Origin of the sequence: Pantoea pleuroti (assembly GCF_014156615.1) — a bacterium.
In the GTDB taxonomy this organism is placed as follows: Bacteria; Pseudomonadota; Gammaproteobacteria; order Enterobacterales; family Enterobacteriaceae; genus Pantoea; species Pantoea agglomerans.
This window is the reverse complement of the sequence record NZ_SBFD01000008.1, coordinates 113,589-170,811: the sequence shown is the minus strand read 5'-3', so window position 1 is coordinate 170,811 and position 57,223 is coordinate 113,589. Positions and strand designations below refer to the sequence as shown.

The 57,223-nt window shown below is 55.7% G+C and carries 51 protein-coding genes (2 of these 51 only partly in view); 26 read left to right on the top strand and 25 right to left on the bottom strand.

The window, feature by feature from the left end; translation table 11 throughout:
• Together EPG66_RS18130 and EPG66_RS18125 are read left to right on the top strand one after the other, a co-directional pair.
• Positions 1-790, top strand: the 3' portion of a protein-coding gene (locus EPG66_RS18130; protein WP_022623984.1) for an alpha/beta hydrolase. It extends 107 nt beyond the left edge of the window; the window shows 790 of its 897 coding nt (coding positions 108-897); its start codon lies beyond the left edge, outside the window; its stop codon occupies positions 788-790.
• Between the two features lie 1,136 nt (positions 791-1,926).
• Complete coding sequence (locus EPG66_RS18125; RefSeq protein WP_235764634.1) at positions 1,927-2,319, top strand: winged helix-turn-helix domain-containing protein; 393 nt, start codon at positions 1,927-1,929, stop codon at positions 2,317-2,319.
• A 283-nt stretch (positions 2,320-2,602) separates the two neighbouring features.
• Here EPG66_RS18125 and gorA read toward each other — a convergent pair whose 3' ends face one another.
• Positions 2,603-3,955, bottom strand: a complete 1,353-nt coding sequence (gorA, locus tag EPG66_RS18120; protein ID WP_083070507.1) for a glutathione-disulfide reductase — start codon at positions 3,953-3,955, stop codon at positions 2,603-2,605.
• A gap of 128 nt (positions 3,956-4,083) precedes the next feature.
• Between gorA and rnz the strand changes: the two genes are divergently transcribed.
• A complete protein-coding gene (rnz, locus tag EPG66_RS18115; protein WP_083070506.1) occupies positions 4,084-4,995 on the top strand; it encodes a ribonuclease Z in 912 nt (303 codons plus the stop codon).
• Here rnz and EPG66_RS18110 read toward each other — a convergent pair.
• Together EPG66_RS18110 and EPG66_RS18105 are read right to left on the bottom strand one after the other, a co-directional pair.
• Entirely contained in the window at positions 4,992-5,810 is an 819-nt protein-coding gene (locus EPG66_RS18110) for a CPBP family intramembrane glutamic endopeptidase (RefSeq protein ID WP_083070505.1), read from the bottom strand. The two genes, rnz and EPG66_RS18110, sit on opposite strands and share 4 nt — an antisense overlap.
• 60 nt (positions 5,811-5,870) lie before the next feature.
• The gene (locus EPG66_RS18105) at positions 5,871-6,713 is read right to left on the bottom strand and encodes a 23S rRNA (adenine(2030)-N(6))-methyltransferase RlmJ (protein WP_031593484.1); all 843 of its coding nucleotides are present in this window, start codon (positions 6,711-6,713) and stop codon (positions 5,871-5,873) included.
• 430 nt (positions 6,714-7,143) lie between these two features.
• On the opposite strand from EPG66_RS18105, the gene prlC reads away from it, so the two are divergent.
• Positions 7,144-9,186 carry an oligopeptidase A gene (prlC, locus tag EPG66_RS18100; protein ID WP_182687697.1) on the top strand — a complete coding sequence of 681 codons (2,043 nt, stop codon included), beginning with the start codon at positions 7,144-7,146 and terminating at the stop codon, positions 9,184-9,186.
• Between the two features lie 8 nt (positions 9,187-9,194).
• On the top strand, positions 9,195-9,941 hold the full coding sequence (gene rsmJ / locus EPG66_RS18095) for a 16S rRNA (guanine(1516)-N(2))-methyltransferase RsmJ (protein ID WP_182687696.1): 747 nt from the start codon (positions 9,195-9,197) through the stop codon (positions 9,939-9,941).
• 51 nt (positions 9,942-9,992) lie between these two features.
• Here rsmJ and uspA read toward each other — a convergent pair whose 3' ends face one another.
• On the bottom strand, positions 9,993-10,430 hold the full coding sequence (uspA, locus tag EPG66_RS18090) for a universal stress protein UspA (RefSeq protein WP_010253396.1): 438 nt from the start codon (positions 10,428-10,430) through the stop codon (positions 9,993-9,995).
• Positions 10,431-10,846: 416 nt separating this feature from the next.
• Between uspA and uspB the strand changes: the two genes are divergently transcribed.
• The gene (gene uspB, locus EPG66_RS18085) at positions 10,847-11,182 is read left to right on the top strand and encodes a universal stress protein UspB (protein ID WP_010253393.1); all 336 of its coding nucleotides are present in this window, start codon (positions 10,847-10,849) and stop codon (positions 11,180-11,182) included.
• Between the two features lie 361 nt (positions 11,183-11,543).
• On the opposite strand, the gene pitA is transcribed toward uspB, so the two are convergent.
• Positions 11,544-13,046: an inorganic phosphate transporter PitA gene (pitA, locus tag EPG66_RS18080; protein WP_031292107.1), complete on the bottom strand. Its 1,503-nt coding sequence runs from the start codon at positions 13,044-13,046 to the stop codon at positions 11,544-11,546.
• A 243-nt stretch (positions 13,047-13,289) separates the two neighbouring features.
• Between pitA and EPG66_RS18075 the strand changes: the two genes are divergently transcribed.
• Positions 13,290-14,474: a BaiN/RdsA family NAD(P)/FAD-dependent oxidoreductase gene (locus EPG66_RS18075; protein WP_010671506.1), complete on the top strand. Its 1,185-nt coding sequence runs from the start codon at positions 13,290-13,292 to the stop codon at positions 14,472-14,474.
• Positions 14,475-14,479: 5 nt separating this feature from the next.
• Here EPG66_RS18075 and EPG66_RS18070 read toward each other — a convergent pair whose 3' ends face one another.
• On the bottom strand, positions 14,480-15,466 hold the full coding sequence (locus EPG66_RS18070) for an aldo/keto reductase (RefSeq protein ID WP_031593468.1): 987 nt from the start codon (positions 15,464-15,466) through the stop codon (positions 14,480-14,482).
• 292 nt (positions 15,467-15,758) lie between these two features.
• On the opposite strand from EPG66_RS18070, the gene EPG66_RS18065 reads away from it, so the two are divergent.
• Both EPG66_RS18065 and EPG66_RS18060 read left to right on the top strand, forming a co-directional pair.
• Entirely contained in the window at positions 15,759-15,956 is a 198-nt protein-coding gene (locus EPG66_RS18065; protein WP_013359382.1) for a hypothetical protein, read from the top strand.
• A 1-nt stretch (position 15,957) separates the two neighbouring features.
• The gene (locus tag EPG66_RS18060; protein WP_031593467.1) at positions 15,958-16,785 is read left to right on the top strand and encodes a hypothetical protein; all 828 of its coding nucleotides are present in this window, start codon (positions 15,958-15,960) and stop codon (positions 16,783-16,785) included.
• 57 nt (positions 16,786-16,842) lie between these two features.
• Here the strand turns inward: EPG66_RS18060 and EPG66_RS18055 are convergent, their stop codons facing one another.
• Positions 16,843-17,862 carry a LacI family DNA-binding transcriptional regulator gene (locus EPG66_RS18055; RefSeq protein ID WP_182687695.1) on the bottom strand — a complete coding sequence of 340 codons (1,020 nt, stop codon included), beginning with the start codon at positions 17,860-17,862 and terminating at the stop codon, positions 16,843-16,845.
• Positions 17,863-18,090: 228 nt separating this feature from the next.
• On the opposite strand from EPG66_RS18055, the gene EPG66_RS18050 reads away from it, so the two are divergent.
• On the top strand, positions 18,091-18,768 hold the full coding sequence (locus EPG66_RS18050; protein WP_163793816.1) for an SDR family oxidoreductase: 678 nt from the start codon (positions 18,091-18,093) through the stop codon (positions 18,766-18,768).
• A 15-nt stretch (positions 18,769-18,783) separates the two neighbouring features.
• On the opposite strand, the gene EPG66_RS18045 is transcribed toward EPG66_RS18050, so the two are convergent.
• A complete protein-coding gene (locus EPG66_RS18045) occupies positions 18,784-20,172 on the bottom strand; it encodes a sugar porter family MFS transporter (protein WP_010253379.1) in 1,389 nt (462 codons plus the stop codon).
• A 271-nt stretch (positions 20,173-20,443) separates the two neighbouring features.
• Between EPG66_RS18045 and EPG66_RS18040 the strand changes: the two genes are divergently transcribed.
• Positions 20,444-21,103 (top strand): epoxyqueuosine reductase QueH, encoded by a 660-nt coding sequence (locus EPG66_RS18040; protein WP_022623997.1) that lies wholly within the window; start codon positions 20,444-20,446, stop codon positions 21,101-21,103.
• On the opposite strand, the gene EPG66_RS18035 is transcribed toward EPG66_RS18040, so the two are convergent.
• Positions 21,104-21,604: a helix-turn-helix domain-containing protein gene (locus EPG66_RS18035; RefSeq protein WP_010253373.1), complete on the bottom strand. Its 501-nt coding sequence runs from the start codon at positions 21,602-21,604 to the stop codon at positions 21,104-21,106.
• 343 nt (positions 21,605-21,947) lie between these two features.
• On the opposite strand from EPG66_RS18035, the gene EPG66_RS18030 reads away from it, so the two are divergent.
• A complete protein-coding gene (locus tag EPG66_RS18030) occupies positions 21,948-22,970 on the top strand; it encodes an alpha/beta fold hydrolase (RefSeq protein ID WP_069025480.1) in 1,023 nt (340 codons plus the stop codon).
• Between the two features lie 26 nt (positions 22,971-22,996).
• Here EPG66_RS18030 and EPG66_RS18025 read toward each other — a convergent pair whose 3' ends face one another.
• The 5 genes from EPG66_RS18025 to uxuA form a co-directional block, all read right to left on the bottom strand.
• On the bottom strand, positions 22,997-23,965 hold the full coding sequence (locus EPG66_RS18025) for a GGDEF domain-containing protein (RefSeq protein ID WP_069025479.1): 969 nt from the start codon (positions 23,963-23,965) through the stop codon (positions 22,997-22,999).
• 103 nt (positions 23,966-24,068) lie between these two features.
• Positions 24,069-25,046 (bottom strand): porphobilinogen synthase, encoded by a 978-nt coding sequence (gene hemB, locus EPG66_RS18020; RefSeq protein WP_031594159.1) that lies wholly within the window; start codon positions 25,044-25,046, stop codon positions 24,069-24,071.
• A 127-nt stretch (positions 25,047-25,173) separates the two neighbouring features.
• Positions 25,174-26,679: a glycine betaine/L-proline transporter ProP gene (gene proP, locus EPG66_RS18015; protein ID WP_031594158.1), complete on the bottom strand. Its 1,506-nt coding sequence runs from the start codon at positions 26,677-26,679 to the stop codon at positions 25,174-25,176.
• 423 nt (positions 26,680-27,102) lie between these two features.
• On the bottom strand, positions 27,103-28,710 hold the full coding sequence (locus EPG66_RS18010) for an EAL domain-containing protein (protein ID WP_115759064.1): 1,608 nt from the start codon (positions 28,708-28,710) through the stop codon (positions 27,103-27,105).
• 287 nt (positions 28,711-28,997) lie between these two features.
• On the bottom strand, positions 28,998-30,182 hold the full coding sequence (uxuA, locus tag EPG66_RS18005) for a mannonate dehydratase (protein ID WP_069025477.1): 1,185 nt from the start codon (positions 30,180-30,182) through the stop codon (positions 28,998-29,000).
• A 149-nt stretch (positions 30,183-30,331) separates the two neighbouring features.
• Between uxuA and EPG66_RS18000 the strand changes: the two genes are divergently transcribed.
• The gene (locus tag EPG66_RS18000; RefSeq protein ID WP_010253357.1) at positions 30,332-31,015 is read left to right on the top strand and encodes a FadR/GntR family transcriptional regulator; all 684 of its coding nucleotides are present in this window, start codon (positions 30,332-30,334) and stop codon (positions 31,013-31,015) included.
• Here EPG66_RS18000 and EPG66_RS17995 read toward each other — a convergent pair.
• Entirely contained in the window at positions 31,004-32,059 is a 1,056-nt protein-coding gene (locus tag EPG66_RS17995; protein ID WP_010253354.1) for an AI-2E family transporter, read from the bottom strand. The two genes, EPG66_RS18000 and EPG66_RS17995, sit on opposite strands and share 12 nt — an antisense overlap.
• A 300-nt stretch (positions 32,060-32,359) precedes the next feature.
• On the opposite strand from EPG66_RS17995, the gene EPG66_RS17990 reads away from it, so the two are divergent.
• Positions 32,360-33,583: an MFS transporter gene (locus EPG66_RS17990; RefSeq protein WP_010671518.1), complete on the top strand. Its 1,224-nt coding sequence runs from the start codon at positions 32,360-32,362 to the stop codon at positions 33,581-33,583.
• A gap of 83 nt (positions 33,584-33,666) precedes the next feature.
• Here EPG66_RS17990 and EPG66_RS17985 read toward each other — a convergent pair whose 3' ends face one another.
• Complete coding sequence (locus EPG66_RS17985; RefSeq protein ID WP_115759063.1) at positions 33,667-34,482, bottom strand: TIM barrel protein; 816 nt, start codon at positions 34,480-34,482, stop codon at positions 33,667-33,669.
• Positions 34,483-34,903: 421 nt separating this feature from the next.
• Here EPG66_RS17985 and EPG66_RS17980 point away from each other — a divergent pair, with 421 nt between their 5' ends.
• Both EPG66_RS17980 and iolB read left to right on the top strand, forming a co-directional pair.
• Positions 34,904-36,409: a CoA-acylating methylmalonate-semialdehyde dehydrogenase gene (locus EPG66_RS17980; protein WP_010671520.1), complete on the top strand. Its 1,506-nt coding sequence runs from the start codon at positions 34,904-34,906 to the stop codon at positions 36,407-36,409.
• Positions 36,410-36,528: 119 nt separating this feature from the next.
• Positions 36,529-37,347, top strand: a complete 819-nt coding sequence (gene iolB / locus EPG66_RS17975; RefSeq protein ID WP_031594152.1) for a 5-deoxy-glucuronate isomerase — start codon at positions 36,529-36,531, stop codon at positions 37,345-37,347.
• Between the two features lie 98 nt (positions 37,348-37,445).
• On the opposite strand, the gene EPG66_RS17970 is transcribed toward iolB, so the two are convergent.
• Both EPG66_RS17970 and EPG66_RS17965 read right to left on the bottom strand, forming a co-directional pair.
• Positions 37,446-38,288: a MurR/RpiR family transcriptional regulator gene (locus EPG66_RS17970; protein ID WP_010253340.1), complete on the bottom strand. Its 843-nt coding sequence runs from the start codon at positions 38,286-38,288 to the stop codon at positions 37,446-37,448.
• A 574-nt stretch (positions 38,289-38,862) separates the two neighbouring features.
• Positions 38,863-40,776: a bifunctional 5-dehydro-2-deoxygluconokinase/5-dehydro-2-deoxyphosphogluconate aldolase gene (locus tag EPG66_RS17965; protein WP_064704118.1), complete on the bottom strand. Its 1,914-nt coding sequence runs from the start codon at positions 40,774-40,776 to the stop codon at positions 38,863-38,865.
• Between the two features lie 545 nt (positions 40,777-41,321).
• On the opposite strand from EPG66_RS17965, the gene iolD reads away from it, so the two are divergent.
• The 3 genes from iolD to iolE all read left to right on the top strand — a co-directional run bounded on the left by iolD (position 41,322) and on the right by iolE (position 45,279).
• Entirely contained in the window at positions 41,322-43,262 is a 1,941-nt protein-coding gene (iolD, locus tag EPG66_RS17960; protein WP_182687694.1) for a 3D-(3,5/4)-trihydroxycyclohexane-1,2-dione acylhydrolase (decyclizing), read from the top strand.
• Positions 43,263-43,324: 62 nt separating this feature from the next.
• Positions 43,325-44,335, top strand: a complete 1,011-nt coding sequence (gene iolG, locus EPG66_RS17955) for a bifunctional inositol 2-dehydrogenase/D-chiro-inositol 1-dehydrogenase (protein WP_033780961.1) — start codon at positions 43,325-43,327, stop codon at positions 44,333-44,335.
• A 47-nt stretch (positions 44,336-44,382) separates the two neighbouring features.
• The gene (gene iolE, locus EPG66_RS17950) at positions 44,383-45,279 is read left to right on the top strand and encodes a myo-inosose-2 dehydratase (RefSeq protein ID WP_010253335.1); all 897 of its coding nucleotides are present in this window, start codon (positions 44,383-44,385) and stop codon (positions 45,277-45,279) included.
• A gap of 58 nt (positions 45,280-45,337) precedes the next feature.
• Here iolE and EPG66_RS17945 read toward each other — a convergent pair whose 3' ends face one another.
• A complete protein-coding gene (locus EPG66_RS17945) occupies positions 45,338-45,892 on the bottom strand; it encodes a DcrB family lipoprotein (protein ID WP_010253333.1) in 555 nt (184 codons plus the stop codon).
• A 116-nt stretch (positions 45,893-46,008) separates the two neighbouring features.
• A complete protein-coding gene (locus EPG66_RS17940) occupies positions 46,009-46,674 on the bottom strand; it encodes a 7-cyano-7-deazaguanine/7-aminomethyl-7-deazaguanine transporter (RefSeq protein ID WP_031594232.1) in 666 nt (221 codons plus the stop codon).
• Between the two features lie 204 nt (positions 46,675-46,878).
• Here EPG66_RS17940 and tusA point away from each other — a divergent pair, with 204 nt between their 5' ends.
• On the top strand, positions 46,879-47,130 hold the full coding sequence (tusA, locus tag EPG66_RS17935) for a sulfurtransferase TusA (RefSeq protein WP_010253330.1): 252 nt from the start codon (positions 46,879-46,881) through the stop codon (positions 47,128-47,130).
• 54 nt (positions 47,131-47,184) lie between these two features.
• Here tusA and EPG66_RS17930 read toward each other — a convergent pair whose 3' ends face one another.
• Together EPG66_RS17930 and EPG66_RS17925 are read right to left on the bottom strand one after the other, a co-directional pair.
• Positions 47,185-49,476, bottom strand: coding sequence for a zinc/cadmium/mercury/lead-transporting ATPase (locus EPG66_RS17930; protein ID WP_182687693.1), 2,292 nt, complete (start codon positions 49,474-49,476; stop codon positions 47,185-47,187).
• 93 nt (positions 49,477-49,569) lie between these two features.
• Positions 49,570-50,199: a lysoplasmalogenase gene (locus EPG66_RS17925; RefSeq protein WP_109652986.1), complete on the bottom strand. Its 630-nt coding sequence runs from the start codon at positions 50,197-50,199 to the stop codon at positions 49,570-49,572.
• A 144-nt stretch (positions 50,200-50,343) separates the two neighbouring features.
• Here EPG66_RS17925 and EPG66_RS17920 point away from each other — a divergent pair, with 144 nt between their 5' ends.
• Positions 50,344-50,700, top strand: a complete 357-nt coding sequence (locus EPG66_RS17920) for a DUF2500 domain-containing protein (RefSeq protein ID WP_010253324.1) — start codon at positions 50,344-50,346, stop codon at positions 50,698-50,700.
• Between the two features lie 26 nt (positions 50,701-50,726).
• Here the strand turns inward: EPG66_RS17920 and EPG66_RS17915 are convergent, their stop codons facing one another.
• Both EPG66_RS17915 and rsmD read right to left on the bottom strand, forming a co-directional pair.
• Complete coding sequence (locus tag EPG66_RS17915) at positions 50,727-50,999, bottom strand: DUF1145 family protein (protein WP_031594235.1); 273 nt, start codon at positions 50,997-50,999, stop codon at positions 50,727-50,729.
• On the bottom strand, positions 50,989-51,588 hold the full coding sequence (gene rsmD, locus EPG66_RS17910; protein WP_010671526.1) for a 16S rRNA (guanine(966)-N(2))-methyltransferase: 600 nt from the start codon (positions 51,586-51,588) through the stop codon (positions 50,989-50,991). The genes EPG66_RS17915 and rsmD overlap by 11 nt, the downstream gene beginning before the upstream one ends.
• 232 nt (positions 51,589-51,820) lie before the next feature.
• On the opposite strand from rsmD, the gene ftsY reads away from it, so the two are divergent.
• The 4 genes from ftsY (at position 51,821) to rpoH (ending at position 56,347) form a co-directional block, all read left to right on the top strand.
• A complete protein-coding gene (ftsY, locus tag EPG66_RS17905; RefSeq protein ID WP_182687692.1) occupies positions 51,821-53,602 on the top strand; it encodes a signal recognition particle-docking protein FtsY in 1,782 nt (593 codons plus the stop codon).
• Between the two features lie 5 nt (positions 53,603-53,607).
• Positions 53,608-54,276, top strand: a complete 669-nt coding sequence (gene ftsE / locus EPG66_RS17900; protein WP_010253318.1) for a cell division ATP-binding protein FtsE — start codon at positions 53,608-53,610, stop codon at positions 54,274-54,276.
• Complete coding sequence (gene ftsX / locus EPG66_RS17895; RefSeq protein ID WP_109652982.1) at positions 54,266-55,249, top strand: permease-like cell division protein FtsX; 984 nt, start codon at positions 54,266-54,268, stop codon at positions 55,247-55,249. The genes ftsE and ftsX overlap by 11 nt, the downstream gene beginning before the upstream one ends.
• A gap of 240 nt (positions 55,250-55,489) precedes the next feature.
• On the top strand, positions 55,490-56,347 hold the full coding sequence (gene rpoH, locus EPG66_RS17890) for an RNA polymerase sigma factor RpoH (RefSeq protein WP_010253314.1): 858 nt from the start codon (positions 55,490-55,492) through the stop codon (positions 56,345-56,347).
• Between the two features lie 59 nt (positions 56,348-56,406).
• On the opposite strand, the gene panM is transcribed toward rpoH, so the two are convergent.
• Positions 56,407-56,802 (bottom strand): aspartate 1-decarboxylase autocleavage activator PanM, encoded by a 396-nt coding sequence (panM, locus tag EPG66_RS17885; RefSeq protein ID WP_010253313.1) that lies wholly within the window; start codon positions 56,800-56,802, stop codon positions 56,407-56,409.
• Positions 56,803-57,197: 395 nt separating this feature from the next.
• On the opposite strand from panM, the gene EPG66_RS17880 reads away from it, so the two are divergent.
• A protein-coding gene (locus EPG66_RS17880) for a branched-chain amino acid ABC transporter substrate-binding protein (protein WP_031592701.1) crosses the window boundary here: on the top strand, positions 57,198-57,223 show its start. It continues 1,087 nt past the right edge of the window; the window shows 26 of its 1,113 coding nt (coding positions 1-26); it begins with the start codon at positions 57,198-57,200; its stop codon lies off the right edge, out of view.

Below are 57,223 nucleotides of genomic sequence, written 5' to 3'. Positions count from 1 at the left end.
TCCGCCCGGCGGCGGCGGCCCATCGGGCCAGTTGCATATTAACAGCACCGGTTCCTGGTCAAATATCGTCAGCCCGGCGATTCAGCGCTTTAAACCGGAAAATCCGAATGGTGAAGCGGTATTAATTGCAGCGGGTGGCGGTTATCGCTGGATCGGCATGGGACGCGAAGCCTGGCCGGTCGCGCGCTGGCTCAATGCCAATGGCTATACCGCCTATGTGCTCAGCTACCGGCTGCCGCATGAGAAGTGGCAGGCGGGGCGGCTGGCACCGCTGCAGGATGCGCAGCGCGCCATCCGGCTGGTGCGATCCTTTGAGCGCAAGGTGCATGTGCTGGGCTTCTCGGCAGGTGGGCATCTGCTGGGCCTGGCGGCGGCGCGACCGGACTTTGAGTCCTATCCGGCCATCGATCCGCTGGATGAAGTGGTGCCCAAAGTCGACAGCGTGGGCCTGATCTATCCGGTTATCACCCTGGAAGCCCCTTATCAGCACACCAATACCCATCTGATGATGGTTGGCAAAAATGCCACGCCGCAGGATGAGGCGAACTGGTCAGTGCAGAACTACGTGACCCGGCAATATCCGCCGACGTTTCTGGCGCAGGCCGAGGACGATCACACCTCAAATCCATTTAACACCGAGCTGATGCGCGACACCTGTCGCCGTAATCGTGTGCCGGTTGAGCTGATTCAGATCAGCAAAGGCGGGCATGGCTTTGGTCTTGGCAAGGCGGGTACGCCAGCGGCATTATGGGATCAGGCTTATGTTCGCTGGCTGGATCGCGTGAGCTGAGTTGCACTGGCGCGGTGCACGACTGCACCGGGGGATCCGTTCTCCCCTGCCTGGCGAGAGGTCACCAGATCGAAGGTGGCCCTTTGTCCCGGTCCCGGTTAACGCTGCGCTCTCTGTTATCTTAAATCACCCAAATCCAAATCTAAATCCACATCTAAATCCAAATCCAGACCAAGGACCCTCAATATTGATATCAACGGACTATGCTGTCAGGTCAGGGCGCATTAATAACTCATTCCTATTTATCATGTTAACGAGGGTGTATGGAGCTAAGGGGCACTCACGCTTATTTCTGACTCTGTATACCATGAGATGACAATCCCGTGCTGTTAGTACGGCACAAAATAGCTAAATAAGGAGTCTTTAATAATTATCTTAATAAACATACGGATCTGATTGTTTCTCGGGTAAAGAACATTCCGATCTCATATCTTTTGCCTCTGCTTTCCCGCCATGACTTCGCTTTTTTCACCGATATATTGCCAGTTGATACAGATCAAAAATTGGACAGAAATATCATCTCCTATGGATTATAAAAAAACTAATGAAAGCGTTGTAGCGGGCGTTTTCGGATGACGCAATCGTCTTTCAATCCAAAGCGATTCTTCTTTTAAGCTTTATTTTGGCTGATTATGCTACAGATGGTCGTGATAAAACCCGTAAGTTTTGAACTAAAATAAAAACCCCACTTTATTGTCTTCGTTAACTTTAGATGATTTCATAACGGCTACGCATAAGATGAGGCAAATCAGACAACAATTTACCTGGGTTATTTTATCGGTGGTCTCTGATATATCTAAGAAATATTTAAGGTTTTTTTCTTGTGGTGATAAGCAACAACATCTTATTGCATTCTGTAGGATGAATATTAAGGTCAGTCTGCTTCTCCGCCAGAACAGACTTATTTTATTATGACTTTTTCTTAACGATGTGGTGAGGTGGATAGCTTTGATTTTAACACACAACAAAGGAATATATGCGTGACGATCATCCAGACATCGCTATAACAGACCAGGATCAATGCAAAGGCGTGGCCAGGGCTCATTAAAAAGTAATGTATCAATAATGAAGCGATCTTTTTTAAATACCTGAATAAAAGTTACTATCTTTTTTTCATCATTGTTCTGGAGAACATCATGCTACCGGGTAATGAAGTAAATTTTATTGGCTACCTTATTGAAGGGAAGGTGGTTTATTTACACAAGACAAAGCGACTAATTTGTCTGAATGGGTATGGTGAAGATATCATCCTGAGGAAAACCATGTCGCACGTATTAGAGTATCTTTTTGAAAATGCTACTGTCGATGTTGTCACGGATTCGGAACTTATGGAGAACGTCTGGGATAGACATGGACTGAGTTCTTCTACGCAGCGGGTCTGGCAGGTTATGTCTAATTTAAAGTCGAAGCTCTTTTTTCTGGGTTTAAGTGATGATGTGATCCTGAGAGTTTCGAAGAAAGGCTATCTCCTCAAAAGCGACAGCGTGGAGAGGTTATTTAGCAGTCGTATCACTTCAGGTATTCATTAAACACAGAGATAAATTCACTAACGATAATCCTGTGGAAATGGACGTCGGGCCTGTGAATATAATCGGTAGTCATTAAATAATTTTATCCATAAATGGATTTAATTACTATCGGTTCTGTTTTTCCGCGGTTAATCAACCTAGCTGTTACTGGGTGTAGAAAATATGAAGAGAAGCGCAGGATTTACATTTCGCGTCAGCGGGCGTATTGATTTTTCCGTTGAGCACAGTTGCAAAAAACTGGCCTTAATGGCCAGTTTTTCACAATAGTATTCTGTTTAGGGAATTAACGCATCGTCACGAACTCTTCGGAAGCGGTCGGATGGATCGCCACGGTGTTATCGAAGTCCTTTTTAGTGGCACCCATTTTCAGCGCCACGGCGAAGCCCTGCAACATCTCATCCATGCCAAATCCGATACCGTGAATGCCGACAATTTTCTCGTCTGCACCGACACAGACCAGCTTCATGCGGCACGGCTGACGATGCTGGGTGACCGCGGTGTACATGGCGGTAAACGACGATTTATAGACCTTCACCTGATCATCACCATACTGTTCGCGCGCCTGCGGCTCGGTCAGTCCCACGGTGCCAATCGGCGGATGGCTGAAGACGACGGTTGGCACGTTGCTGTAATCCAGATGCTCGTCCGGTTTGTTGTTAAACAGACGCTCAGAGAGACGACGGCCTGCCGCGACCGCGACCGGCGTCAGCTCAACCGCACCGGTGTTGTCGCCCACGGCGTAGATGCCTGACACACTGGTGTTCTGGAATTTATCGACTTTAATATAGCCCTTGTCGTCCAGCGCGACGCCAGCGGCGTCAATATTCAGGGCATCGTTGGCGGGCTCACGGCCAATCGCCCAGACCAGGCAATCCACGTTATATTCGCTGCCGTTTTCCAGCTGCAGCGTCAGGCTACCATCGCCGTTTTTAATCACGGCTTTAGGGATGGATTCGGTGTGCAACGCCGGGCCTTCGGTGTTCATCACTTCGACCAGCGTCTCGGTGAGTAGCGGATCGAAGCTGCGCAGCGGCGCGTGTTTACGGACGAACAGGTGGGTTTCTGAACCCAGCGCATTCACCACGCCCGCCAGCTCAACGGCGATGTAGCCTGCGCCGATGACCGCTGTGCGTTTTGGCAGCGCATCCAGCTCAAAGAAACCATCGGAATCAATGCCGTACTCCGCACCCGGAATAGAAGGGTGGACCGGACGACCGCCGGTGGCGATCAGAATATGGTTAGCGGTGATAATCTCGCCGTTGACTTCAACGCTGTGCGCATCGACAAAGCGGGCAAAGCCTTTAATCACTTCGACTTTGTTTTTACCCAGCACGTTGTCATAGGAGTTGTGGATGCGATCGATGTAGGCGCTGCGGTTTTTCACCAGCGTGGCCCAGTCGAAGCGATTTACGGTGGTGTCGAAGCCATAATCGGGCCCGTAGAGATGGATCGCTTCGGCGATTTGCGCGGCATGCCACATGATTTTCTTCGGCACGCAGCCCACGTTCACGCAGGTGCCGCCCAGCTCTTTCGCTTCAATCAGGGCGCATTTCTGGCCATACATAGCCGCACGGTTAATTGAGGCGATGCCGCCACTGCCGCCGCCAATGGCGAGATAGTCGAAATGTCGGGTCATTGAAGTATCCATCCGGTTGCATAAAAAATTGGGGTTGAGTGTAACGCTGCGGGTCGAAATGACGCAAAGTTTGCGCCTATGATTGTAATAGGGTTCTGTTTTTTCACTCGCTTACAGGGAAGCATACCATGCACCTTACTTTTCTCGGCACCGGCGGCGGTGCACCCAGCCTGCAACGTAACGTCACATCTATTGCTTTTACCCGCGCGCTGAGTGGTGAAACCTGGCTGTTCGACTGCGGGGAAGGCACACAATTACAGTTTATGCGCTCCAGCCTCAAACCGGGCAAGCTGGATAAGATTTTTATCACCCATCTGCATGGCGATCATATTTTCGGGCTGCCGGGATTACTCACCAGCCGGTCAATGGCCGGGCTGACCACACCGATGACGGTCTATGGCCCCAAAGGATTAAAGACCTTTGTTGAGACGGCGCTGTCGATCAGCGGCTCCTACACCGACTACCCGCTGACCATCATTGAGATTGAGGCGGGCTGGACGCTGGACGACGGTGAGTTTCGTATCAGCGCCTGGCCGCTGAGCCATCCGGTGGAGTGTTTTGGCTATCGCATTGAACAGCATGACAAACCCGGCCTGCTGGATGCCGCGCGGCTGAAAGCGGAAGGGGTGCCACGCGGCCCGTGGTTTCAGCAGCTGAAGCAGGGGGATTGCGTGACGCTGGAAGATGGGCGGGTAATCAACGGTGCTGACTATCTTGGCCCCGCAACACCCGGCAAAACGCTGGCCATCTTTGGCGATACGGCACCTACTGAAGTCGCGCTGCTGCTGGCGGCCAATGTTGACCTGATGGTGCATGAAACCACGCTGGAGGCCGCGATGGTGGAAAAAGCTAACGGGCGCGGGCACTCCACCACACTGCAGGCCGCCGAAGTGGCAAAACGCGCCGGGGCAAAACGGCTGATCGCCACCCATTTCAGTTCACGCTATCTGGCAAAAGACATGAGCCGCCTGCTGGCGGAGTGCCAGACGGTTTTTCCCTGCACTGAGCTGGCCTGGGATCTGGCGGTTTTTAACCTCTAATGATGCAGTGCGGGATAAGTGAAAAACAGCAGATGGGTCAGGTTAAGGCCAAAATGCAGGGCGGTCGCCAGCCATAAGCGGCCGCTCCAGTGCCACGCCAGCCCATATAACAGCCCGGCCAGGGTGGCAAATATCACCAGCAACAGGCCGCCGCTCAGATGCACCAGACCAAACAGCAGCGCGCTCAGTAACAGCGCCGGGATGCCGCCCACTACCTGCTTTAATCGCTGCTGCAGATAGCCACGAAACAGGGCCTCTTCCGCCAGCGAAACAAAGAACAGGTTGGCGAGCATAAATGCGCCCAGCCAGTCCGGCGTATGTCGCTCCAACGCTAATCCGCCCAATAATAGCGCGCAGTACAGCAGCAGCGGAATGGCGGCGATCAGCGCCAGTGCGGCGGGTAGCCGATAGCGTGGTGGCGTGGCAGGCGCGCGAAACAGCGTCGGCAGGCAGGCCAGCAGTACAAAAGGAATAAGCGCTTTATCGAAGTTAAACCCGAAGCTGAAAGGCACGCTGCGCGGTCCGGTCTGTACATCCTCTGCCTGAAGGGGGTTGTTAAAGCCTGGAAAAAGATGGAGGAGCAACCCGATGGCGATCAGCACCAGCAGCGCTTCGGTCACTATTTGTCGTCGATGATGGTCACGGTCATAAATACGGAGTGCCACCACAGCAGCGGTGCCGGTAAACAGCAGCAGCGCCGGCCACGCTAACACGTCCTGATAAAAACCCAGCAGTGTGGCGAGCGCCAGTAATAATAATGCCAGCCGTCGGGCCGGTTGCAGCGCGGCCAGCGCGCCAGCCAGTATGATCCACATGGTAAAGACCTGGTACAACGCCGCAGCACCGGTAGTGAGCGGCGTAGAAGACAAAGAGAGTTATTCGGGTACGATCTGGTTAACCACGAAGTGGCCGGTACCCGCAGGAACCAGTTTCTGGTGCAGCCACGGCAGCAGGGTGTTCATCTGCTGGGCCAGCTTCCACGGCGGGTTAATCACAATCATGCCGGAGGCGGTCATGCCGCGCTGATCGCTGTCCGGACGTGCCGCCAGTTCGATCTGCAGGATATTGCGAATGCCGGTCGCTTCCAGGTCGCGCAGCATATGTTTGATCTGCTGGCGTAAAACCACCGGATACCACAACGCAAAGACGCCGGTGCCAAACCGTTTATGGCCTTCCTGAATCCCTTTCACCACTGCCTGGTAGTCGCTTTTCATCTCATACGGCGGATCGATCAGCACCAGACCGCGACGCGACGGTGGTGGCAGTTTCGATTTTAACTGCTGATAACCGTCGGCACGATCGACGCGGGCGCGGTTATCTTTGCTGAATTCGTTACGCAGCAGCGGATAGTCGCTGGAGTGCAGCTCAGTGAGTTGCAGTTTGTCATCTTCACGCAGCAGATGGCGGGCAATCAGTGGCGACCCCGGGTAGTAGCGCAGCGTGCCGCTACGGTTCAGCGCACGAATCGCATCAAAATAGGGTTGCAGCAATTCCGGCGCATCGGGCTGCTGCCAGATACGTGAGATGCCTTCCAGATATTCACCGGTACGCTCGGCGTGCTCGCCGCTCAACTGGTAGCGACCTGCGCCCGCATGGGTATCCAGGTAGAAAAACGGTTTCTCTTTCTCTTTCAGCGCCGTGATGATCAGGCTCAGAACGGTGTGCTTCAGCACGTCGGCGTGGTTGCCAGCATGGAAGCTATGGCGATAACTCAGCATTGTTTATCCTGTTGAATGTATAAGGTTTTAATTGATGGAAAATCAATTTATACCAATTATTACCTCACGTATTACCCACAGAACGACGCACAGCAACCGACGCAGGAAAAGCATGAGAATCCGCGATTATATCAGGGATGACCCACTGATGGGCCAGAAGCGTGATAACAAATCGGGATTACCGCAAGCCGCTCAGGGCGGGGTATCTGGTTCCCGGCACGCAGTCACGGAAAGCGACCGCAAATCTTCCCCGACACGCCAGCCAGCATTACGTGCATGAGATAAAAGCGTGCATCTTCCGTGCTGCTATTCGCGCGTTTCTTCCCCACCTCATCCTGGCTGCCATTGATTTTCGCTACACTAAGCCGCATGTTACTTAGATTGCGTTGCGCGACCCGCTGCGCCCCATACATCTATAAAGGACTGCGCTATGACCAATCCGCTACTGACATCTTTTACGCTCCCTCCTTTCTCTGCCATTAAGCCTGAACATGTGGTGCCTGCCGTGACGGAAGTGCTGAGCCACTGTCGCGCAGAAGTCGAAAAAGTCGTGGCGCAGGGTGCGCCGTATACCTGGGATAATCTGGTTCAGCCGCTGGCGGAAACCGACGATCGCCTGAGCCGTATTTTCTCACCGGTCAGCCACCTCAATGCGGTAAAAAACAGCCCGGAGCTGCGTGAAGCCTATGAGCAGACGCTGCCGCTGCTCTCTGAATACAGCACCTGGGTTGGTCAGCATGAAGGGCTCTATCAGGCGTATCGCAACCTGAAAGAGGGCGTTCAGTACGCTGCACTGGATCTGGCACAGAAGAAAGCGGTCGATAATGCCCTGCGTGATTTCGAACTCTCCGGTATTGGCCTGCCAAAAGATAAACAGCAGCGCTACGGCGAAATCGCTGCGCGCCTCTCTGAACTGGGCTCGGCTTACAGCAACAACGTGCTCGATGCCACCATGGGCTGGAGCAAGCTGATTACCGATGAAAGCGAGCTGGCCGGTATGCCGGAAAGCGCGATGGCGGCGGCGAAAGCACAGGCTGAAGCCAAAGAGCAGGAAGGCTGGCTGCTGACGCTGGATATCCCAAGCTACCTGCCGGTTATGACCTACTGCGACAACGCCGCGCTGCGTGAAGAGATGTATCGCGCCTATGCGACACGCGCCTCCGATCAAGGTCCGAACGCCGGTAAGTGGGATAACGGCCCAATCATGGCGGAAGAACTGGCGCTGCGTCACGAGCTGGCACAGCTGCTGGGCTTCGACTCCTACGCCGATAAATCGCTGGCGACCAAAATGGCGCAAAGCCCGTCCCAGGTAATCGACTTCCTTAATGACCTGGCGGAACGCGCCCGTCCGCAGGGTGAAAAAGAGCTGGAGCAGCTGCGCGCCTTTGCCCGGAAAGAGCACGGCGTGACCGAGCTTAATCCGTGGGATCTCACCTATTACGGTGAAAAGCAGAAGCAGCACCTTTACACCATCAGCGATGAGCAACTGCGCCCTTACTTCCCGGAAGAGCGTGCGGTCGCCGGTCTGTTTGAAGTGGTGAAACGCATTTACGGCATTACGGCGAAGCAGCGTAACGACGTTGAGGTTTACCATCCTGACGTGAAGTTCTTCGATCTGTTCGATGAAACCGGCGAACTGCGCGGCAGCTTCTATCTCGATCTCTACGCCCGCGAACACAAGCGTGGCGGTGCCTGGATGGATGACTGCGTCGGCCAGATGCGCAAAGCCGATGGCAGCCTGCAGAAGCCGGTTGCCTACCTGACCTGTAACTTTAACCGTCCGGTGAAAGGCAAACCTGCGCTGTTCACCCATGACGAAGTGATCACCCTGTTCCATGAGTTTGGTCACGGCCTGCACCACATGCTGACCCGCATTGAAGCCCCTGGCGTCTCCGGTATCAGCGGTGTGCCATGGGATGCAGTGGAACTGCCAAGCCAGTTCATGGAGAACTGGTGCTGGGAACCGGATGCGCTGGCCTTTATCTCGGGCCACTTTGAAACCGGCGAACCGCTGCCGAAAGAGCTGCTGGATAAAATGCTGGCGGCGAAGAACTATCAGGCTGCGCTGTTTATCCTGCGTCAGCTGGAGTTCGGCCTGTTCGATTTCCGCCTGCATACCGAGTTTAATCCGGAGAAAGGCGCACAGATTCTGGAAACCCTGCGCGAAGTGAAAAGCCGCGTGGCCGTGGTTCCGGGTCCGGAATGGGGCCGTTTCCCGCATGCCTTCAGCCACATCTTTGCGGGTGGCTATGCGGCGGGTTACTACAGCTATCTGTGGGCAGACGTGCTGGCGGCGGATGCTTACTCCCGCTTCGAGGAAGAGGGCATCTTCAACCGTGAAACCGGTCAGTCCTTCCTGGATAACATCCTGACCCGTGGCGGTTCAGAAGAGCCGATGGAGCTGTTCAAACGCTTCCGTGGCCGTGAACCGAAGCTCGATGCGATGCTGGAACATTACGGCATTCAGGGATAAGTCGGTTCGTGAAAATCTGTTTGCTCGATGAGTCAGGCGCCGAAGACGGCGTCTTATCACGTTTAGCGCAGCGCTGGCAGCTGGAGCACGATGATGAGTCACTGCTGGCGCTGGTGCAGACCCCGACGCACCTTGAACTGCGCAAGCGTGATGAGCCAAAGCTGGGCGGCATTTTTGTTGATTTAGTCACTGGCGCGATGGCCCATCGCCGTCGCTTTGGCGGTGGACGCGGCGAAGCCGTCGCCAAAGCGGTCGGCATCAAAGGGGGTTATCTGCCGGATGTGGTTGATGCCACCGCCGGGCTGGGACGTGATGCATTTGTGCTGGCGGCGCTGGGCTGCCGGGTGCGAATGCTGGAGCGTCATCCTGTTGTCGCTGCGCTACTGGAAGATGGATTGCAGCGCGGGTATCAGGATGCGGAAATTGGCCCCTGGCTGCGCGATCGTCTGACGCTGATTCATGCGGCCAGCGCGCAGGCGCTGGGAGATATCACGCCGCCGCCAGATGTGGTCTATCTCGATCCGATGTATCCCCATCGCCAGAAAAGTGCGCTGGTGAAAAAGGAGATGCGGGTATTTCAGTCGCTGGTGGGGCCGGATGAAGATGCGGATGCATTACTGGAACCCGCCCGCCGACTGGCGAAGAAACGCATCGTGGTAAAACGGCCAGACTATGCACCGCCGCTGGCGGGTGTTGTGACGCAGGCGGCCGTGGTAACCAAAAGCCATCGCTTTGATATTTACCCACCGCTTTAAACTATAAAAAAAGCCGGCTCTGCGCCGGCTTTAATCATTTATACGGCGAAATTACGCCTCGTCTTCATCGCGCAGCGGCACAATCAGCATGTCGATATGCACGGTGTTGATCAGCTGACGGGCTGAGGACATCAGCTTGCTCCAGAAATCCTGATGATGACCACATACCACCAGGTCAACGTCATATTTTCTGATCGCGTCAACCAGTACCTGGCCGAGGTCGCCACTGCCGCTCAGCGTCTCACTGATCGGGTAGCCCGCCGCATCTGACAACCCTTTCAGCGCCGCATGCGTCTCTTCAGAGATACGCTTCTGCATATCCCCTAAGTTGACATCAATCAGGCCGGTGTAGAGGTCGGAGTAATTGACATCAACATGAATCAGGGAAATTCTGGCATCGTACGGACGAGCCAGCGAGACGGCCTTATCCACCAGCAACTGGCTTTCGGGAGAAAGGTCTACTGCAATCAGGATATGTTTATAAGCCATGATAAAACTCCTTTCACGAGATTAAGGATGGCATCCGGTGTTCCTGCCGCGTCACAGCTTAGCGAAATCCCTTGCGCGAGCGGGCGATGAGCGCCACCAAAGTGTCTACCTGCGTTGCAGGTGATGATGTTGTTATGTTCTCAGTATAGCCTTCTCTCACTGTAAATGCTGCCGTTGCCGCCTGGCTTATGAATAAGATCAAGGCTATGACAGATTTACTCGCGCTGAACGAAAATCATCGTTGGAAAAAATGTAAAGATTTCTCCTACACTGAAAAAAGGCGGTCCGATTCGCAGCCGCTCAGGGGGTCGAAAAATTTTCGCAGTCCGGTGATTCAGTGGCTGGTTATTTCTGCAGGTGGACTCAGTGTCTGACGCTGGGCCTGTTGCTGCGATTCCAGCCGGGAGGGGGAGAATATGATCAGCACTATTGCGCTTTTTTGGGCTCTTTGTGTGGTGTGTATCGTGAATATGGCGCGCTATTTTTCATCTCTGCGCGCACTGCTGGCGGTATTACGCGGTTGTGATCCGCTGCTGTATCAGTATGTCGATGGGGCGGGGTTTTTCACCTCTCATGGTCAGCCAAGCAAGCAGGTGCGGCTGGTCACTTATATCTGGGCAAAGCGCTATCTTGATCATCACGACGATGAGTTTATCCGGCGCTGCGAGCGGGTGCGGGGGCAGTTTATGCTGACCAGTGCGCTGTGCGGACTGGTGGTCATCAGTCTGGTGGCGCTGGCGATCTGGCATTAAAAAAGGGCGACTTGCTTCGTAATGCCAGTCAGTTAAGCGACAGGTGATAACGCAGTCTGGTGCCGGGCAGGGGCTGGCGGTCCTCGCGCCGCTGCGCGGTTCCTTCACTTCATTCCTCTGCCTGACGGACCGCCGGGGATGGCATATCCTGTGCCGCCCCGCCTTTCGCCCGCGTCCTGCAGGCTCTCCTGGCAGACTCATTCTGTTCAGCACTGCGGATTGTCTGCTCCTGCCCGGGGCTGGCCCGCACTGCGGCTCCCTCGCCCATAAAAAAAACTGCCACGTTTGACCGTGACAGCCTTTATCAATCTGATCTTAACTGACCAGCATTACGACCTGCGTCGCCTTTTTTTAGCTGGCATCACACCAGTTTTAAGGCAATCCAATAGAGCGAACCTGACAGCAGAATACAGACCGGCAGGGTGAAGATCCACGCCATGGCGATGTTCTTGATGGTCCGGCTCTGCAGCCCGCCACCGTCGACCAGCATGGTACCGGCAACCGATGAAGAGAGGATATGCGTGGTGGAGACGGGCATGCCGGTATAGCTGGCGACGCCAATCGACAGCGCTGCTGTCACCTGTGCTGACATTCCCTGTGCATAGGTCATGCCTTTTTTACCAATCTTCTCACCAATGGTGGTGGCAACACGACGCCAGCCAATCATGGTGCCGATGCCCAGCGCCAGCGCGACGGCCACAATAATCCAGATAGGCGCATACTCGATGGTGCCAAGCAGGTCGCTTTTCAGCTTATTGAGGAAGCGTTTGTCATCTGGCGAGGTTTCCTGCAGACGAGCCGCTTTATCGGCGGTATCGGAGATACACAGCAGCAGACGACGCATCTGACCGCGCTGATCAACTGTCAGCTGATCGTAGCTCTGCAGGTTATTCAGCAACACCTGCGCACCCTGTACCGCCTGCAATGCGCGCGCGCTGTCACAGTGGAACTCCTGCGGGCTGCTTGCTGGCACTTCTTCCGGTGTTGGCAGCTTAGGCGGTGCCATCTGGATGATGTGGGTCAGCGAGGCGTTATGCTGCTGATAATACTGCTCCAGGTGATTGACCGCATCGCGGGTTCGCGTGATGTCGTAACCGGAGGCATTCATATTCACCACGAAACCAGCAGGTGCCACGCCAATCAGGACCAGCATGATCAGGCCGATCCCTTTCTGACCGTCGTTTGCACCGTGCGAGTAACTCACGCCAATTGCCGAAACAATCAGGGCGATACGGGTCCAGAACGGCGGCTTTTTCTTGCCGTCGATCTTCTCACGGTCAGCAGGCGTCATATGAATACGCGCACGCTTTTTGGTATTGCTCCAGTAGCGACGCAGTATAAAGATTAAGCCGCCCGCCATCACCAGGCCGACAATCGGCGACAGGATCAGAGAAAGGAAGATGTTCAGCACTTTCGGGATGTTGAGCGCATCAACCACCGAGGTTCCGCTCATCAGGGCGTTGGTCAGACCGATACCGATAATGGCGCCGATCAGCGTATGGGAGCTGGAGGCCGGCAGACCGAGATACCAGGTGCCGAGGTTCCAGATAATCGCCGCCAGCAGCATAGAAAACACCATGGCGAGACCGTGAGCCGATCCAACATTTAACAACAGATCGGTGGGAAGCATATGAACAATAGCGTAAGCGACACTCAATCCACCGAGCAGCACGCCAAGGAAGTTAAATACACCCGCCATGACCACAGCAAGCTGGGCACGCATGGCACGTGTATAGATGACCGTCGCAACTGCGTTGGCCGTGTCGTGGAAACCGTTGATCGCTTCGTAAAACAATACAAACAGCAGGGCAAGAACCAATAACAGGCTAGTACTGAGGTCTAGACCAGCAAACAGATGTAGCATAAACGTTACGCCATTTTTGGAGGACATGAACGCGGCGCATTATCCGCGACAACGTGCTGTATGGGAAAGGAAAATATAGCGCTAATTTAACCTTTCGATGTAAGGCGTAAGGGTAACTCAGGGAAAAAGGGTTAGATATTAGACAGATACAATATGACACATTTGCGGCATTTTTTTGACGCTGGCGTCTCAGTGAGCAGATCACTACAATCTGCGCCTTTCCAGTTAAGTGAGCGAGTCGTAGTGGAACAGTTTGACGTTATCATCATTGGTGCCGGTGCCGCAGGGCTGTTCTGCGCCGCCCAGGCCGGGCAGCGGGGACGCCGCGTGTTACTGCTGGATAACGGCAAAAAGCCGGGACGTAAAATTCTGATGTCTGGCGGTGGCCGCTGCAACTTCACCAATCTCTACACCGAACCGGCGGCGTATCTGTCGCACAATCCTCATTTCTGTAAATCGGCGCTGGCGCGTTATACCCAGTGGGATTTTATCGATCTGGTTAACCGCCACGGGATCGCCTGGCACGAAAAAACCCTGGGCCAGCTCTTCTGCGACGACTCCGCCCAGCAGATTGTCGATCTGCTGCTGGCCGAATGTGACAAGGGCAATGTCACCCTGCGGTTGCGCAGTGAAGTGCTCAGCGTGGCGCGCGATGAAAGCGGTTATACACTGCAACTTAACGGCAGCACGGTTCAGGCGGAGAAGCTGGTCATCGCCAGCGGCGGTCTGTCGATGCCTGGCCTGGGCGCCACGCCGTTTGGCTATAAAATAGCGGAGCAGTTTGGGCTGAGCGTCTTTCCGACGCGGGCGGCGCTGGTGCCTTTTACCCTGCACAAGCCGCTGCTGGAGCAGTTGCAGACGCTGTCAGGCGTCGCGCTGGAGACCACTATCGATGCGCAGGATGGCACCCGCTTCAAAGAGGCAATGCTGTTTACTCACCGCGGCCTCTCCGGCCCGGCGGTGTTACAAATCTCCAGCTACTGGCTACCCGGAGAATTCGTCACCATCGATCTGTCGCCTGCCACGCCGCTTGAGGCGTTTCTGACGGCGCAGCGTGAAGCACATCCGAATCTCAGCCTGAAGAACAGCCTGGCGAAAATCCTGCCGAAGCGTCTGGTGGAAGTATTGCAGGCGCTGAAGGTGGTGCCGGATATCACCCTGAAGCAGCTCAACAGTAAACAGCAAACCGAGCTGGCGCAGACGCTGCACGCCTGGCGCATTCAGCCAAACGGTACCGAGGGATATCGAACTGCTGAAGTGACGCTGGGCGGCGTGGATACCACACAGCTCTCCTCGAAAACGATGGAGGCGCGTGCGGTGCCGGGACTTTACTTTATTGGTGAAGTGGCTGATGTCACCGGCTGGCTGGGCGGCTATAACTTCCAGTGGGCGTGGAGTTCCGCCTGGGCCTGCGCCCAGGCGTTGTAAGGCATTTACCAGCGCTGATGCACGTGAGGTGCGATCTTCTCCTGATAGATCTGCTTCAGCGCCGCCATCGTATCTGCAGAGAGCGCATCGACATCGCTGGCGCGGGCATTGGCTTCAGCCTGTTCGCGGTTTTTCGCGCCAGGGATCACCACGCTGACATCTTCGTTCATCAAGATCCAGCGCAGGGCAAACATCGCCATGGTGGTGTCGCCAGTGACAAAGCGGCGAATCTCGTCAACCGCCTCCAGCGCCACCTCATAAGGCACGCCGGAAAAGGTCTCGCCCTTATCGAACGCTTCGCCATTACGGTTAAAGGTGCGGTGGTCGTCAGCAGCAAACACGCTGTCGGCACGCATTTTACCGGTCAGCAGGCCCGACGCCAGCGGTACACGGGCGATGATCGCCACATCACGGCGTTTCGCTTCACGCAGCAGCAGTTCAGCCGGACGCTGGCGGAAAATGTTGTAGATCAGCTGAATTGACGAGACGTTTGGAAATTCCAGTGCCTTCAGCCCTTCTTCCACTTTCTCAACGGAGACACCGTAGTGACGGATTTTTCCGGCAGCGACCATCTCATCCATCACCGCAAAGACGTCCGGGTTGTAGTAGACCTCGGTCGGCGGGCAATGCAGCTGCACTAAATCCAGCGTGTCGGTTTGCAGGTTCTCGCGTGAACGATCAATAAAGGCGTTGAGGTTTTCAGCATTGTAACCTTCAGCCACGTGTGGCGAGAGGCGACGGCCCAGCTTGGTTGCCACAAACGGACGTTCACCGCCGCGCTGATTCAGCACCTCTGCGATGATTTTTTCGGAACGGCCATCGCCGTAGACATCGGCGGTATCAATAAAGGTAATGCCCGCATCCAGCGCAGCATTCAGCGCGGCTTTGGCATCCTCCATGCTCACTTCCCCCCAGGTTCCGCCAATGGCCCATGCGCCAAAGCCAATTTCGGAGACGCGCTGACCAGTACGGCCCAGTGTTCGTAGTTTCATGCAAACATTCCTCGATGCGTTTCAGACAGGGTGACAGAAAGCGGCTAACCAATGAGCTTAGCGCTTCCTGGCAGAGAGGCGACCAGACGTTGTCGCAGACCTGCACGGTAAAAATGCGATGCTGCTACGCCATGCTGCTGGTTACGTTGAAGATTTCAGCGGAAAACGGCACGGGCAAGGCCACTACCGCTTCGCTAATTAATTGATTTTAAGAAATTTCACCCGAAATTAAACAGGCGAGAGTGTGGATTCGGTCACATACTTCAATTTTCAGGCCAATAAGTGGATCGCCATGTTTAAATTTGTTAAGTCGGTCTTTGCCAGTCCCGAAAAGTTTTTGCAGATCATGACCCGTCAGGATATCAACGACTCAATCGCTGAAGGTGAGCGCATCATTATTGATGAAAACGGCAATATCTCGGTCAACACGCTGAGCGAGGAAGTCCATGAAGATTTTGCCCGCCACGTGAATACGTTAAAGGGAGTGTGAGGTGGGTACCGCAATATTTATGGTGTTGATGGTCAGTGGTTACTGGTACACCAGCCGTGATTTGAACAGCCGCTTTAAAATCCGTCGTTCGTCGGGCTGGGATGTCTATTTCCTGGTCGCGCTTTACGGTTGTATTTTCGTCCTGCAGGGTGTGTTCGCGACCGGCATCGTCTGGTTACTGCTGCTCTGTATCTCCGGCATCGCCAACGCCGTCCAGATGATCCCCGGCGTTCATCTGAAGTGGCAGGTGGAGTTTATGAACTGGAGCTTCCTGGGCATCCAGGCTCCGGTGGTGATCATGCTCGCCTTTGCCATTCTGCTCTGTCTCTATCGCTCAAACTGGGCAGGCAGCGCACGACTGAACGTCTCCGGTCGTAAAGACCTCTATCAGCGACTGTCACGCTCCAATGGCGTGGAGCAATTATTGTTTCAGTGTATGGAAGAGGGCGAACTGGCGTGGATTACGCTGAAGTCGCGCCGCATCTACATCGGCATGGTTCATGCTTCAACCTTTGAATATGAGAGCACCAAAAACATCGTGCTGATCCCGATGCTGAGCGGATATCGCGACAGCAAGACGCTGAAGCTGGCGGTGGAACATAACTACAGCAAATGGTACGCCGAGCATGGCATCACGCTCGACTCGAAACCCAAAGATGCAATGTCGTTCCGTAAAGTGATCATGGTTGACCAGATAGAAAGTCTGTCACTGTTCGATCCGGCCAGCGCCACGGCGCTTTCAATGGGGCATCCGCAGGAAGTGGAGAAGAGTCAGGGTAATGAAGATGGCGACAGCCCGGATGATGAAAGCCGGGATACCGCGGGTTAATCGAGCCCAATCTGTTTCCCTTAATGACAGGCTTCCTCAGGGGAAACAGATTCCACCTCACACCATATTTTCCGCCGTAAACAGCCGAAACGCCACTTTGCCCGCCTGATAGACATCCGGCTGATAGCCGGTTTCGAGATGACTCAGCATCAGATCAATCGCTAAACGGGCATGCTGCTGAGCATGCTGATCCAGGGTAAAGGCCACTTCATCGTTCAGCAGTAGCTGGCGGGTGACATCATAAAGCTCATGGGTGATGTAGGTGCATTTACCCAGTAACTGGTGGGCGCGCAGGGTGTCGCTGACATCACTATTCCCCATGCCGGTGTTATAGACCCCTGCAATCGCCTGCGACGGACGCAGATGGCGGGCCAGCTCACTGCGGATGGTCTCCCGCTGATCCTGACCCGACAGCACTTCACGCAGATGACGCTGCGGCGCGCGTTGCTCCATGGCCTCACGGAATCCCGCGATGCGCTGACGATGGGCGCGGTAATCAAAACGGCCACTGACCATCAGAATGTCGCCGGGCTGATTCACTGTCTTACTCATCAGCAGTCCGGCTGTGCGTCCCGCCTGATACTGGTCGATGCCGACATGACACAAGCGGTCGGCATCGGGCAGATCGGTGACGATGGTGATCACCGGCACATTGCGGCTGCGGCACAGCGCCAGTGCCCGATAGATGGGCGGCGAGTCATGCGCAAAAACAATGATGCCGTCGCGGTTGCTGCTGCGGGCGATAATGCTTTGCGCCAGCTGCTCAGGCTGCGCTTCGGCCACCAGGGTTTTGTGCAGTTTCAGGCGGCGATAGCCAAGCTGACTGGCAACCTCACTGAAATGGGTGGTGAGCTGCTGAAAAAAGGATGAGCCGTTATTGCTGAGGAACACCTCAATCTGCCACGGATGCTGGTACTCCTCTGGCAGCAGACGCTTCAGTCCCACTTCGCGTGCGGCTTTCAGGACTTTACGGCTGGTCTCCAGGGAGACGCCGCCGCGCTCATTCAGCACCCGATCGACCGTCGCAATCCCGACGCCTGCCATTTTTGCCACCACCTCTAAGGTGAGCTTTTTCATTCAGACTCCATGCGAAAATGGCAAATTGACTGCTGCCTGCCAGACTGTTTATCTCTTCTAACCGGTTAAAAGTAAAAGATAAAGCGATTTAATGATGGAAAGCCATCAACAGCGCTACGCCGTGGGGTTTTACCTGCAGTGCGGTCGCCCGATTAAACAGCACAACTGGCCGCTGCCTGGGCGGATTTACCGTTAAGCTTGTGACGAGACAATCAACGAGGAATAAATATGGCTCAGCAAAAAGAGGTTCTGATTATTGGTGCTTCACGCGGTATCGGTCTGGCGGTGGCGCAGGCCTTTGCCGGTGAGGGCTGGCAGGTTACGGCCACGCATCGCAGTGGCATCCCGAAGCAGGGTAACCGGCCAGACATTCACTGGCATTCGCTGGATATGACTCACTCATCAGCGGTTCAACAGTTTGCCAGCCAGCTCAGTGGCAAATCGTTCGATGCGATTCTGATTAACGCCGGAATTTCCGGGCCTGCGCACCAGAAGGTGTCACAGAGTGACGATCAGGCGCTGGCGCAGCTGTTCCTGACCAATGCGATCGCCCCGGTTCGCAGTGCAGAGATCCTGTTGCCGCTGCTGAAACAGGAAGGCGTGCTGGCGCTGACCTCATCCCAGCTCGGCAGCCTGAATGAAAATCCGGAGGCGCAGATGCCGATTTACTCGGCAAGCAAAGCCGCACTGAATATGCTGAGCCGCACGCTGACTCCGGCAGTGGAAGCGCAGAGCGGGACGCTGCTGACGCTGCATCCCGGCTGGGTGAAAACGGATATGGGCGGCGAGAGTGCGCCCCTGACGGCAGAAGAGAGTGCCGCCGGTATCGTCCAGCAGCTGATCCAGTGGCGCGGTCGCGGTGGTCATCACTACGTCGATTACGCCGGCCAGCAACTGCAGTGGTAGCCTGAAGCGGGGCGGTTACGCCCCGATGTCACGCAGCGCTTTACCCTTCATCAGATTGCGTTCAATGTGCTCCAGCGTCACATGTTTGGTCTCCGGTACCAGCATCAGCGTCAGCACGATAAACACCAGGTTGAGCGCGCCGTAGAACCAGAAGGTGTTAGCATTACCCAGCTGATCCAGCATGGTCAGGAAGGTGGCGCCAACAATCATATTGCCGACCCAGTTAGTGGTGGTTGAGGCGGTAATGCCGAAATCACGTCCTTTCAGCGGCTGAATCTCTGAACAGAGCAGCCAGATCACCGGTCCGGCCGCCATCGCAAAGCCGACGATAAACATCAGCAGCATCGCGACAGCAAAGTATTTGCGGAAATCTGTTTCAACGCCGATATGCAACAGCGTTCCCAGCACGCCCATGCCAACCGCCATCACCAGAAAACTGGTGGTCAGCATCGGCTTGCGACCCCAGCGATCGACAAAGAAGATCGCAATCAGCGTGGCCAGCATATTGACCAGCCCGACAATCACCGTGCCCCACATCTGCTCGCTGGTGCTGGAGAAGCCGGCGATGTTGAAGATTTTAGGCGCGTAATACATCACCACATTCATGCCGGTAAACTGCTGCATAACCTGTAGCAACATACCCAGCCACACCGCGCGGCGGAAATTGCCATTAGAACGGAACAGCGACCAGCCGCGCTGCTTCACCTGCAGGCTTTCCCGGATCTCTTCCAGCTCCTCCCGGGCCTGCTCGCTGCTGTTACGCAGCCGATCCAGCACCCGCTGCGCCTCGTTAAAGCGTCCGTGCGCCGCCAGCCAGCGCGGACTGTTGGGCAGAAACAGCACGCCGATAAACAGGATCACCGCCGGAATGGCGATCACACCGAGCATCCCGCGCCAGTTACCGCTGTAGCTGAACGCGGTGTCGGAGAGATAGGCCACGACAATGCCGGTGGTCAGCATCAGCTGGTACATCGAAATCATTGAGCCACGAATACGTTCAGGCGCAATCTCCGCCAGATAGAGTGGCGCGGTGTAAGAGGCGATTCCCACCGCCAGACCCAGCATCACGCGGGCACAGACCAGCGACTCCACATCTGGTGAGAAGGCCGACCACAGCGAGCCAATGACAAACAGCGTCGCGCCCGCCAGCATACTTTTCTTCCGTCCCAGCTTTGATGACATCCAGCCCGCCGCCAGTGCGCCCAGCGCCGCGCCAAACATCATCGAACTCACTACCCACTCCTGCTGATGGTTAGTGATCTGCAAATCCTTCGCCAGAAACGGTAAGGCACCTGCAATGACGCCGATATCCAGACCAAACAGCAGGCCGGACAGCGCAGCCATAAAACAGACGAACCAGGTAAAGCGGTTCTGTTGATTTCCCGATTTTTTTGCCGCGACCATGCGAGTCTCCTTGCGAGGGGTCAGTGTCAATATTGTTAATGTTATGTAAACATAGTCGATGCCAGTGTGGGGGCGATCACACTTCCGGCTATCACCGGTGTCACACAGCATTGCCGCGATAAGAAAGCAACAGAGATCAGCGGGTTGATTCAGGAAAGGAAAACCGCGGCCGGGGCACGATTACACAAAACAGGGCGCGTCAGGTCAGGTTTTGCAACTGCCCGCCTGCGGCATTACACTGCCGCTTTACTGCTATTGATTGAAGGTGCTTATGTCTGAACCTTTCCAGCGTCAGCCGCTGCCTCTGCCGGGCGGTCATAAAAAAGTCCTGCTGCACTCCTGTTGCGCACCCTGCTCGGGTGAGGTGATGGAAGCGATGCTGGCATCCGGCATTGAATACACGATCTATTTCTACAACCCGAATATTCATCCGCTCAAAGAGTATGAGTTGCGTAAAGAGGAGAATATTCGCTTTGCTGAAAAATTTGGGGTGCCGTTTATTGATGCGGACTATGACCGGGATAACTGGTTTGAGCGGGCGCGCGGCCTGGAGTGGTCACCGGAACGGGGTGAACGCTGTACCATGTGCTTTGATATGCGCTTTGAACGTACGGCACTCTATGCCCATGAGAACGGCTTTCCGGTGATGACCAGTTGCCTGGGGATTTCGCGCTGGAAAGATATGAAGCAGATTAACAGCTGCGGAGTCCGCGCAGCGGCGGCGTATCCGGATCTGATGTACTGGGATTTTAACTGGCGTAAAGGCGGTGGATCGTCGCGCATGATTGAAATCAGCAAGCGCGAGAGTTTCTATCAGCAGGAATATTGTGGCTGTGTCTATTCACTGCGCGACACCAATCGTCATCGCGTCACCCAGGGACGTGAGCGTATTCAGATTGGTGTGCAATATTATCAGCCGGATGAATCCTGATTAACCTGGATCGCGGAAAGCGTCGGCCGGCGCATATCCGCGCGCTGAGCGCGTAACAGGCCGGACTGTTACGCCACAGCTCTGCTTTATGCTTTCCGCCCGACCGTAACTGCACAGCGCACAGGGATCATCAACGTCGTCCAGCTGCTGCTTTGCCTCGTCCTTCATCAGACGTTTACGGCAGACGCTCGGCGTGCAGCCCATAATCTGCTTAAAAGATCGGGTAAAAGATTGCTGGCTTTCAAAATGGTATTTCAGCGCCAGGCTGATGATGGGCGTGCGGCTGTTTTTTAAATCATGAACACTGGCGTTAAGCTTTTTCTTACGAATATATCGCGCCAGGGTTTCATTATGATAACGGGCAAAAAGTTTCTGTAAATACCACTTAGAGTAACCCGCTTTTTCTGCAATATCATCAACGCTTAAACGCTGATCCAGATTATTATTAATCCACTCAGTGATAGAGACGATCACGCTTTCGTTATATTTATTTTCGTTCATAGAACCCCCTGTTTGATTTAAGAAGATTCTAAAATATTTATCTTAATGTGCTTATTCTTTGCGTAAAGATTTTTCAGGATTTTAATCGTTATCTCTGAAGATATTCATTTGAGGGGCTGTTATTAATAAAAAAGATGAATTGTGATTAATCTGTTGGTAATTGTGGGTGAATGAATAAGTGATTCCGCGGGACAGTAATCAAAACGAGGTGTGGGTCCGCAGCCAGACTCACGGTTTACCCTGCCGGAGACTCTGTAATCACGGCTATAGCACGGCACATCAATAGATTTTTGGCTGTGACATGCCAGGCTTACGGCTCACCTTTAACCTGGAGACCCCCCGGATGAGCCCGACATACGCGCTGAAAAAACCGCTTGCCGCCTTGCTCACCTCGCTGGCGTTATTTGCTCATGCACCTGCCAGTGCCGCAGGTGTGTATGGCGAACAGCTGGAAGGATTTCAATACCCCTATCCGTTGCAGCATTTTGATTTTCAATCCCAGCAGCAACCGCTGAGTATGGGCTATATGGATGTGAAACCGGCGCAACGGGCCAACGGCGAAACCGTGGTGCTGATGCACGGTAAAAACTTCTGTGGCGCGACCTGGGAAGCGACCATTCGCGCACTCAGTCAGCAGGGATATCGCGTGATCGCGCCCGACCAGATTGGCTTCTGCAGCTCGACCAAGCCAGCCAGTTACCAGTACAGTTTTCAGCAGCTGGCAGATAATACCCATCAGCTGCTCGCCCGGCTGGGTGTGAAGAAGGCGGTGATTATGGGTCACTCCACTGGCGGGATGCTGGCAACACGTTATGCGCTGATGTACCCGGAACAGACACAGAAGCTGGTGCTGGTTAACCCGATCGGGCTGGAGGACTGGAAAGCCAAAGGCGCACCGTGGCGATCCGTGGATCAGTGGTATCAGCGCGAACTCAAACTCAGCGCAGAGGGCATTAAGAAGTATGAGCAGCAGACCTACTATGTCGGTCGCTGGAAACCCGAATATGACAAGTGGGTTGATATGCTGGCCGGACTCAACAGTGGGCCGGGCCACGAGAAGGTGGCATGGAACTCCGCCTTAATCTACGACATGATCTTCACGCAGCCCGTATTTTATGAATTCGGCGATCTGAAAGTGCCCACCACGCTGATGATCGGCACCTCAGACACGACTGCCATCGGCAGTGATATCGCCCCGGCAGAGGTGAAAGCCCGGCTGGGTGATTACGCGGTACTGGGGAAAGAGGTCGCAAAACGCATTCCGGGGGCGCGCTTAATCGAATTCCCCGGTATGGGACACGCGCCGCAAATGGAAGAACCGGCAAAATTTAACCAGACGCTGCTCGACGATCTGGCGCGTCCCTGAACCGTCAGGCGCTGCGGCGCCTGACCTTAGATCGCCACGCGTTTCTGCTTTTTACTGAGGTACATCTGCTCATCGCTGTCGTGCAGCAACTGCTCCAGCGATTGCGGATGCGCCGCGTCAAACTCCACGACGCCGGACGAGAATTGCAGGCGATAACGGCGGTTCAGACTGATTGATTGCTGTTGCAGATAATGGTCAAACTGCATGAGCAGCGCTTCGCTCTGCTGCTGCTGCAGACCATTAAACAGCACCACAAACTCATCGCCGCCCAGACGGGCAAACAGATCCGAATGCTTGAACACCACTTTCATCGCATCGGCAAAGTCCATCAGCGCGCGGTCGCCTTCGCGGTGGCCCAGCGTGTCATTAATCTGCTTAAATTTGTCGAGATCGAGAAAGGTCAGACAGGCGGGCCGGTTTTTCAGCCGGCACTCGTTCAGCACCATCTGTCCCAGCGTCATAAAGCCGCGACGATTAGTGATCTGCGTCAGTTCATCACAGGTGGCAGTCTGAAAGGCGACCAGTTCCGCTTCGGCCATGGCGGCCAGGTCGCGCATCGTGGCCTGATCCTCTTCATTAAACTGACGCGGTTCACGACCAATGATACAGAGGGTACCCATTTTAGCGCCGCCCGGTGCCCGCAGCGGACAGCCGGCATAAAAGCGGATATGCGGTTCGCCGGTAACCAGCGGATTATCATAAAAACGTTCATCTTCTGCGGCATCTTCAACGATCATGATCTCATCCTGCAGGATGGCATGGCCGCAAAAGGAGATGTCGCGGGGCGATCCTGCGGGTTCATAGCCCTGAGCGGATTTAAACCACTGATGGTCAGCTTCCAGCAGGCTGACTAACGCGATAGGAACGTCATACAGGCGGCGCGCCAGACGGGTTAAACGATCGAAACGCTCTTCCGCTGGCGTGTTCATTATGTTCAGCGCACGCAACTGCGATAAACGTTGCGCCTCGTCGGCAGCGATTTCAGGTGCTTTCATCACAGAGCCCTTTGTTTTTTTAGCTCAAGCCAGGTTCTGGTGTTTGCCTTACGGCGAAGAAGAAGAGCGTGACATAGCCATCACGCTCTTTATAAGGAGGGGATCAGAGCACTTTTTGTTCGGCGAGATCAAGGGCGAAATAGCTGAAAATCAGGTCTGCACCTGCGCGTTTAATCGCACCGAGGCTTTCCAGCACCACATTGCGTTCATCAATGGCACCGGCCTGAGCGGCAAATTTGATCATCGCGTATTCACCACTCACCTGATAAGCCGCCAGCGGCAATTCGGTACGTTCACGGATATCACGCAGGATATCCAGATAGGCACCTGCCGGTTTCACCATCAGTGAATCCGCGCCTTGCGCCGCGTCGAGCAGCGATTCACGGATCGCTTCACGGCGATTCATCGGGTTCATCTGGTAGGTTTTACGGTCGCCTTTCAGCGCCGTTCCGGCCGCTTCACGGAACGGGCCGTAAAACGAGGAGGCGAATTTGGTGGAGTAGGACATGATGGCGGTCTGAGTGAAGCCCGCCGCGTCCAGTGCCCGGCGAATCGCCTCAACCTGACCATCCATCGCCGCTGACGGAGCGATGAAATCCGCACCGGCTGCGGCGGCAACGACGGCCTGCTTACCCAGGTTTTCCAGGGTTGCATCGTTATCGACGCCGTGATCACACAACACGCCACAGTGGCCGTGGCTGGTGTATTCACAGAAGCAGGTGTCAGACATCACGATCATTTCTGGCACGGTCTCTTTGCAGATGCGGGACATACGTGCCACCAGACCGTTTTCGTTCCAGGCATCGCTGCCGGTGGCATCGGTGTGGTGCGAAATACCGAAGGTCATCACCGAGCGGATACCCGCTTTGGCGATGCGCTCAATTTCATAGGCGAGACGTTTTTCCGGAATACGCATCACGCCAGGCATCGCCTGAATCGCTTTGTAATCGTCGACTTCTTCTTCAACAAAGATGGGCAGAGCCAGATCGTTCAGGCTCAGGGAGGACTCCTGGAACATTTCACGCATTGAGGCGCTGGCGCGCAATCTTCTTGGGCGCTGGATAAGGGAATAATCAGACATTTTCATTCTTACGCAGGTGAAAAAAGTGACAACAGTTTACTCCCTTTGACCGCGAGGGATGAAGGTTTGTGTGCGGTAAGAGAGGGGGAAAAGAACTCTCCCGCCGGGCGGCGGGAGAGCAGAACGATTACTCGTTGATATCCGGATGCTGCTGCACCAGGTTTTTACGTTTCGCTTCCAGGCGGGAGATCTCTTCGTCGATATCTTCGATTTTGTGCTCGATATTATCGTGATGTTCCTGCAGGATTTCGCGCGCTTCTTCCATATCAGAAGCCGCCGGTGTCGCGCCTTTCAGGGGCTTGTTGGCAGTTTCTTTCATGTACAGCCCGGTAATCAGACCAATCACTGCCACCACCATCAGATAGTAGGCTGGCATGTAGAGGTTATTGGTCGTTTCTACCAGCCAGGCGGCCAGCGTTGGCGTCAGACCGGCAACCAGTACCGAGATGTTAAACGCACTGGCCAGCGCACTGTAGCGGATGTGCGTTGGGAACATCGCAGGCAGTGAAGAGGCCATCACGCCAGTAAAGGCGTTGAGGATTACCGCCAGCAGCAGCAGACCACCAAAAATCAGTCCCAGTACGCCACTGTTGATCATCATAAAGGCGGGAATCGCGAAGATCATCAGGGCGATACTGCCGATGATAACAAACGGACGACGGCCGAAACGGTCACTCATCATGCCGATCATCGGCTGGACAAACAGCATACCGATCATGATGGCGATGATAATCATCACACCGTGATCTTCGCTGTAGTGCAGGTTATGTGACAGGTAGCTCGGCATGTACGTCAGCAACATGTAGTAGGTGACGTTAGTGGCGATAACCAGACCGACACAGGAGAGCAGGCTGCGCCAGTGTTTGGTCGCAATCTCTTTAAACGATACCTGTGGACCATCCTGCAGGCCTTCGCGGTCGCCCTGTTCCAGTTTGTCCACGTGCTGCTGGAATGCCGGAGTCTCTTCCAGCGCATGACGCAGGTAAAGACCGATAATTCCCAGCGGCAGCGCGACGAAGAACGGCAGACGCCAGCCCCACTCAAGGAAACTCTCTTCTCCGATAATGGAGGAAATCAGCACCACCAAGCCCGCACCGAGCACGAAGCCCGCAATCGAACCAAAGTCGAGCCAGCTTCCCATAAAGCCGCGTTTACGGTCAGGCGAATATTCGGCCACAAAGATTGAGGCACCGGTATATTCACCGCCCACCGAGAAGCCCTGAGCCATCTTCGCTAACAGCAGCAGAACAGGTGCCCAGATGCCGATGGAGGCGTAGGACGGTATCAGGCCGATACAGAAAGTACTGACCGACATGATGATGATGGTGATGGAGAGAATTTTCTGACGACCATATTTGTCGCCAAGCATACCGAAGAACAGTCCACCCAGCGGGCGAATCAGGAAAGGAACAGAGAAAGTGGCGAGCGCCGCAATCATCTGAACGCCCGGCGAAACATCCGGGAAAAAGACTTTACCCAGCGCATAGGCCACAAAGCCGTAAACACCGAAGTCGAACCACTCCATCGCGTTGCCCAGAGAGGCCGCGGTGATGGCTTTACGTAAACGGGTATCATCGATGATAGTCACATCATCGATCCCAATTGGTTTTACACGCTTCCTACGCAATTTCATAGAATTACCCTGTATTGGAACACGAAAGTCCTCAACGGCGCGAGCCGGGTGTGAGTCGTTCAGACCGCTGCGTTGAGAAATTTAAGCATAGCCGTAAATAAGCACTGTTTATGCGCCGGCAGACACAATAATTACTGTTGTGATTATTGCGAACAGCGACAGAGTATACCGTTTTTGTGTGATATCTGTCATGTTTGGGCTACATCCGGCCTGTTTTTACAACAAATAGAGCTGTTTGCAACCGCAAAAAAATTATCACTGAGCGTGACGACCGCCGTTTTTTTCAGCAAATCAGGGGTAAAGAAGGGAAGTTACGGGCCAGGCTGGTACCGGAAGCGGCTATCCGCTGTGCATCACAGGGCGGAGAGCAGAAAGATGAGTGAATGTGGCTCGACTGGCGGTTCAGCTGCCATCTTCTCTGGTTCAGACGTCGGGTTCCTGCCGGGCCTGAAGAGCCAGCTCCCGTTCAATCGGCTGTTCGCCCCTATCGGTCAGCCAGGCAACCAGCGCGGTGTTGTCCATCGGGCGGGCATAATAATAGCCCTGGATATAGACCACACCGCGCCGTTGCAGATAGCTGAACTGTAACGCGGTCTCAACGCCTTCTCCCAGCACTTCCAGTTCAAGCTCATGACTGAGCTGGATAATCGCGTCCAGCACCGGCGTTCTGCCTTCAAGGGATTCAATCGCGTTGATAAAGCCGCGATCGATTTTCAGATAATCTATCGTGAAGGTCTGTAAATAGCTCAGCGAACAGTGACCGGTACCAAAATCATCAATCGCGACCTTCATGCCGCAACCACGTAACTGCTCCAGCTTGCGTGCCACCTCCGCGCCATCTTTGATCAGGCTGCGTTCGGTCAGCTCCAGGGTTATCAGGAACTGCTTATCTTTGATCCGTTCGGCAAACTGCAGCATATCGTCGACAAAGTCAGGATGCTGCAGATGATCCGCCGCCACGTTAATGGCCAGGTGGAAATGGGGCTCAACCTGCCACGCCTGCACATCCTCTGCAATTAAATCGAGCAGATGGCGGGTCAGCGGCACAATCATGCCTTCCGCTTCTGCTGCGCCGATAAAAATATCTGGCCGCACGCCTTTACCGTCGGGCGTTGTCCAGCGCAGCAGAGCTTCAGCGCCGCTGCAGCGTTGCAGCCGGTTGTCATAGACCGGCTGATAGTGCGCCCTGAACTGGCCGCTGGTGATGGCCCGGCGAATCTCATCGCGCCATGAAATACGCCGTTTCAGCCAGTTCGCCATCAGCATCATCAGCAGAATAGAGAAGATAGCGGCCATCGGCATGATGATAAACATCACCTGACGCCAGGCCGAGATCAGTTCAGAGGGTGAGGCAATGAGGGTGACAGAGAGCGGATAGCGGTGGGAGAGAGCCTGATAAATCATGGGTTCAAACCAGCTGGACGCGGCGATGTGCGGATCGCCAAACGAGATCGGCGCGCCGCCGCTGAACGTCATGCTGAAATGATAGAGATGGCTGCTGCTGATCGCGCGCATAAAATCGATCAGATACTGGCCATCGATCACTGCCCAGAATCCCTCGCCATCGGGCAGATCGCGCATAAAAATCACTGCCGGCCGATCCGGTACGCCCGTTGTTCCGGCAATTGACAGACTCCACCAGGCTTTTCCGGTAACCGGCGCGTCGCGCATGATCATATCTTTCAGCAGGCCTGGGCGTGAACCATACACCGACGAACAGGCGATGTGATCCTGCTCCATTTTACCAATCGCGCGGAAATAGGGGTTTAGCGAGCCAATGCGCTGCAGCTGGTTTTCAATCTGGCTGCAGGGCTGATGATGAAACTGGCGCAGCACGGTAATCATATCCCAGGCGCTGTCGCTCATTCTTTCAGCCTGAGATAGCAGCGTATTCGCCGCAGTTACCTGCTGCTGATGCACGGTGTGGCGCGCATCCAGGGCGGTGAAAAAAATGCCAATAATCAGAGGCAGCACGCCGGAAATAATAATCACCAGCCTGGCGTAGTCGCGTTTTCGTTTCAGTAGCGGCACCGCTGAATCCTCTGAGTATTATTGGTGTTATGCGGAGGTGCTGATCAGTGGCGCAGCATAGCATCTCTCCGGGCGGTGCAGATTAGCGTTTTTGCGATCAGGAGAACTGACTAAGGTCAATTATCGACCAGACATTGCATTTTTTGACAGGTTGTTTGGTTTTCATTGCTATGCAGCAAAACAATCAGGTGAAAACGGGTGGCAGGCAGGGCAGAAGGCCGATCCGCCGCAGCGGCCAGGAGAGACCCTGGCCCGTCACAGGGCGGGCGCAGGGCAGGACGTTTTACTTAATCGGCAAAATAGATCTGTTTCAGTGCTACTTCAACGCCGCGCAGTTCGGCAAGGCCTTTCAGGCGGCCAATGGCGGAATAACCGGGATTGGTGCGCTTATGCAGATCGTCCAGCATCTGATGGCCGTGATCGGGACGCATGGGAATCGCCCGCAGGTTGCCCGCCCGACGGCGGCGCTGCTCTTCCGCCAGAATAACCTTGATCACGCTGACCATATCGACGTCGCCCGCCAGATGCGCCGCTTCATGGAAGCTGGCCGGGTTTGCCTCGCGTTTCGTGGCGCGCAGATGGATAAAGTTAATGCGGTCGGCATAGGTTTCCGCCATCTCAACCAGCGCGTTGTCGGCACGCACGCCATAGGAGCCGGTACAGAAACAGAAACCGTTGTGCAGACTGTCCACGGTTTCTTTCAGCCACTGCATATCTTCCTGCGTAGAAATAATGCGCGGCAGACCCAGAATAGGACGTGGTGGGTCATCCGGATGCACCGCCAGTTTAATGCCCGTTTCCTCCGCAACCGGCACGATGGCGCGCAGGAAGGTCGCCATATGCTCGCGCAGTTTCGCTTTGTCGATGCCGTCATACTGCGACAGCTGCGCCTGAAACTGCTCCAGGGTGTAACCCTCTTCGGCGCCTGGCAGACCGGCGATAATATTGCGCACCAGGGTGCTTTTCTCTTCTGCGCTCATGGCGGCAAAGCGCTGAGCGGCGGCCTGCTGCTCGGCAGCGCTGTAATCCTGTTCCGCTCCCGGACGCTGCAACAGATAAAGTTCGAAGGCCGCAAAAGCGTCGGCGTCGAAGCGCAGCGCTTTTGCGCCATCCGGCAGCGTCCAGGCGAGGTCGGTTCGCGTCCAGTCCAGCACCGGCATGAAGTTGTAGCAGACGGTATCAATGCCGCAGGCAGCCAGATTGCGTATCGACTGCTGATAATTGGCGATATAGCGAAGGTAGTCACCACGCTGGGTTTTAATCGCCTCATGGACCGGGATGCTCTCTACCACCGACCAGACCAGACCTTTTTCCGCCAGCAGTGCCTGACGCGCTTTAATCTCCTCAACCGGCCATACCTCGCCGTTAGGGATATGGTGCAGCGCCGTCACAATGCCGGTCGCGCCCGCCTGACGCGCATCATCCAGTGAGACCGGGTCGTTGGGGCCGTACCATCGCCATGTATGTTCCATTTTTACTCCTCAACTGTGATGTGGCCCAGTGGTCAGGCCGCTGGACCAAGAGTATGATAGTGGACAAAACAGGGCCGTGATCCGGATCGCAGCATGACAAACTGTATCGGTGAAGAGATCGCTTTTACGTGCAATCAGAGGAGAGGGTGATGACGCTGCCAGTAATAAAAACCGAGCGCCTGTACCGTCAGATCGCCAACGTTATCATGGCCGGTATCACGCGCGGTGACTTTGTGGCAGGTGGGTTGCTGCCACCGGAGCGCGAGCTGGCAAAACAGCTGGGTGTCAGTCGTTCATCAGTGCGTGAAGCATTGATTGCGCTGGAGATGACCGGCTGGGTCGATATCCGCACTGGCAACGGTGTTTACGTCGCCCAGCCGCTGCCGCAGGCTGCGGTTCCGCAGGAGAGTGAAACCTGTAGTCTGCAGGATCTGTTGCAGGCGCGTGAAGCTTTTGAGGGGATGCTGGCGGGATTTGCCGCACGTAACGGCACCACCGTTCAGCGTGCAGCACTGCTGGCGCTGACCGCTGAACTGCAGCAGTACAATGAAAATGACGCGGCCTTTCTGGAGCAGGACAAGCGCTTCCATCTGCTGATCAGTGAGATGAGCGGCAATGATGTATTACGCGACCTGCTGGAGCAGTTATGGAACCGGCGCCACAGCCCGCATGTGCAGCGACTGGAGCGCCATTATGCCGATAACAGCTTCGCGCAGGAGATGAACGCAGACCATCAGCAGATCGCCAATGCGATTGTGGCGGGCGATGAAGCAGCAGCCCGTCAGGCGATGGAGAGCCATCTGCAGCACGTGCAGCAGCGGCTACTTGGTTAATGCCCGTGCCCGCTTGGGTCGTCCGGTGCCCAGCATAATCGCCAGACGGCTGCCGCCTGGCGTGGTTTCCATCAGAATTTTAGTAATGCTGGTGAGCGGCACCGAGAGCAGCATGCCGACCGGACCGAGCAGCCAGCCCCAGAATACCAGCGACAGAAACACCACCAGTGTCGATAAGCCAAGACCGCGCCCCATCAGGCGCGGCTCCAGCATATTGCCAAACACCATATGAATCGCGGTAAACAGCGCCGCCACCATCGCGGCATCAAACAGGCTGTTCAGTAACAACGCCTGCAGGAAGGGCGGGATACCGGCGATAATCGGGCCGATATTGGGAATAAAGTTGAGGATAAACGCTACGACACCCCATAACAGCGCAAACTTCACATCCAGCAGGTAGAGACTCAGCCAGACTGCGATGCCGGTTATCAGACTCACCAGGGTTTTCAGCGCCAGATAGTGCGTGACGCCTTTCAGCGCTTTATGCAGTCCGGCGATGCGAATTTTCGGATTCACCAGCGCGTTGCGCATTTTATAGGGCAGGTGATGGACCTCAAACAGCATAAACACCACGGTCAGCACCAGCAGCACGGTATTGGTCATCGCGCCGGAAAAGCCGCTCAGCGCCACGGTAGCCAGGTTCATCATGGTATTAGGATCGAAACGCTGTACCAGCGCATCGGTTGAAATATTAAGATGAAAGCCCGCCGCCAGATGTTGCAGCACCGTCATTTTCTGCTCCATGGTGGCGCGCAGTTGCGGATAGAGATCGGAAAACTCGCTCATGGAGCTGGCAATAATGGCACCCAGTAGCACGAGAGCGCAGAAAATCACCGTGATCACCAGCCCAATCGCCAGCCCACGGCGGAAGCCACGACGCATCAGCATCGTCACCAGCGGATTCAGCACAATGGCAAAGAACGCCGCCAGCAGCAGCGGAACCAGAATATCGGACGCTGCCCGAACCCCGGCGAGGATAATGACCAGCATCGCCAGTTTTATCAGAATATTTTGTCCGATCTTTTCCCGTTGCAGCTCGCTCATTCTCTCTCTCATAACGTAATTTGGCTGTTGAAAGTGTAGCTGAAACAAAATTAACAATCTGATTTATCAGAGAAACGGTAAAGCGCGGCGGCAGGTGGATGATGTCATCAGCGCCATAGCACTCAGCTATCGCGGCAGAGCCGCAAGTCCCCATTGTTCCGGTTTTTACCCGGCTTTCTGCTGCACGTCCGGGCAGGGGCAGCCGTCCGATAACCGTGTCATTAAGATGCGCCAGTGGTGAAAGCGGGTATAGTTAAAGGATAAACCTTATCATTCAGCCAAATACGAGCGCGAGGACTCATGCCTGAACAGCCTTCAGCGGAACCGAACACCCCATCCGGAAACCTGCACATCTCTCTGCTGATCCTCTCTATCGTGGCCTACAACTTTGCCAGCTATCTCACTATCGGTCTGCCGCTGGCGGTATTGCCAGGATGGGTGCATGACCAGCTGGGCTTCAGCGCATTCTGGGCGGGCCTGGTGATCAGCCTGCAATATGTGGCGACGCTGCTGAGCCGCCCACACGCCGGACGCTATGCCGATCTCTGGGGGCCAAAGAAAGTGGTGGTGACCGGCCTGGTGGGCTGTCTGATCAGCGGGCTGTGTATTCTGCTGGCGGCGCTCATCGAATCACCGCTGTTAAGCCTGACGCTGCTCTGCGTGGGCCGCTTGATTCTGGGCGTGGGCCAGAGTTTTACCGGCACCGGTACCTCGTTGTGGGGTGTGGCGCGGGTGGGTTCGCTGCACATTGGCCGGGTCATCTCCTGGAACGGTATCGTCACTTATGGCGCGATGGCGATTGGCGCACCGCTCGGCGTAGTGATATTCCGGGCAGGTGGCCTGCTGTGGCTGTCGCTGGTCATTGTTGCTATCTGCGTGGTGGGCATCGTCTGCGCGGTGCCGCGTCCGGCCGTAAAAGCCAGCCGGGCCAGACCCCTGCCGTTTCGTGCGGTGCTGGGGAAAATCGCCGGTTTTGGTGCGATTCTGGCGATGGGTTCGGCGGGTTTTGGTGTCATCGCCACCTTTATTACCCTGTTCTATCAGGATAAAGGCTGGGAAGGGGCCGCCTTTGCGCTCTCCCTGTTCAGCGGCGCTTTTGTCGGAGCGCGTTTGCTGTTCCCGAATGCGATTAACCGCCACGGCGGTCTGCGGGTCGCCAGCATCTGTCTGGCGGTTGAAGCCGCCGGACTGTTTCTGGTCGCCGCAGCGGGTGATCCCTGGATGGCAAAAGCGGGCGCATTTCTGACCGGTGCCGGGTTCTCGCTGGTATTCCCGGCGCTGGGCGTGGTGGCGGTAAAAGTGGTGCCGCAGCAGAATCAGGGCAGCGCGCTGGCGACCTACACCGCCTTTATGGATCTGTCGCTGGGGATAACCGGGCCACTTGCCGGATTCATCATGACTTATGCGGGGGTCTCACGCGTCTACCTGCTCACGGCGCTGCTGGTCTGCGTCGCTTTTTTCTGCACGCTGCGCATGCAGCGGCGTCAGGCGGTGTTGCCGGCAGCAGACGATTCTTCAGGATAAAAAAATGGCCCAGCAGCGGGCCAGAACGTCTTTTCAGACACAGATAAACCGATTAATGGTGCGCGCAAAGTGCAGAACAGGATTCAGGCCTGCAGCAGTTCAATACTGTTGCGAATCTGGCGTTCAATCTCCGCAGGGGGCCAGTTGCTGAGCTGACTGGAGAAGGGCTCAAAGGCATAAACGCCCTTATAGCCGAGCATCTCCAGCCGCTTCACCTGTACCACGCTCTTCAGTACATCGTTATCACTCAGCATGATGCGTTCTTCATCGGTCAGTTCGGCGATTGGGCGCCGATCTTCCACGCCCGAAAGGTGCACCAGACCGATCTGATTAACATCAATGCCTGCTGGAAACTCCAGTTCAGCCTGCTCATAAAGATGATGATGAAAGGTATCCAGCAACAACTTAAAGGGCACGTCCGCCGCGGCGATCAATTGCTGCGCGTGTACCGCCGAACGCAGTGAGCTGACCGGAAAACCCAGCGGCTCCACCAGCCCCTGAATGCCATAGTGGGCAAAGCGCGGGGCCAGCTGCTGCATCGCCGTCTGAGTCTGCTGAGGCGACACGGCAATCCCCTCATTCAGCGGACACATGACCAGCGCCTTTGCACCAATCTGTTGTGCTGTCTGTAACAGTGCTTCGGCCCGGGCCAGTAGCGCGTCATCAATGCGGTTAAACGGATAGAGCGCATTAATGGTGATGATATCAATATGATACCTGTCGGTCAGAGCGCGCAGCTGATCGGTGCTGAGATCGTCAGTGACGCTGCCGCCCGGCATGTCATTACGCAGTTCAACCTTGCTCAGCCCCAGGCGCTGAACCAGCTGAAAAAATGCCTCCAGCGAGAGCCGGGGCGCAATTTTGCGGTTAATACAGAAACGGGTTGGATCGATGGCCATGCGCTGACTCCGGGACAGGAGGATGATGCGACCAAAGAGAACATTTATTTCATTAATAGTGAATAATGAAACGCAAATTATTAGATCAGCCTCGCATTAATTTCATATTCCGTTTCAGCCGGATGCATAAAGGCTGGATCGACTTCGCAGTAAAACGCCCAAACCACTCCCAGGCTATTACCCTGCTACGCTAAGTCTGGCCGCTATTAGTGGCCTCCCGTCATCGTAATGCCGCGAGAGACTGAGTGGCGGGAAAAATGCGATCTGTGCCGCTAAAATCAAATTTTCCAAAAATAACCATTTGAAAAATTTGTTCCACTGTAATAGCTTCATAGCACGCTTTCAGGTTTGCCTGGTCAGGCAGTGTGGCAGGTCGCATGGTCCGTCTGCAGGGAACTTAACCATCTAAAGAGGCAACATCATGACAATCATAGGTAACTTTATTGGCGGTAAAACCACTTTCAGCGCCAGCAACGAAACCATTCCTGTTTACGATCCGGCAACCGGCAAAGTGGTACGTGAACTGACGCAAAGTACCGCTGATGAAGTGGCCCAGGCGATTGGTGTCGCGCATGACGCTTTTGCCGCCTGGTCGAAAACCTCGCCGCTGCGTCGCGCCCGCGTTCTGTTCAACTTTAAAGCCCTGATGGAGAAGCACCGTGACGAGCTGGCGGCGCTGATTGTCTCTGAGCACGGCAAAGTCTGGTCTGATGCGCTGGGTGAACTGACGCGTGGCATCGAAGTGATTGAGTTTGCCTGCGGGATCCCCCATCTGCTCAAAGGCGAATATTCCCCGAACGTCGGCAGCGGCGTTGACAGCTACTCGCTGATGCAACCGGTCGGCGTCGTGGCGGGCATTACGCCGTTTAACTTCCCGGCGATGGTGCCGCTGTGGATGTTCCCGATAGCCCTGGCCTGCGGTAACACCTTTGTGCTGAAGCCACCGGCTCTGGATCCTTCCGCGGCAGTGCGTATGGCTGAACTGCTGACCGAAGCGGGCCTGCCCGATGGCGTATTCAACGTGGTGCACAGTTCCAATGAAGATGCTGAGCAGCTCTATAAAGATCCGCGTATTGCCGCGGTGAGCTTCGTCGGTTCTTCTGGCGTGGCTGAGCATATCTATAAAACCGCCAGCGCCCACGGCAAGCGGGTACAGGCGTTTGGCGCGGCGAAAAACCACGCTATCGTTATGCCGGATGCCGACCTGGATGCTACCGTCAACGCCATTATGGGCGGTGCGTTTGGCTCTGCTGGTGAACGCTGCATGGCGCTGCCGGTTGTGGTCGCCGTGGGCGATGATACCGCCGACAAGCTGATCGCCCGTCTGACTCCGCTGGTGAACGCGCTGCGTATCGGCCCTGGCATTAATCAGGGCGCTGATGAAAATGAGATGGGACCGGTCGTTTCGGCGGCGCACCAGAAGAAAGTGCTGGGCTACATCGACAAAGGCGAGCAGGAAGGCGCGAAGCTGGTGGTCGATGGCCGTAACGTGCAGGTTGCGGGTCACGCCGAAGGTTACTACGTCGGCGGCACGCTGTTTGATCATGTCACCTCTGAGATGGTGATCTGGCGCGAAGAGATTTTCGGGCCGGTGCTGAGCATCATGCGCGCACCGGACTACGACAGTGCGCTGCAACTGGTTAACAGCCATGAATTCGGCAACGGCAGCGCGATTTTCACCAGCAACGGTCACACCGCACGTGAGTTTGTGCAGAACGTTGAAGCGGGTATGGTCGGTGTCAACGTGCCGGTTCCGGTGCCGATGGCGTTCCACAGCTTCGGCGGCTGGAAGCGTTCAGTGTTTGGCGCGCTCAATGTTCATGGGCCGGATGGCGTGCGCTTCTATACCCGCATGAAAACGGCCACCGTACGCTGGCCATCCGGTCAGCAGACCGTGTCTGAATTCAGTATGCCAACCTTAGGCTGATTCATTTCAACGCTGATCCCGGTGCGCGACCGTCAGGATAATCTGCCGGTCGCTTTGTTCGCTGGCATCACGCCCGCGAGCCCACCGCAGCGTCAATCGTGACAGAGAGGAGTATCAGGATGTCTTTACTGTCGAAAGCACAAGCCCCTGACGCGCAGGGTCGTATTCAGCATGTGACGCCTGAGCGCGCCGGCTGGCGTTATGTGGGATTTGATGCCTATTTGCTGAAGAAAGGGGAAACCCTGCGCCTCAGTAGTGGTGATAAAGAGCTATGTCTGGTGCTGGTGGCCGGGCTGGCCTCGGTAAAAACCCGCCATGCTGAGTTTCCCGGTATCGGTCAGCGCATGTCGCCTTTTGAGCGCGTACCGCCTTATTCCGTTTATGTGCCACATGATGATGAAGTAGAGGTTTACGCTGACAGCGATCTTGAGCTGGCGGTCTGTAATGCGCCCGGTCAGGGGAATCTGCCTGCGCGCCTGATTGCACCAGCCGATGTCGGCGTTGAGCATCGCGGAAAAGGGCGCAACCAGCGCCTGGTTCACAATATCCTGCCTGACAATGAACCGGCTGATAGCCTGCTGGTGGTGGAAGTCTATACCAACGAGGGCGATACCAGCTCGTATCCCAGCCACAAGCACGACCAGGAGGAGAGTGAAAACGAAACCTACCTGGAAGAGACCTACTATCACCGTTTCGATCCGGAGCCTGGCTTTGCCATGCAGCGCGTCTACACCGACGACCGTTCCCTGGATGTCTGTATGGCACCTTATAATCGCGACGTGGTGATGGTACCGCGCGGCTATCATCCGGTAGCGACGCTGGCGGGATACAATAACTACTATCTGAACGTGATGGCGGGGCCGGTGCGGCTGTGGAAATTTACCTGGGAGAAAGATCACGCCTGGGTGAACAGCGACAGCTATCCGCGGAAAGCGTAAGTCTTCACTGAAAAATAAACAGCAATCACGGTTTATAACCCGCGTTCATATCAGTAAAAAGGGCAGCCTGTCGCGCTGCCCTTTTTTGTGTGTGGAACTCAGCTGGTCTTTGCGTTGTTCAGTGCCAGCGAAACCGCCAGCGTCTGTGCCAGGCAGAGTGAAGCGACCTGCGAACGGAAGCCATCGACCTGCGCTTCACGTACCACAAAGCAGACATCGCTGAAGGCGGCCAGCGGACTGACCTGACTGTCGGTAATGGCAATCTGATGCGCACCGCGCTTGGCACCCATTTCAACCACCTCGACCGCTTCACGTGCATAAGGCGAGTAGCTAATTGCAATCACCACATCTTTCGGGTTTACCAGGCTGAGTTGCTCGGTAAACATCCCGCCCAGGCCATCAATCAGGAAAGCGCGGCGCTCCAGATGACGCAGCGCGTAGACCAGGTAGGAGGCGACGCTGAAAGAGCGGCGCAGTCCGATGACATAGATATTCTCAGCTTCATTCAGCAGCTTCACCGCTTTGTTCAGCTGCTCAGGATTAACCTGCATCGCCAGCTGCTGCAGCGCCTGGCTGTTAACCATGGTAAAGACGTTGAGGATTTCCGCCGGACTTTCAGGCGCACTGGCGCTGTCGTCCGTTGAGGTCTGGCGAAACAGGCGAGCGCGCTCGGTATAGTTGACCGTCTCTTCCATCAGGTGCTGACGAAAAACCTGTTTCATTTCGTTGAAGCCGCTGAAGCCAAAAGCATTCGCAAAGCGGATCAGCGTGGACGGTGGCACATCGGCCTGCTGAGCAATCGAGGCGACGGTATCGAAAGCAATACTGTTACTGTTATCAAGGATGTAGCGCGCAACCTGTTTAAGACGCTTGCTCAGCGTTTCGTAGCGGCGACGAATATCGTCCTGCAAGAGAGAAAGTTGGGTGGGATTATTGTTCATCACTTCTGCCCGTATAATTAGAATAATGGCTGCATAATGAGCGCTATATTACCAGATGGATGGAAAATTTCATTTCTTTGCGTCAACGATGCAGTTTATTTCATGGCTTTATGAAATGGTTCACAGATTAGCCTCAGCACCCGAGGCGCGCCTCTGCACAGGTCATAACAGGATGAAAACCGACGTGGAAAGTAAGTGAGGGGAAGAGGGATGCGAGTAAAAACGCCATCCCGGGTGTGATGGCGTGAGATTGTTGAAAAGTGTGTCCCTTCCAGCTGTAAGACTGTGCAGGCTCAGGTAACACGGTCAGATCGGAAAGTCGCTAAAGCCATCCCTGGCCGCTCGGCCCGCGCGATTACGCACCTCGTCCCTGAGGTGCGCCCGTAGCCGGGCCAACGCGTTGCGTTGTTCAAAAACGCTCCCGGCGTTTTTGTCCCTGGCGCGGGACGCTTTCCTCCTCTGACCGTGTTACCTGCGCATTGAGCTTATTCGTTGCGGCAACGTTCACCCTGCTTTGAATGAGTCAGCAGTCTGAGGCTATCCTGGTTGAGACAGCCTCTGGCAGAGCAGGAAATCAGGCGCGGGCAGCGCGCCAGTACTCAATCAGTCGCAGATAGTTGCCTTTAACCGTCTCAATCAACGCCTGATCGTCCAGCTCCCCCTGTAACCACTGGCGGGAAGGCTGACCAAAGATAGTGCGGCCTACCGCAAAACCTTTCACCCAGGGCGCTTTGGCCGCCGCGGCGAAGCCCGCTTTAAGCTTCTCTTCGGGCGCATCCAGACCGAGTAACAGAATGCCGCGACAGTGGGGATCCTGCTGCTCAATCAGACCGCTAATCGCCTGCCAGCTTTCCGCCGACAGCGGTGGCAGTTTCCACCAGTCAGGCTGGATGCCCAGACTGTAGAAATGGCTCAACATATCAAAGTAATACGCTTCGTTCTTATCCGGGTTGTTGTCGGGCAGAATCACTTCCAGCAGCAGCTCATGACCGCTTTTGTTACAGCCGTTCCAGACATCGAGCACCAGCTCATCCTGCTCTTTACGCAGTTCAGCACTGTCATGCGGATGATAGAAGACCAGACATTTCACCACGTGTTCGGCAGGCCAGTCGATCAGCTGCGAGCCGATGTTGCCATGCTCCAGGCGCAGCGGACGCGAGCTCGGCAGCTCAATCGGGCGGCCAATCCACCAGTTCTTACCGGTGATGGCGTTCAGCGCCTTCTGACCGTAGGTTGTATCCGCCAGAATCCCGCTTTTATTCTCTAATCCTGCCTCTCTGGCAGCCTGCTGAGCAGCTTCCAGCAGCAGCAGTTTCAGTTCCGGAATGCGGCTCTCATCAACGCCCGCTTCCTGCGCCATATCCGCCAGCTGTTTGCGGTGGTCAAAGGCGAAGACATTCAGCTCCGGCCACTGCTGCTTGCGGGTAGTCACGCGGTGCAGGTGGTTCAGACGGCTGTCGAGATCGGGACGTTTCACCTCTTTGTCACGACTCAGGAAATCATCCAGTTCTGCTTTGGTTGGCATGGCGGGCGCACAACCGTGGCGTGATACCACCAGCGCTCCGCAGGCGTTGGCGTAACGGCACGCCTGAGTCCAGCCCTCATCATTCAGCCAGCCGCGCAGCAGGCCAGACATAAAGGCATCGCCCGCGCCCAGCACGTTGAGAACCTCGACGCGAACGCCCGTGTGCAGCTCAGTCTGTTCCCAGCTATCCGGGATCTCACCTTCAAACACCACGCAACCCAGCGGACCGCGTTTGCAGACCAGCGTCGCCTGACTCGCCTGACGCACGTTTTTCAGCGCGGTCAGGGTGTCGGTACTGCCACCGGCAATATGAAACTCCTCTTCGGTACCGACGATCAAATCGAAATAGTGCACCACTTCCTGTAACTGCTGCGTGACCTGTGACGACTCAATGAAACGCGTTTCACCGTCGCCCAGAGAGGTCAGTCCCCACAACACCGGACGATAATCGATATCCAGCGCCGTGCGCAGGCCGTTGCGGCGGGCGATATCCAGCGCTTTCAGCACCGCTTCGCGGGTCTGAGGATGGGATAAGTGGGTGCCGGTAACCGCCACGGCGCGCGCAGAGGTAATAAAGGCTTCATCGATATCGTCCGGAACCAGACCCATATCGGCGCAGTTATCGCGGTAGAAAATCAGCGGAAAAGTCTCTTCATCTTTAATGCCGAGGATCACCAGTCCGGTCAGACGCTGCGGATCGGTGATTAGCGCATCGGTGTTACAGCCTACGCGCTGCAACTCTTCACGCAGAAAGCGACCATTATGCTCATCTCCCACCCGTGCCAGCATCGCCGATTTCAGCCCCTGAATCGCGGTGCCATAGGCGACGTTGCCCGACGAGCCGCCCAGATATTTAGCAAAGGAGGTGACATCTTCCAGTCGCGCCCCGATTTGCTGGCCATAAAAATCAACGGCGATGCGCCCGATACAAATCACATCAAGCGGTTTCTGTTGTGTACTCATACCTGTGGTTTCCTTCTGTGATTAGCAGCGCTGGCGGGCGTAAAGACCGACACCAGTTTCGCTCTGCTTCCGGGTCTGTAGGTGTCTGACTGGCTATGAGGGGAGTATGAGGAATAAAAATTCCATATTCAATACGAAATGAAATATCCATCGCAATTTTGTGAACCAGGTAAAACTCCTGATTGCCGCCCGCCTGCGCGAACTCTGCCAGCGTGATGTGCGGTATGTCAGGGTTGTGAAGGGGATCGCAGGAATCCGCACGCCAGTCAGGCAAGCTGCTGCATTGAAATGAATTTTTTCATCAGGCACCACTCTCTGTTAAACGTTCCAGATTTCCCCACTGCAATCGCCCGCCAGACCTGTTGCCGTCATTAAATTTGATCTCACTCGCAAAATGAAATGTTTCTTCTGTAATCGTGTTTTATGAAAAATATATTTGTTTATAATCGCCTCACGTTTCAGTTATTCAGGTCGCCTTTTCCGCCGATGACAACGCCTAGCGTGCTGTCGCGGAAGTCGGGGTCCACCAGCATGTAAGGAAGAATATGGGCACTATCAGACTGACCACGGCACAGGCGCTGGTTAAATTTCTTGATAATCAATTTATTGATGTCGATGGCGTTGAGACGAAGTTCGTAAAAGGCATCTTCGCCATTTTCGGACATGGCAACGTGCTGGGGCTGGGCCAGGCGCTGGAACAGGATAGCGGCGATCTGGTGGTTTATCAGGGCCGTAATGAGCAGGGCATGGCTCATGCTGCCACCGGCTTTGCGCGCCAGTCGCTGCGCCGCCAGATTATCGCCTGCAGTTCATCTGTGGGGCCTGGCGCGGCCAATATGATCACCGCCGCGGCGACCGCGACCGCCAACCGCATTCCTCTGCTGCTGCTGCCAGGCGATGTCTTCGCCACCCGCCAGCCCGATCCGGTGCTGCAACAGATTGAGCAGAGCTACGATCTCAGCATCAGCACCAACGATGCCTTCCGCGCCGTCAGCAAATACTGGGATCGCGTCAGCCGCCCGGAACAGCTGATGTCCGCCTGTATCAACGCCATGCGCGTACTGACCGATCCGGCAGAAACCGGCGCGGTCACGCTGTCTCTGCCGCAGGATGTGCAGGGCGAAGCCTGGGATTACCCGGACTACTTCTTCCAGAAACGGGTGCACCGTCTGGATCGCCGCCTGCCGGTGGCGGCGCAGCTGGCAGATGCCCTGACGCTGATTAACCGTAAGCGCAAGCCGATGATTATCTGCGGCGGCGGAGTGAAATACTCCGAAGCGGGCGAGGCGCTGCGCCAGTTTGCCGAGCGCTATCAGATTCCCTTTGCGGAGACGCAGGCGGGCAAAGGCACGCTGGTCTCTGACCATCCGCTGAATGTCGGCGGCGTGGGCGAAACCGGCTGTCTGGCGGCTAACCTGCTGGCGAAAGAGGCCGATTTAGTGATCGGCATCGGCACCCGCTACACCGACTTCACTACCGCGTCGAAATGGATTTTCCAGCATACCGATGTCAGCTTCCTGAACATCAACGTCAGTAACTTCGACAGCTACAAGCTCGATGGCGTGCAGCTGCTGGCCGATGCCCGCGAAGGGCTGACCGCGCTCACCGCCGGGCTGGCCTCGCAGCACTACAGTAACGACTGGGGCAACCAGATTGAGCAGGCGCAGAGCCAGCTGCTGAAAGAGACGCAGCGTGTCTACCAGGTGGAATATCACGATGGCGACTTTGTGCCGGAGATTGCGGATCATCTCGACCGCGAAGCGGTGTTCGCCGAGTTTAACCGCCTGACCCAGTCGCTGCTGACACAAAGCAGCGTGCTCGGCACCCTGAATGAGCAACTGCCAAAAGACGCAGTGGTAGTGGCAGCGGCGGGCAGTCTGCCGGGCGACCTGCAGCGCGTCTGGCGCACCAAAGATTACAACGCCTACCACGTTGAATATGGCTACTCCTGCATGGGTTATGAAGTGAATGCCGCGCTGGGTGTGAAGCTGGCGCAGCCGCAGCGCGAGGTCTATGCGCTGGTCGGTGATGGCTCCTTTATGATGCTGCACTCAGAGTTGGTCACCTCAATTCAGGAAGGGGCGAAGATCAACGTGGTACTGCTGGATAACATGACCAACGGCTGCATTAATAACCTGCAGATGGAACACGGCATGGACAGCTTTACCACCGAGTTCCGGTTCCGTAATGCGGAAGGCGGCAAGCTGGACGGCGGCTTTATCCCGGTCGATTTCGCCGCTATCGCCGCCGGTTATGGCTGCAAAACCTATCGTGTGACCACGCTGGAGCAGCTCAAGGCGGCGCTGGAAGATGCCCGCACGCAGACGGTTTCCACCCTTATCGACATCAAAGTGCTGCCAAAAACCATGATCCACAAATATTTCAGCTGGTGGCACGTCGGCGTGGCGCAGGCCTCGAAGACCGAACGTTCTCAGGCGGTGGCGGACAAGCTCAACAGCCATCTGGATCAGGCGCGAAAATATTAATTTCAGGGCCGTGCCGCGGCCCGTTTTGCTCTTCTCCGTACGAACCCTACACAGGTGTAATTATGACTTTGAAACTTGGCGTCATCGGTACAGGTGCAATTGGTCAGGAACATATTCGCCGCTGCAGCCATGTGCTGCAGGGTGCACAGGTGGTTGCCGTCTCTGACATTAATGTCGAAGGCGCGCGTGCCGCACTGCAACGCCTGAATATTGAGGCGGAGGTATTCGAAAATGGACACGACGTGATTCAGTCTCCGAATGTTGATGCGGTGCTGGTCACCTCATGGGATCCGACCCATGAAGAGTTCACCTTAGCGGCGATTGCCGCCGGTAAACCGGTGTTCTGTGAGAAGCCGCTGGCGATGAGCGCTGAGGGCTGCCGCCGGGTCGTGGATGCAGAGATTCAGGCGGGTAAACGCCTGGTGCAGGTCGGCTTTATGCGTCCCTACGATGCGGGCTATCGTGCACTGAAAAAAGTGATCACCGATGGCGATATCGGTGAGCCGCTGATGCTGCACTGCGCGCACCGCAACCCGACCGTGCCGGAGAACTACACCACGCCGATGGCGATCACTAACACCCTGATCCACGAGCTGGATGTGCTGCGCTGGCTGACAAACGATGACTATAAAACGGTGCAGGTGGTCTTCCCGCGCGTCACCTCGAAGTCACACAGTCAGCTGAAAGATCCGCAGATCGTGCTATTCGAAACCCAGAAAGGGGTTCGCATTGACGTCGAGATCTTCGTTAACTGCGCTTACGGCTATGACATTCAGTGTGAAGTGGTGGGTGAAGAGGGGATTGCCCGCTTGCCAGAGCCCTCTTCGGTGCAGCTGCGCAAAGAGGCCCGCCTGTCGAACACCATTCTGGTGGACTGGAAAGATCGCTTTATCGAGGCGTATGACGTTGAGCTTCAGGCGTTTATCAACGACATCAAAGCGGGCCAGTTGACCGGTCCTTCTGCCTGGGATGGCTTTGCCGCCTCAGTCGCCGCCGATGCCTGCATTAAAGCGCAGAACAGTGGTGCGATTGAGCCGGTAGAGATGCCGCCGCGTCCTGCTTTCTATAACTGATTTAGCTGTCTATGCGGCATGGCCGCTCTCCGCCTGGGAATAAGATAATGAACAAAGAGAATGTAAAACTGGCGATCGCCCCGATCGGCTGGACCAACGATGACATGCCGGATCTCGGCAGTGAGAATACCTTCCAGCAGACCGTCAGTGAGATGGCGCTGGCTGGCTTTACCGGCAGTGAAGTGGGCAGCAAATATCCCCGCGATCCGGCGATCCTGAAACCGATGCTCGACATTCGCGGCATCGAGATCTGCAACGCCTGGTTCAGCACCTTTTTCGCCAACGGCGACAAACAGAAAACCATCGAACAGTTCATCGAGCATATGAACTTCCTGCATGCGATGGGCGCGCGGGTGATTGGCTGTTCTGAACAGAGTAAAAGTATTCAGGGCACCGGGCTTGCGGTGTTTGAAGAGAAAGCCATTTTCAGCGATGAAGAGTGGCAGTTAACCGCGGAAGGCTACAACGAACTGGCCCGCATCGCGGCGGAGAAGGGGATGCGCGTGACGCTGCATCACCACATGGGCACCGGTATTCAGACCACTGAAGAGATTGACCGGTTTATGGAGATGACCGACGAGCAGGTCGGTTTGCTCTATGACACCGGCCACGTCTACTACTCCGAAGGCTCCCAGCAGAAGATGCTGGCGGTACTGGAGAAATATCTGCCGCGCATCTTCCACGTTCATCTTAAGGATGTGCGTGATGAGGTGGTCGCCGAGGTGCGTGAGAACCATCTCTCGTTCCTGGAAGGAGTGAAAAAGGGCACCTTTACCGTACCGGGCGATGGCGTGATCGACTTCAGACCGGTGTTCAAAATCCTGGATGATTACGGCTATAAAGGCTGGATGGTGGTTGAGGCGGAGCAGGATCCGGCACTGGCCAATCCGTTTGAATATGCGGTGAAAGCGCGGAAATATATTCGCGAGAATGCAGGTTTATAAAAAGCCCTTCTGACCGAAGGCTGGCTTCCCCGCCGTGCAGGGAAGCCAGCCGTCTGGTTTACTTCAGCGTAATGCTTTTCACGATGTTGTCAGCATCGCTCTGCGCCTGCTGCTGATTATCACCTGGCAGCGTAATCTGCAGCGTCACCAGTTTGCCATCCACTTTCGCCAGAACCACTGAAGACCATGAGGTCTGGTTGTTGGCAGAAATCACCGTATCCAGCTGCTGCGCGGGCTGATCTTTCAGCGTCACAGATTTGTTCGACACCACCTGCAACTGCGGATCGCGGTTACGCTGCTGCTGTTCCATGCGCTGCGACAGCACATCCAGCCCATCATTGGTCGGGTCACCGGCAATCACAATAATTGCGCGGGCACCGGTTTCATCCGCATAAACGTGCATGTTAGTGGTCTGCGAACCCAGTTTACCGCTTTTATCGGACATGCCTGGTGGCAGCGAGAAGCTCAGTTTGCCATCCATCAGCGTGACGGTTTGCGCCGACTGACTGGCGCTGACGCCGTTGTCATTCGCCGCTTCATCTTTCTTCTGGTCACAGGCCGCTAAGCCGAGTACCAGTAAACCCATTCCTACATATTTCACCAGGTTGCGCATCAGAATCCCTTTTTAAGTTTCCAGTCAGGCATTAATACAACAGGAATCAGGTTGCAAACGCAACCTGATGATTGTCAGAAGATCTTAGCGGATAGTAGTGGAAACCGTATGGGCGCTTAGCCGAAATTTACCTGGCGGGCGGTCTGGCGTTCAGCCATACGCTTCAGCGCCGCGTTGAGCAGCACACCGTAGGCGGGCAGGAAGAAGACCATGCAAATCAGCACTTTGAAGCTGTAATCCACCAGGGCAATCTCAACCCAGTGCTGCGCCATAAACGCATCGGGGCTTTTATAGAAGGCGATAAAGAAGAAGGCCAGCGTATCGCTGATATTCCCCAGGAACATGGCGCAGCCCGGCGCAATCCACCACTGTGGCAGGCGACGCAGACGGTTGAACACGTGAACGTCGAGAATCTGACCCAGCGCGTAAGCCATAAAGCTGGCGCAGGCGATACGGGCAACAAACAGATTCATCACTTCCAGTGCCTGCCAGCCCTGCCATTCACCCTGATAGAACAGCGCCGAGACACTGTAAGAGATAAACAGCGCCGGGATCATCACGGCCAGAATAATGCGTCGGGCCAGCGGTGCGCCAAAAATACGCACGGTGAGATCGGTCGCCAGGAAGATAAACGGGAAGCTGAATGCACCCCAGGTGGTGTGGAAGCCAAACACTGAAATGGGCAGCTGAACCAGATAGTTACTTGAAGTGATCACCAGCAGGTGAAACAGCGATAACCAGAAAAGCGCATGCATGCGCTGACGCGAAGAAAATGCGAGCATATTCAACCTTTTTAATGTTGGGGTGAGGGAACCCATTGCGGGACGCCGTTCGGGCAGCGCCTGGCAGTTTTATGAGCAAAAAGCGGCGGCATCTTACCGCGTTGTGCTTTTTATGCAATGGTTAATTTTAGCGCAATCGTTATCGCCTTGCTTCACCGCCAGCACGCGCTAGAATGAGCGCCCCTTACCTGAACCGAGTTGATTATGAGCGATGCTTTTTCCTCTGCCGACCATCAGCTGGATGCCCGTGGCCTGCGTTGCCCGGAGCCGGTGATGATGGTGCGCAAAACCGTACGCAGCTTGCAGGATGGCGAGACGTTGCTGATCATCGCCGATGATCCGGCCACCACGCGCGATATTCCCGGCTTCTGCCGCTTTATGGAACATGGCTTGCTGGCGCAGCAAACCGACACGCTGCCCTATCAGTTTCTGATCCGCAAAGGCATGGCGGGTTAACGACAGCCGTACAGGCCGCCGTTAACTTCACTCTTCTGATCAGAAGCCGCCTGCTCAGGCGCGGCGACGCAGTAACCTCAGCGCGTTGGCGGTGACCAGCGCGGTCGCACCCGAATCCGCCAGCACCGCCAGCCAGAGTCCGGTCAGACCCAGCAGGGTTGTAACCAGGAAAATCGCCTTCAGCCCCAGCGCAATACCGATATTCTGACGGATGATGCGCCGAGTCCGGCGTGCCAGCGCAATCATCGGAGCCAGATTGCTGAGCTGATTACGCGTCAGGGCAGCATCGGCCGCTTCCAGCGCCACATCGGTGCCGCTGCCCATAGCAATGCCCAGCGTTGCCGCTTTCATTGCTGGCGCGTCGTTAATGCCATCCCCGACCATCGCCAGCGGCTGTTGCTGACTCAGTTCACGGATCGCCGCGACTTTATCGGCGGGCAGCAGACTGGCGCGATAATCAATATCCAGCTGGCGGGCAATGGTCGCCGCAGCGCGCGGATTGTCGCCGGTCAGCATCAGGCTCTCAATACCCAGCTTTTTCAGCGCCTTTAACGCATCGACGGCATCGTCGCGCAGCTGATCGCGCAGAGCCAGCGCACCCAGCGCTTCGCCATCGCGCATCAGCACCACCAGAGTTTCACCTTCAGCTTCCTGTTGCGCTATCTGCGCATTTTGCTGCGGCGTCAGACCGGGCGCATGGCCGGGCGTCAGCAGCTGAATCTGCTGGCCAGCGACTTTCGCGCTGATGCCGCGTCCCGCCTGCACCTGCTGATCCTGCGCGTCAGGAATCACCAGATAACGCGCCTGCGCGGCCGCCACGATAGCGCTGGCCAGCGGATGGGTGGCACCCTGTTCTGCAGCGGCGCTCAGCGCCAGCATCTCTGACTCGCTGGTCGTGCCAAACCGCAGGATCTGCGTCAGCTGTGGCTTGCCCAGCGTCAGAGTACCGGTTTTATCAAACGCCATTCTGCGCACCGAACTCAGCCGCTCCAGCGCCGCACCGCCTTTGATCAGTGCGCCCTGTCGCGCCGCCGCAGCCAGCCCGGAGGTAATGGCTGCAGGCGTGGAGATCACCAGTGCACAGGGGCAGCCAATCAACAGCAGTGTCAGCCCTTTGTAGATCCACGGCTGCCAGTCGCCTGCGCCGAGCAGGGGCGGTACCACCATCACCAGCACAGAGAGCAGCATGACCAGCGGCGTGTAAATACGGCTGAACTGGTCGATAAAGCGTTCGACCGGCGCACGATGCGTTTCCGCTTCTTCAATCAGTTGCAGGATACGGTCGATCGCGCTTTCACCCGGCTTCGACACCACTTCCAGCATCACCAGTCGATCAACGCTGGTGGCACCGGCGAGAATTTTTTCGCCGCTGGCCCGCGTTACCGGCAGTGATTCACCGGTTAGCGCGCTCTCATCGAAACTGGCAAGCGGACTGATTAAGCTGCCATCGACCGGCAAGCGACTGCCCGCCGCGACTTCAATCACATCGCCGGGTTGCAGCGCTGCGAGTGGTACCTCAGTACGTTTGCCCTGTTCAAGGCGAATCGCCGATTCAGGCCGCAACGCCATCAGGCTGGTTACGCCGCTGCGCGCCCTGGAGGCGGCATAGCTTTCCAGCTGTTCGCCCAGCTGAAACAGCACCAGCACCATCGCGGCTTCAGCGTGTGCGCCAATAATCAGTGCTCCAGCTGACGCCAGCGTCATTAATGTCTCAATAGTAAAAGGCGATCCGCTGCGCAGACGCTGCCAGGCGCCGCGCGCCACCGGGACCAGGCCGACCAGCGTGGTCAGCACAAACAGCCGATCGCCCCAGGCGGGCGAGAACTGGCTGAGAATGCTACTGGCAAGCACCAGCAGCGCCAGCAAAATCAGCATCCGGTTATGCTGCCAGCCCGGCGTAGCGGGGGATGTGGCCGACGTGGCTGATGGGGTTGCGAGCTGGAAGCCGGCTTTTTTCACCGCCTGTTCAACGGCGTTTTGTACATCCTGGTCAGCGTTGACCACCAGTTTCTCGCTGCTGAACAACACACGGGCGTCGGTCACGCCACTTACCTGACGGACAGCGGTTTCAATGGTGCGGGCACACGACGGGCAATCCATCCCGCTGACCTGCCAGCTAAAGGGATAACTGTCGGCGCCTCGCCGGTCACTTTCCTCAGCGGCGTCGGCGTCGTTGCCAGGGCTGCAGTTACTGTCACAGCAACAGCCTGCCGTCTCCGCAGGTACAGGCGTCGCGGCGTGGATAGAAAGGGAGAGGGGGCGGGCCTGGCGAACCTGGCACAGCGGTTTTGCTGCGGCGTGACTGGCACGGGGTTTACCGCAGCCACAGGCGTGATGTTGATGCATATGACCTCCAGAGTGTAAGAATAGTGGGATGAGCAACGCAGCCCATCCTTTATCCTACACTCTGGAGTGAACTCCAGAGTCAAGGCTATTTTCTCAGACGACCCACAATGAGCGCACGATCATAAAGTGACCGGCAAAGTAGCAGGCGGCGACAATCGCGCTGTCGGCGGAAAAGCGGCGACGATAGTGTGAAATAAACCAGACGGCGTTGGCCAGCAGCAGCAGACCGGCACCCACCATGATCGAGAAGCTGTAATCGGTCGGGCGGAAGAAGTACTGCTCGGTCGCTATCCAGGTCATCACCAGCGTCATGCCGATAAAGGTGCAGACAGGCCAGCGCAGATCTTCCAGTCGGCTCCAGATGATGCCAATCAGGGCGGCACCGATGATGAGCAGCGTCAGCGGAATCGGCCAGAAGAAGGTCATGGTCATGCTGGCGGCGAAGCAGAGGGTATAAAGCAGGTGCGACAGGAAGAAAGCCCCGATGGCATAGAGCATCTGCTGACGCGGCAGCAGCGTTAACGCATCACCAACCAGCGTCGCCACCAGACCGGCCAGAATCAGGTAGTCCGTAGTCTGCAGCACCGGTGCCTGCCAGGCCAGCCCGACAAGCAGCAGCAGCGTGACCGGCTTAAATAACCAGCGTTGCCATTGCGGGCCGCGATAGGTGGCGTCGACATAGAGCCAGCCGGAGAAAAGTACAGCGAGGAAAGACCAGAGCATTGTTTCTCCCTTTTTTGTTCAAAATGGTGAAAGATCCCAAAATATCCCTTCCAGTTTAGGTTAAGCCTCTGAGATGTGACAATCAGGCAACTCTGGTTGTATGCTTTGCCGCCTGATTAATCATCCTGCAGGCATGAGAGCGCTATGAGCAAACCGCCGCTAATCTTTATCATCGTTCTGGCGATTATCGCCGTGCTGGCGACCCGTCAGTTCATTAAGCAGCGCCGGGAAGTGGCGGTGAATGACGCTTCACCCGAGCGTTCTCTGCAGGCTGAGGTCAGAACCAAACGTGAATTTCCTGCACCCAATCGCCGTTCACGGCAGCGGGAAGTGATCGCCGGGGAAGAGATGCGCTACGAGGTGCTGTTTCACCCGCTGAACGGCGCCAGCGACATCAAAGTGCAGCTTAAAGAGGCGGAATATCATCAGCTGGACAAGGGCGCCAGAGGCGAGCTGAAGATGCAGGGCACGCGCTTTATCAGCTTCACACCCCGGCAGTAACCGGCGGGCATTGCGCCCGCCTGGAATTATTTCTTGCGTGGGAAGTTTTTCTTCTGCCAGGCGACCAGTTCGAACACCCCGAACAGAAACACTTTGGCCTGGGTGACGCGGTCAATCGGTGGCGCATCTTTGGTCTGCGTGGTGCGCAGTAACACCAGCTGCAGGCCATGCATCAGGATCATGAAAATCAGCGCAACGTTGATAAAATAAGTCAGCGGTTTCGGGTAGGGATGAATCAGGTTAGCCAGTAAAAATCCCCACACGCATAGCATCAACAGACGCCCCAAATTAAGTAACATCCTGCGTCTCCTGTTGACGTTGATACAAACGATAAGCCACTTGTCCGGCTATTTTCTCGCGATAAAGATCCCACTCTGGCGGCACCGGCGGTGCGCCATTTTCCACTTCACTTTCAACGTAAATCAGCGCCTGGTCGGCCAGCCAGTGATTCTGCTCCAGCAACTGTAATGTCTGTTCCAGCAATCCCTGACGAAACGGCGGATCGATAAACACTACATCGAACGGTTCACCTGGTTGTGCCAGCCAGTTTAACGCATTGGTCTGAATCACGGTGCCATTACTGGCGCGCAACGTCTGCAGATTTTTTGTCAGCTGCTGCGCCACCGGACGTTCCAGCTCCAGCAGCGTCGCCGATCCCGCGTAACGCGACAGGGCTTCCAGTCCTAATGCGCCGCTACCGGCAAAGCAGTCGAGGCAGCGCGCCTCTGGCAGCACCGGGGCCAGCCAGTTAAACAGCGTCTCACGTACCCGATCGGTGGTCGGGCGCAGTCCGGCGCTGTCCGGCACCGGTAATTTGCGTCCGCGCCACTGGCCACCAATGATGCGAATCTGCCCGGCACCGCCTGTACTGCGGGGGTTTTTATTCATCTTGCTCACAACTCGTCATAATTTGTTGCGTAGTTTAACGGGCGAATCGGTGAGAAGAAACGTTAAAAAAGGGTGCTGTGGTGAGCTGGCTGGAAAGTGTTAGACTACTGAGTTGCTGAAGTCATGCATTATTCTGCGGTTTACGCCGGTCTGGCGCTGACCAACTTTCATTGATTTACCCCTGGAAACCACGCGCGACCGGGACAAAGCCATCGAGGAGTGTCGTCACACAATGGCAAAAGAGAAAAAACGTGGCTTTTTTTCCTGGCTGGGATTTGGCAAAGAGGAAGAGAAACAACCTGTCGCGGAGGAGCAGACACAAGAGGTCGCAGAATCCGCACAGCAGCAGGCAGAACAGGAAGCCCCGGCATTAGGCCAGGCTGAAGCGCAAGCGGAAGAGACTGTCGTTATCACCGAAACGGTGGCCGGACAGCAGCGTGAGGCGGAAGTCACCGCGGCAGCGCCGCATGAGTCGGCACCCGCGGTGCTCGATGAGGCTGAGCCGATTGAGGCCGATCCTGAAGCGTTACTGGAGGTCTCCGCACCTGAACATGACGCGACGCCGGTTATTGACGCCGACGACGTGGTCACGCCGATCGCTGACGAGGCTCCGGCAGATGCGCCGTTAAGCGAAGAAGAGCTGACCGCGCTGGCGCTGGGCGACGCCCCGATCGTTGAAACCCCGCACGGCGAAGCGGACGCGGCATTAAGCGAAGAAGAGCTGACCGCGCTGGCACTGGGCGACGCCCCGATCGTTGAAACCCCGCACAGCGAAGCGGACGCGGCATTAAGCGAAGAAGAGCTGACCGCGCTGGCACTGGGCGACGCCCCGATCGTTGAAACCCCTGACAGCGAAGCGGACGCGCCGTTAAGCGAAGAAGAGCTGACCGCGCTGGCGCTGGGCGACGCCCCGATCGTTGAAACCCCGCACAGCGAAGCGGAAGCGCCGCTGACCGAAGAAGAGCTGGCCGCACTGGCACTGGGCGAAGCTGAAGTCACCGACACGGAACCGGCAGAGGCATTATCCGATACCGTCAGCGATCTCCCGCTGGCCGCCGCGCCACTCATCGTGCAGGAGCAGGAGCGTCCCAGCAAAGAGGGCTTCTTTGCCCGCCTGAAGCGCAGCCTGGTGAAAACCCGTCAGAACCTCGGTTCCGGTTTTGTCAGCCTGTTCCGTGGCAAAAAGATTGATGATGAGCTGTTTGACGAGCTGGAAGAGCAACTGCTTATTGCGGATGTGGGTGTGGATACCACTCGCCGCATCATCACGCATCTGACCCAGCAGGCAAACCGCAAGCAACTGCGTGACGCGGAAGCGCTCTACGGTCTGCTGAAAGCGGAGATGGCCTCGATTCTGGCAAAAGTGGATGCGCCACTTGAAGTCTCAGGCAAAACGCCGTTTGTCATCCTGATGGTTGGTGTCAATGGCGTAGGTAAAACCACCACCATCGGTAAACTGGCGCGCCAGTATCAGGCCGAAGGCAAATCCGTGATGTTAGCGGCTGGTGATACCTTCCGAGCCGCGGCTGTTGAGCAGTTGCAGGTGTGGGGTCAGCGCAACAACATTCCGGTGATTGCTCAGCACACCGGTGCAGATTCCGCTTCGGTGATCTTCGATGCTATTCAGGCGGCTAAATCGCGTGGCGTTGACGTGCTGATTGCCGATACCGCGGGTCGTCTGCAGAACAAATCGCACCTGATGGAAGAGCTGAAAAAAATCACCCGCGTGATGAAAAAACTGGATGATTCAGCGCCACACGAAGTGATGCTGACGCTGGATGCCAGCACCGGACAGAATGCGGTCAGCCAGGCCCGACTGTTTAATGAAGCCGTTGGCGTGACCGGGATTGCGCTCACCAAGCTGGATGGCACCGCCAAAGGCGGCGTGATCTTCTCGGTGGCCGATCAGTTCGGTATTCCGATTCGCTACATTGGCGTCGGTGAAGGCATTGAAGATTTACGGCCGTTTAAGGCGGAAGATTTTATTGAGGCACTGTTTGCCCGAGAGGACTAATTAGGATGATTCGCTTTGAAGAGGTCAGTAAGGCATATCTCGGCGGACGTCAGGCGCTGCAGGGAGTAGATTTCCGTCTGCGTCCTGGCGAAATGGCGTTTCTTACCGGCCACTCCGGTGCCGGTAAAAGTACCTTGCTGAAGCTGATTTGTGGCATTGAGCGCCCGAGTGCCGGAAAAATCTGGTTCAGCGGCCATGACATTTCCCGCCTGCGTAACAGCGAGGTGCCTTTTCTGCGTCGTCAGATCGGCATGATTTTCCAGGATCACCACCTGCTGATGGATCGTTCGGTTTATGAAAATGTGGCGATCCCGCTGATTATCTCCGGTGCCAGCGGCGAAGATATTCGTCGTCGTGTTTCGGCGGCACTGGATAAAGTGGGTCTGCTCGACAAAGCGAAAAGTTATCCGATTCAGCTCTCTGGCGGTGAACAGCAGCGTGTGGGCATCGCCCGTGCGGTGGTGAACAAGCCAGCCGTGCTGCTGGCCGATGAACCGACCGGTAACCTTGACGACGCGCTGTCAGAAGATATTCTGCGCCTGTTCGAAGAGTTCAACCGCGTCGGCGTCACCGTCCTGATGGCGACGCATGACAGCGGTCTTATCGCCCGACGCAACTACCGGATGATGACGCTGAATCAGGGACGTCTGCACGGAGGCCACGATGGTCAATAAACGCATTAAACGTCCGTCTGCGCCGAAAGCGAAGCAGCAGTCGAAGAGTAAAGCGCTGAAGGGCGGCTGGCAGGAGCAGTGGCGCTATGCGCTGCGCGGCACGCTTTCTGATATGTGGCGTCAGCCGCTGGCAACTCTGCTGACGGTGATGGTCATCGCCATTTCACTGACGCTGCCCAGCGTCTGCTACATGGTGTGGAAAAACGTCAGCCAGGCGGCAACGCAGTGGTATCCGGCGCCGCAGTTAACCGTTTATCTCTCCAAAACGCTGGATGACACGGCGGCAGAAAACGTGGTGGCGCAGCTCAAGCAGGTCGAAGGCGTGGATAACGTCAACTACCTGACGCGGGAAGAGGCGCTGAACGAGTTCCGCAACTGGTCAGGCTTTGGCGGCGCAATGGATATGCTGGAACAGAATCCGCTGCCTGCTGTGGCCATCATTACACCTAAGCTCAATTTCCAGAACTCAGACACCATGCAAAGCCTGCGCGATCGGGTCACTAAAGTGCAGGGCGTGGATGAAGTGCGGATGGATGATAGCTGGTTTGCGCGGCTGGCGGCGCTGACCGGGCTGGTGGGGCAGATCGCCTCAATGATTGGCGTGCTGATGATCGTGGCAGTGTTCCTGGTGATCGGTAACAGCGTCCGGCTCAGCATTTTTGCCCGACGCGACACCATTAACGTGCAGAAGCTGATTGGTGCCACTGACGGCTTTATCCTGCGTCCGTTCCTCTATGGCGGGGCGCTGCTGGGCTTCAGCGGCGCGGTGCTGTCGCTGCTGCTGTCGGAAGTGCTGGTGCTGCGTCTGCAGTCCGTTGTTGCCAATGTGGCGACGGTATTTGGTACCACCTTCTCACTGGAAGGCTTCTCCTGGGATGAGGCGCTGCTGCTGTTACTGATTGCGGCGATCATCGGCTGGGTGGCTGCGTGGCTGGCAACGGTACAACATTTACGTCGATTTACGCCGCAGTAAACGCCTGCAACATTTTTTTGTTATAATGGTCCTCTGCTACCGATGGCGGGTGCAGAGGATATTTCCCCTCTTCCCTTCCTGTCATCTGTGTGTAAAATATTCACCGCTATAATTGAACTTGTGGATAACTTTACTACTCTAAGTAGCACAGATTGCTTTCGGATTCCGCGCGACGTTGACGTAATGTATCGTCTGCGCAGGGAAATGTGCGGCAATTCCACTGAATTTGTGAGGGTTTGAATGACCAAAGAAATGCAAACTTTAGCTATTGCTCCTCTTGGCAACCTGGAGTCTTACGTCCGGGCTGCGAATACCTGGCCGATGCTCTCGGCAGAAGAGGAAAAAGCGTTGGCTGAACGGCTGCATTACCAGGGCGATCTGGATGCGGCAAAGACGCTGATCCTGTCTCACCTACGCTTTGTAGTTCATATCGCTCGTAATTACTCCGGCTACGGTCTGCCACAGGCTGACCTGGTCCAGGAAGGCAATATCGGCCTGATGAAAGCGGTACGTCGCTTCAACCCAGAAGTGGGCGTACGTCTGGTTTCGTTTGCCGTGCACTGGATTAAAGCGGAGATTCACGAATACGTGCTGCGTAACTGGCGTATCGTGAAAGTCGCGACCACCAAAGCACAGCGTAAGCTGTTCTTTAACCTGCGTAAAACCAAGCAGCGTCTGGGCTGGTTCAATCAGGACGAAGTCGAGATGGTTGCGCGTGAGCTGGGCGTAAGCAGCAAAGATGTGCGTGAAATGGAATCGCGTATGGCCGCGCAGGATATGACCTTTGATATGTCTGCCGACGACGAGAGCAGCGAAGGCCGCTCTATGGCACCCGTGCTTTATCTTCAGGATAAAACCTCTGACTTTGCTGACGGTATTGAAGAGGATAACTGGGATGCGCACGCGGCTGATAAGCTGAGCTATGCGATGGAAGGTCTGGATGAGCGTAGTCAGCACATCATTCGCGCCCGCTGGCTGGACGAAGACAATAAAACCACGCTGCAGGAGCTGGCCGATCAGTACGGCGTGTCAGCCGAACGTGTCCGGCAGCTGGAAAAGAACGCCATGAAGAAACTGCGTATGGCGATCGAAGCGTAACGCACTTCGACATCTCAAGGGGCGACTTTATGTCGCCCTTTTTGTTTTTCTGCGCCTGACTATTCTACCGCCATTATCCATCCATCACTCTGCGCCCTGAAGCCACACGCCTGCATAAAGGCTGCCCGCACCTGCTGATCGTCACTGCCATCATCGGCAATCCACCAGTCTGCTATCGATCCATTCTGCCTGATCGTCTCTTCCAGTAAATATTGTCCCACCCCGCGTCGGCGCGTGACATCGCGCACCGACAGCCGGTGAACCTTGCCGTGGATCCCGGCGATTTCCAGCTGCAAACCCGCCAGCAGCCGGTCGTTAAAACGGGCAGCATAAAGACGATGGCGCTCATCCAGCTGCTGCTCCAGTTGTTCAATCTCCAGATCCGGCCAGACTTTGCCAAGATCGATGCGGTCCTGCGCGGTCAGCGTGGTTAAACGCTGGATAGTGAGCTTCATAACAAAAACCTCTGTAACAGGGGAAAGTGCAGCGAAAATGTACAACCAGAGTGCTACCACATTTTCATCAATAAAACAGGTCAAAAGATGGTCGGGATGCCAGGATGATAGTTGTAAACAGGGAGAGCGTGCGATCAATCCAGCATAACGCGCTGGCAAAGCGGTGAAAAACCGGCCGTTGCCTCCAGTGTATTATGCTGTTTCACTCAGTCAATTCTGAATATGTCAGTTGATTTACAGAAGAAACTTCCTGTTTAATAACCTGAAAAATAAAGCCTTATTAATAAAAAATGTCAGAAAAGTACGCTAACTCATTCATGCTTAATCAGTTTTCGACTTTATCTGACAGCACAAACACTCACAACATACACGACAAAACAAATGGGGTAGTCAGGATGAAAATGAAAGGTCGCGCATTACT

What these genes read in the sequence shown, in the direction of transcription:
- iolG (WP_033780961.1), top strand. Translation starts at nt 43,325, where the DNA reads ATGACTTTGAAACTTGGCGTCATCGGTACAGGTGCAATTGGTCAGGAA.
- ftsE (WP_010253318.1), top strand. Translation starts at nt 53,608, where the DNA reads ATGATTCGCTTTGAAGAGGTCAGTAAGGCATATCTCGGCGGACGTCAG.
- EPG66_RS18125 (WP_235764634.1), top strand. Translation starts at nt 1,927, where the DNA reads ATGCTACCGGGTAATGAAGTAAATTTTATTGGCTACCTTATTGAAGGG.
- uspB (WP_010253393.1), top strand. Translation starts at nt 10,847, where the DNA reads ATGATCAGCACTATTGCGCTTTTTTGGGCTCTTTGTGTGGTGTGTATC.
- EPG66_RS17980 (WP_010671520.1), top strand. Translation starts at nt 34,904, where the DNA reads ATGACAATCATAGGTAACTTTATTGGCGGTAAAACCACTTTCAGCGCC.
- EPG66_RS17940 (WP_031594232.1), bottom strand. Translation starts at nt 46,674, where the DNA reads ATGCTCGCATTTTCTTCGCGTCAGCGCATGCATGCGCTTTTCTGGTTA.
- iolB (WP_031594152.1), top strand. Translation starts at nt 36,529, where the DNA reads ATGTCTTTACTGTCGAAAGCACAAGCCCCTGACGCGCAGGGTCGTATT.
- EPG66_RS18110 (WP_083070505.1), bottom strand. Translation starts at nt 5,810, where the DNA reads ATGTGGATCATACTGGCTGGCGCGCTGGCCGCGCTGCAACCGGCCCGA.
- iolD (WP_182687694.1), top strand. Translation starts at nt 41,322, where the DNA reads ATGGGCACTATCAGACTGACCACGGCACAGGCGCTGGTTAAATTTCTT.
- EPG66_RS18040 (WP_022623997.1), top strand. Translation starts at nt 20,444, where the DNA reads ATGTCTGAACCTTTCCAGCGTCAGCCGCTGCCTCTGCCGGGCGGTCAT.
- rpoH (WP_010253314.1), top strand. Translation starts at nt 55,490, where the DNA reads ATGACCAAAGAAATGCAAACTTTAGCTATTGCTCCTCTTGGCAACCTG.
- EPG66_RS17990 (WP_010671518.1), top strand. Translation starts at nt 32,360, where the DNA reads ATGCCTGAACAGCCTTCAGCGGAACCGAACACCCCATCCGGAAACCTG.
- EPG66_RS18065 (WP_013359382.1), top strand. Translation starts at nt 15,759, where the DNA reads ATGTTTAAATTTGTTAAGTCGGTCTTTGCCAGTCCCGAAAAGTTTTTG.
- EPG66_RS17920 (WP_010253324.1), top strand. Translation starts at nt 50,344, where the DNA reads ATGAGCAAACCGCCGCTAATCTTTATCATCGTTCTGGCGATTATCGCC.
- uxuA (WP_069025477.1), bottom strand. Translation starts at nt 30,182, where the DNA reads ATGGAACATACATGGCGATGGTACGGCCCCAACGACCCGGTCTCACTG.
- EPG66_RS18055 (WP_182687695.1), bottom strand. Translation starts at nt 17,862, where the DNA reads ATGAAAAAGCTCACCTTAGAGGTGGTGGCAAAAATGGCAGGCGTCGGG.
- rnz (WP_083070506.1), top strand. Translation starts at nt 4,084, where the DNA reads ATGCACCTTACTTTTCTCGGCACCGGCGGCGGTGCACCCAGCCTGCAA.
- uspA (WP_010253396.1), bottom strand. Translation starts at nt 10,430, where the DNA reads ATGGCTTATAAACATATCCTGATTGCAGTAGACCTTTCTCCCGAAAGC.
- EPG66_RS17915 (WP_031594235.1), bottom strand. Translation starts at nt 50,999, where the DNA reads ATGTTACTTAATTTGGGGCGTCTGTTGATGCTATGCGTGTGGGGATTT.
- proP (WP_031594158.1), bottom strand. Translation starts at nt 26,679, where the DNA reads ATGAAATTGCGTAGGAAGCGTGTAAAACCAATTGGGATCGATGATGTG.
- ftsX (WP_109652982.1), top strand. Translation starts at nt 54,266, where the DNA reads ATGGTCAATAAACGCATTAAACGTCCGTCTGCGCCGAAAGCGAAGCAG.
- EPG66_RS18050 (WP_163793816.1), top strand. Translation starts at nt 18,091, where the DNA reads ATGGCTCAGCAAAAAGAGGTTCTGATTATTGGTGCTTCACGCGGTATC.
- EPG66_RS18105 (WP_031593484.1), bottom strand. Translation starts at nt 6,713, where the DNA reads ATGCTGAGTTATCGCCATAGCTTCCATGCTGGCAACCACGCCGACGTG.
- EPG66_RS17985 (WP_115759063.1), bottom strand. Translation starts at nt 34,482, where the DNA reads ATGGCCATCGATCCAACCCGTTTCTGTATTAACCGCAAAATTGCGCCC.
- EPG66_RS18035 (WP_010253373.1), bottom strand. Translation starts at nt 21,604, where the DNA reads ATGAACGAAAATAAATATAACGAAAGCGTGATCGTCTCTATCACTGAG.
- EPG66_RS17925 (WP_109652986.1), bottom strand. Translation starts at nt 50,199, where the DNA reads ATGCTCTGGTCTTTCCTCGCTGTACTTTTCTCCGGCTGGCTCTATGTC.
- pitA (WP_031292107.1), bottom strand. Translation starts at nt 13,046, where the DNA reads ATGCTACATCTGTTTGCTGGTCTAGACCTCAGTACTAGCCTGTTATTG.
- hemB (WP_031594159.1), bottom strand. Translation starts at nt 25,046, where the DNA reads ATGTCTGATTATTCCCTTATCCAGCGCCCAAGAAGATTGCGCGCCAGC.
- EPG66_RS18025 (WP_069025479.1), bottom strand. Translation starts at nt 23,965, where the DNA reads ATGAAAGCACCTGAAATCGCTGCCGACGAGGCGCAACGTTTATCGCAG.
- EPG66_RS18045 (WP_010253379.1), bottom strand. Translation starts at nt 20,172, where the DNA reads ATGGTCGCGGCAAAAAAATCGGGAAATCAACAGAACCGCTTTACCTGG.
- EPG66_RS17965 (WP_064704118.1), bottom strand. Translation starts at nt 40,776, where the DNA reads ATGAGTACACAACAGAAACCGCTTGATGTGATTTGTATCGGGCGCATC.
- EPG66_RS17970 (WP_010253340.1), bottom strand. Translation starts at nt 38,288, where the DNA reads ATGAACAATAATCCCACCCAACTTTCTCTCTTGCAGGACGATATTCGT.
- EPG66_RS17930 (WP_182687693.1), bottom strand. Translation starts at nt 49,476, where the DNA reads ATGCATCAACATCACGCCTGTGGCTGCGGTAAACCCCGTGCCAGTCAC.
- EPG66_RS17945 (WP_010253333.1), bottom strand. Translation starts at nt 45,892, where the DNA reads ATGCGCAACCTGGTGAAATATGTAGGAATGGGTTTACTGGTACTCGGC.
- panM (WP_010253313.1), bottom strand. Translation starts at nt 56,802, where the DNA reads ATGAAGCTCACTATCCAGCGTTTAACCACGCTGACCGCGCAGGACCGC.
- gorA (WP_083070507.1), bottom strand. Translation starts at nt 3,955, where the DNA reads ATGACCCGACATTTCGACTATCTCGCCATTGGCGGCGGCAGTGGCGGC.
- prlC (WP_182687697.1), top strand. Translation starts at nt 7,144, where the DNA reads ATGACCAATCCGCTACTGACATCTTTTACGCTCCCTCCTTTCTCTGCC.
- rsmD (WP_010671526.1), bottom strand. Translation starts at nt 51,588, where the DNA reads ATGAATAAAAACCCCCGCAGTACAGGCGGTGCCGGGCAGATTCGCATC.
- ftsY (WP_182687692.1), top strand. Translation starts at nt 51,821, where the DNA reads ATGGCAAAAGAGAAAAAACGTGGCTTTTTTTCCTGGCTGGGATTTGGC.
- EPG66_RS17995 (WP_010253354.1), bottom strand. Translation starts at nt 32,059, where the DNA reads ATGAGCGAGCTGCAACGGGAAAAGATCGGACAAAATATTCTGATAAAA.
- EPG66_RS18030 (WP_069025480.1), top strand. Translation starts at nt 21,948, where the DNA reads ATGAGCCCGACATACGCGCTGAAAAAACCGCTTGCCGCCTTGCTCACC.
- EPG66_RS18070 (WP_031593468.1), bottom strand. Translation starts at nt 15,466, where the DNA reads ATGAAACTACGAACACTGGGCCGTACTGGTCAGCGCGTCTCCGAAATT.
- iolE (WP_010253335.1), top strand. Translation starts at nt 44,383, where the DNA reads ATGAACAAAGAGAATGTAAAACTGGCGATCGCCCCGATCGGCTGGACC.
- EPG66_RS18000 (WP_010253357.1), top strand. Translation starts at nt 30,332, where the DNA reads ATGACGCTGCCAGTAATAAAAACCGAGCGCCTGTACCGTCAGATCGCC.
- tusA (WP_010253330.1), top strand. Translation starts at nt 46,879, where the DNA reads ATGAGCGATGCTTTTTCCTCTGCCGACCATCAGCTGGATGCCCGTGGC.